Here is a 41,666-nt window from a genome sequence, read left to right on the forward strand (position 1 = left end):
CGAGGAATCCCTCGGGCTCCGTGAGGAATGACGAGAAGGGCACTGACATGGGTCTGTACGACCGACTGACCGGACGCCCGGGGGATGACGGCGACGCGGAGGGAGAAGGAGCCGGCGCACCGTCGACGATGTTGCCCCCGCCGCCCGCCAGCAACGGGTCATCCAATGGGCAGCCCTCTGGCAACGGGCTGGTGGCACCGCAGGCGCCGATCCCGTCGCCGACCACGAACAGTGACGACGACTACCTGAGCGACCTCCGGCGTCGGACGCACCTGGCGTTGGTCAAGGCGATGGGTCCGGCCCTGTACGACCCGTCGACGTCGACCCTCGAACTCGAGCGACAGGTCCGCAGCAAGCTCGGCGAGGTCATCGCGGCGGACTCGACGCCGCTGTCGCAGACCGATCGGCAGAAGCTGATCGAGACCACGATCGACGACATCCTCGGCTACGGGCCGATCGAGCCGCTGCTCAACGACCGGACCGTCACCGAGGTCATGTGCAACGGACCAGACGCGGTCTACATCGAGCGCGAGGGCAAGCTCGTCCTCACCGACACGAAGTTCCTCGACGACGGGCACCTCCGCCGCACCATCGAGAAGATCGTCGGCGAGGTGGGCCGACGGATCGACGAGTCAAGCCCCTACGTCGACGCCCGCCTCCCCGACGGATCCCGTGTGAACGCGGTCATCCCGCCGGTGTCCCTCGATGGCCCGATGCTCACCATTCGCAAGTTCTCCCCCGAGGCCTACGGTGGCCAGGATCTCGTGAACTTCGGGACGTGGTCACCCAAGGCGGCGAACTTCTTGGCGGCCTGTGTGTCCGGCAAGACCAATCTGTTGGTGTCTGGCGGGACCGGTGCCGGCAAGACCACGACCCTGAACGTCCTGTCGTCGTACATCCCGCTCGAGGAACGGATCGTGACGATCGAAGATGCGGCCGAGCTCCAACTTGGCCAGCCCCACGTGGTGCGGATGGAGTATCGACCTCCCAATATCGAGGGGCGCGGGGAGGTCACGATTCGCGACCTTGTTCGCAACTCGTTGCGCATGCGTCCGGATCGCATCGTGGTCGGTGAGGTTCGCGGCGGTGAGGCGCTGGACATGCTGCAGGCCATGAACACCGGCCATGATGGATCGATCTCCACCATTCACGCCAACTCCCCGAGGGATGCGTTGTCACGCCTCGAGACGATGGTGCTGATGGCCGGGGTCGATTTGCCCGTGCGCGCGATCCGTGAACAGATCGCGGCGGGCGTGCAGTTCATCGCCCACCAGTCCCGGTTCCGTGATGGCTCCCGCAAGATCACGCGGGTGTCGGAGATCACCGGCATGGAGGGTGACGTGATCACGATGCAGGACATCTTCGAGTTCGATTGGAAGGCCGGCACGGACGAGGCGACCGGCAAGGCGCGGGGCAAACTCGAGCCGACAGGTATCCGACCGTCCATCACCGATCACCTACGGGACCTCGGCGTTCAGGTTTCGGTGTCCTGGTTCGCACCCGACGACGAGATGGCGGTGCGGTGACCGTCGCAACCCTCCGTACCCAGCGAGGCCCCCTGTACTTCGCGGCAGCCTTCGTCCTGATGCTCGTGGGTCTGCTTCTCGTGCCGACGGCCCAGGCACAGGACGCCTTGGGAGTCACGATCCGCGAGCCCGAGGTCCGCGAGGACGGTCAGACCCGGCTGGTGGTGGACGTCGACGGTGTTGCCCCGGGCGAGCTCGGTGAGGACGCCTTCTCGGTCAACGAGGAGGGCGAAGCAGTCGGAGGGGTGACCGCGGGGCTTGCCGGCGTCGTGGCTCCGGACGAAGCGCGTTACGTGATGCTGGCAATGGACGTGTCCGAGTCCACGGCTGGTGCACCGCTGGAGACTGCAGTCGTCGCCGCAAATGGTTTCACCGAAACGGTCACGGCGGAGGGCGTGTCCGTCGGGCTCGTGATGTTCGGGGAGGAGGCCGCCCTGGTCCGTGAGCCCACTCTAGACCCTGCCGAGATCGCGAGCGGACTGGACGAGTTGACGGTGCAGGACGCGACACGGCTCTACGACGGGGTGGTCGTGGCAGCCCGAACTCTCACCAATTTCGACGGCCGACGTGACATCCTGGTTTTCACGGACGGGACCGACAATGGGTCAGAGGCGACACTTGACGGCGCCGCCGATGCAGCCAGTCTGGCGGGCGCGTCCGTGTCGTCGGTGGCCCTCCAGACCGACGGCCTCGACGTCGATCCACTGGAGGCCCTCGCGGAGGACACGGGCGGCAGGGTGGTGCAGGCAGCGGGGGTCGACGATCTCGGCGCGGCATTCGCCGATGTCGCTCAGGACGTCAACAACCAGTACATCTTGACCTACCCCTCGACCGGGCGAACGGGGAACTTCGAGGTCCAGGTCGTCGTGACGGCCGGGGAGAGCACCGCTGCGGACTCCGTGCAGGTGCTGAGCACGGTCGCCCCCCCGGTGTCGGTCGCGCCGAACGTCGTCGCCGTGGCCTCGCCGGGCATCTTCTCGAGCACGACGGTCGGCATCTGGGCAGTGGCGATCGCGGCCCTCGCCGTGGCCTTGATTCTGTGGTCACTTCTTGTCCCGGTGAGCGATCGTCAAGTCGTACGCAACCTCGAGGCGGCCGTGGGAAGCACTGCGGCCTCTGGACGCCGCGAAGACATCTCGCCGACGACGGCGGCCATGTCGAGGCGTGCAATCGAGTTGATCGAGCGCGTCCCGAAGCCCGAGGGGTATGACGAGGCGATGCAACAGCGCATCGACCGAGCATCCTGGCCTTTGCGCAGCTCGGAGTTCACCACCCTCCGAGTAGTCGCCGCCCTCGTGGCCTTCGGGTTGGTTTGGGCACTGCTCGACTCGATCCTGTTCGCCCTTCTCTTCGCGGCTATTGCGTGGGTCATCCCGAACATCGTTCTGGGCTTCCGGGTGCGTGCGCGCCAAAGCAAATTCATGGAGCAGTTGCCGGACACGCTGCAACTGCTGGCAGGATCCTTGAAGGCGGGTTACGGCGTGCTGCAGGCAATTGACACGGTCGTGAAGGAGTCGCGCGAGCCGACCAAGTCCGAGTTCCAGCGGGTCCTTTCGGAAGCCCGTCTCGGTCTCCCACTGGAACAGTCGCTGGAGGACATGGCGGATCGGATCGGGACCGACGACTTCCGATGGGTTGCGGTGTCCATCAGCATCCAGCGTCGCGTTGGTGGCAATCTGGCGCAGCTTCTCGAGACGGTCGCCGCGACGCTGCGCGAGCGTGCTGCCACCCGTCGCCAGATCAGTGCTCTGTCTGCCGAGGGCCGCCTCTCGGCCGTTATCCTCACTGCTCTTCCGTTCGCGCTGGGCGCGTACATGTTCTTGGTGAACCGGGAGTACCTAAGCCCGCTGGTCACGACTGGCTTTGGCCAAGCGATGTTGGTCGGAGCCATCATCCTCATGGTGATCGGCGTGTTCTGGATGAAGAATCTGATCGAGATCGACGTTTAGATGGATCCGATGCTGCTCCTCGCCCTCGCTGCCGCCGCCATCGGCGTGGCGATCATCTTCGGTGTCGCCATCGACACCGTGATGTCTCGCCGCGCGGTGAATCGCTCGTTGCGTGCAGCCACGTGGGACGATGCCGAGATCGCCCAGGTACGCCAACGCGAGTTGGCGGTCCCGGCGACCCAGCGAATCTTCGTCCCGGCACTCCAACGGGTGGGGCGAGGGGTCGGCAGGTTTGCCCCTGCTTCGGTCGTGGAGCGGCTGGACCTGGAACTGACGTACGCCGGGGGCAGCACCACATGGGACGGAGAGCGTGTCCTTGCTGTCAAGTTCGTCTTGGCGGTCGGACTTCCGATCGTGACGGCCCTGGGGCTTCCGTGGCTTGGTTTCGGCGGTCTCGTTGTCCTGGTCGGGGTCGGGTTGATGGCCGCCGTCGGCTGGTACGCCCCCGAGTGGATCCTGCGCAGCCGCTCCGGCCGGCGCCAACACGCCATTCAGCGGGCGCTCCCGGACGCCTTGGACCTCCTCTCCATAACCGTTGAGGCCGGACTGGGTTTCGACGCCGCTCTGGACAGAGTCGCGCGCGAGGTACGGGGTCCGTTGGGCGGTGAGATGTACCGCGTCGTCCAAGAGATGCGCCTGGGCCGGGCGCGGGCAGATGCGCTCAGATCCTTGGCAGAACGAACAGACGTCGAGGAGTTGAACTCGTTCGTCCTGGCCATGATCCAGGCGGACATCTTCGGGATTTCGGTAGCGCAGGTGTTGCACGTGCAGGCCGACGAACTTCGCATCAAGCGTCGTCAGCGTGCTGAGGAGGAAGCACAGAAGTTGCCGGTGAAGATCATCTTTCCGCTGCTGTTCGGCATCTTCCCGGCGTTGTTCGTCATCCTGCTCGGCCCGGCCGCAATCTCGATCTACGAGAACGTCATCCAGCGCTGAGGCGCCCTGTCGGCGTCGAACTCCATCAGAGGCGCTCCGCGAGCCGGTCTCGGTTGAAGTCACGGGCTGCCAGCCGCATGGTGATGGCAGCCGCGACCCAGATGACCAAGCCGAGCACCGCGACGAAGCGGACCGAGAAGAGCAGTGCGCCGGCGACCTGACCGATGAGCAGCAGGATGATTGGCAGCACAACGAGCGAGCCGAACTGGTGCGCAGCCTGGACGGACTGCACGCGGCTGGACACCAGCACCATGACCCCGAGCGCGAGGGCTGCCAGGGCCGGCGTGACCACGATGGCGAGGAGCCACCACGAGGGTGTCGGGAAGAACCAGCCACCGACAGCGCGCCAGCCGAGCCCGTTGGCGACAAAGATGTAGACGACGAACCCCCCAAGAGAGACCACCATGGCAGGCAGCCATGCGGACAGGAACTTCCCGATGAAGAGTTCCCTGTCCGTGGTCGGCGTGTGTAGCAGGGGTTCAAGCGTTCCGCGGTCGCGTTCGCCCGCGAACGAGTCGGCCGCGATGACGGTGGACACCATCAAGGGAACCAGCAGGTAGAGCGGGGCGATGAACACCTGCAGGATGAAGGTTGGCCAGGCAGCAGCCCCACTGAACCCTGTGACGGCCTCGGCCGTGTCCGGGGTGAACGACTCGGCCAGCCCGCCGGCGCCCGGGGCTTGGCTTATCTGCCCGGTCGTGGACGAGGTCAGGACGTCGCCGCCTGCCACGAGCAGGACGGGCAGGACAATCAGGATCACCGTCGGTGCGACGAGCAGCGGGATCCGGACACCCTTGTTGCGGAGCACCGACGCGATGTCGCGCCTGCTGACCGCCCTGATTCGACTCCAGCGCAGCCGCTGATCGCCCTGTTGGCGGTGGCCCGTGACCGTGGTCATGTGAGGGCCTGGCTCGGTGCGGGAGATGCCGGGTGGTGCAATGACACGTACACGTCCTCGAGACTGGGTGTTTGGGGAACGACCGACTCGACGGCGACACCGGCGCGAACGAGCTCGGACACGAGCGTGGCTGTGGTGTGGTCGTGGGTCGGCACGCTGAACGTCCATGGGGTGCGGTGGGGCTCGACTGGACCGACCAGGTTCTCCACGACCTCCAGCGCCCGGAGGTGGGTGTCACTGTCCGTGGTGATGGCGACGAAGGGTCGGGCTCCGGTCCGGGTCAGTTCGCGGACGGTTGCGTTCGCGAGAACATGGCCGTGTTCGAGGACGACGACTCGGTCAGCGATGGCATTCGCCTCGGCCAAGTTGTGCGTCGAGACCACCACCGTCGTGCCGTGGTCTCGACTGCGAGCGGCGACCAGTTCACGGACCCGGCGCGCTGCCAGCGGGTCCAGGTTGGAGGTCGGTTCGTCGAGCAGGAGAAGCTCGGGCTCATGCAGCATGGCGCGCGCCAAGGCGGCCCGCTGCTTGAGTCCGGCCGAGAGGTCACGTGTCGGCGTGTCACCCCGGTCGCCGAGGCCGAGCGAAACGAGTAGCGCGCCGGATCTCATGTCCGCCACGTCCGGCGTGAGCCCGTACATGGCCCCGTAGGCAGCCATGTTCTCGCGGATCGTCAGGAAGTCGTCCAGCGCCGGGTACTCGGTCAAGACTCCGGTGCGTGAACGCACGGCTTGGCCGTCGACCACGGGGTCCATGCCCAGGGTGAGCACCTGCCCGGCCGTCGGGCGGAGCAGCCCATTCAGGACGCGAAGTAGCGTGGTCTTGCCCGCACCGTTGTGGCCAAGAAGGGCGACCACGCTTCCCCTTGGCACGGCGAAGGAAACGTCGTTGAGCGCGCGGAGGGAGCCGAAGTCGCGGTGAAGGTTGCGAACCACGATTGCCGTCGCGTCTGTCATGCCGTCGGTTCCCCCTCCGCGCCCCGTCGCTGCTCGTCGGACGGATGGTACTGCGGATGATTCGGTGCCATGCGGAGCGCCGATTGGTTCTGCACGGAGGACTTGTCGCGGTCCGGCAGATCCGCCACCCAGGCGGAGGCCAGCACCGCGACATACGCGACGCGGACCAGGGGATGGATCTCGAGCACCATCAGGGGCGCAAGCGCCCATGATCCCAGAGCCCACGGGAGCCCCCGGCTGATTGCCAGGGAGCCGATGACCGGGACGAGCAGGACGAGCTCATAGCGGAGCGCGTGGGGGGCGGTCGTCAATATTGCCAGGCAGAGGAGAGGGAGCAGGGACGTCGGTTGTGGATATCGGCGTGCAAGCACGATGAACCCGACCCCCAGTGCGACCGCGAGTGCCATTCCGGCAATCTCGTTCCAGGGTGCGTCCAGCGTGCCCCGTAGGTACTCGACGAGCGACACCGTGTTGCCGGTATTGAAGGCCTGGTTCCCGGCGTCCGTGATCGCCAGGATCTGGTTGGCCCAGATCGTCACCCAGTCCAGCCCAAAGACAACCGCGCTGAGTCCCCACAATCCGACGCCGACGGCGGCTGCGGTCGCGGTGGCACGTAGGTGGCCCGCCACCAACACGAGCCCGAGTACGGGAATCGCGAACTGGGGCTTGAACCACAGCCCCCCCAGCACGAATCCGGCGAGGACGGGCTGGTCGCGAGCGAGCAGCCACGTGCCTGCGGCGATGAGGAGGAGCGTGATGGAGGCGTTCTGGGCGCCGCCGTAGGACACGAACGAGCCGGCGTAGGTCACGCTTCCGAGGTATCCGACGGTGCGCCATGGGGGAACGACGGCCAGCAGGTCCATCGTCAACCGGGTGGCCAGCAACAAGCAGGCGACGAGCAGGATCACCCATGCCACGTAGCCAGATGCAAACGAGACCATCCCTGCTGGTACAAAAAGAAAGGCAAAGATCGGGGGATAGGGAAAGGGGGCGAAACGTCCGTCGAGGAACGCCGACATCTCACGTTGCTGAGCCGCTGCGTCCAGCAGCGTTGCTGGATTCGTCCGCGCCAGGACGCCAGCCGCGCGAAATGGTGCCCAGTCACCACCCAGGCGCCCCCCGGCGATGGTGGCCACGCCATCAGCGGACACCAATGTGACGACAAAGGCGATGACGAGGGCACCCGCGACGGCAGTACCAAAGCGTCTTAGGCGCGCGGGGGTGAGCATGTCCAGCCCGGGTAGTCGACGAGACGTCGGGTGAGTATGGCGGGAGCCTACAACCTTCATGGCTCACGACAGGATCCACGACCGTGGGACAGTGTTGGCGTCGGGACTGCGTTGACCTGGTCACGAGTCGCCCGGGTAGGTTCGGCCCGGACAATTTTCTTTCGTCGCGGGGCCCCACAAAGGAGTGATGTTGGCCACGGTTCGCACCTTCCGGCCGAGGGCCGAGGCCTGGCTGGGAGGAAGAGAGCCATCGCGACGACGTTCGCGAAGGGTGTTTTTGGTTGTCTTCTTGCTGCTGGGTTGCCTCTACGCCGCGACGGCCAGCTGGACCTCTGCGACAACAGATCCCATCACCAACGCCATAACCGGTTGGTACATGGGCAACGAAGGCACGCTCGTCCTTTCTCAGCATGCGATCATGACGGACTACGTCGGTACGGCCGGTTGGGTCATCGACTCCCCGAGAGGACCGGTTTCGCAATATCCGCCGGGCGCCGCCGCTGTTGCCGGTGCCCTGTACGCCCTGTCACCGGGTGCGTTGGACACGGTGTTCGTCGGCCTTCCCACGGAAGACACAGTCATACCGATCCTGTGGCCTCCACTTTGGCCCGCGGTCCTCTCGGCGGTGCTGGTCACGGCCGCAGCGGGCGCCACGGTGGCGACAACGGTGGCTCGCTGGAGCCGGTCGGGGCTCGAGGCCGTGCTATGCGGCGTCCTGTTCGGCACCGCCACAGGGGCCTGGTCCGTAGCTTCGAATCTTCCCTGGACTCATGGCCCGGGAATGTTGATGATCGCCGTTGGTACGTGGGCAACGTCCCGCCACCGATGGTGGATTGCCGGTCTGGCCTACGGAAGTGCCGTGCTCGTGCGTCCTCATCTTGCTGTCGTGGCGGCGGTCGTCGGCATCGGGCTTGCCGTGCATCTCAGAGAATGGCGCCCAGTGATCCTGATCGGGGCACTGAGCGCGTTGGGGCTCGCTGCCCTCCTTGGCTACAACTATTGGCTCTGGAGTGCCGTGACCATGTCGGGCGGGTACGGCGGCGACTTCGCCGATTTGCTGTTGGGGAGCGGACCGGTCTGGTACCTGCGCAACGTGACGCTCGGGTTGCTGTCTCCCGTCAACGGACTCATCATCTGGGCGCCATTCCTGCTCGTTCTTGTCCCGGCTGTCTGGCGGAGCCGCCGGCAGATTCCAGGCTGGGCACTGATGTCAGCGCTGGGGGGCGTTGCCTACCTGCTCGTCCAGTGGAAGGCGAACTACTATCCCGGCGGTGATGCGTTCTTCGCCTATCGCTATCCACTGGAGGCGCTCACGGCCGCCGCGCCCGCACTGTGGTTCGGATGGGATCAGTGGGTTCGTGGGCACCGAACCCGGGAGAAAGCGTTGTTCTTGACCCTCGCCTTGGCGATCACCGGTCAGGCTGTCGGTGCGCTTCTCTCATGATTCCGGCGTCCTCATGGTTGCGGTCGGTTTGCTGCTGGACTGCCCAGAGCCACAGACACACGACTAGAAGTACCCCTGCCACACGGAGCGGCGGCACGTAGACGAGGAGCCAGAACGGCGCAAGAGACCAGCCGAGGATTGCTGCTGGAAGCCCCTGACGGAGACGAAGGGCGAGGTATCCCCCGAGAACGGGGACCAGGGTTGCCGCCTCGTAGGCGAAGGCATGAGGCGCCGTCAGGAGCAGCGCCGCGCAGGACAACGGCAGCAGGATCTCGACGTCCGAGAAGCGACGGCCGACCCAGACCGCGCCAAGGCCAATACCGACGCCAACGGCCAGGGCGACAACGAGACCGGCTGTTCCGCCGATCCCGATGCGTGTCCAATGCACCGGAGAGATTGTGCGCTCGAGATGTGCGACCGCGTTCTGTGCGTCGGTGAACGTGACCACGTCTTGCCACCATGTCTGCAACCACTCCGCCCCAAAGAGTGGCACTGACACGATCCATAGGAACGCCCCGCCCAAGGCGGCTGCCGTGGCCGTGCGCCAGCGACCCACGGCCGCAAGCAGTGCGATCAGGGGCACGGCGAACTGCGGCTTGAACCATGTTCCGGCCAGGATCGCCCCTGCGATCCACGGCTGCCCACGTTGCAGCTGGCGGAATCCTAGCCCCATGAACCACAGCCTGAGCGTGGCATTCTGAGCTGCGATCACCGAGTCAAAGGTGGGTGCAAAGGTCAGTGCACCGAGAATCCCGACGACCTGCCAACGCTCAGGGACAGCCAGGACGTCCATGGCCGCTCTCGTCCCGTACGCGGCAGCCAGGACGAGCACTGCCATCCACAGGACATAGCTGGCGGTGAACGGCAGGAGGCTGAGGGGGACGAAGATCACGGCGAAGATCGGGGGGTTCGCGAAGGGGAAGAAGCCGCCATCCATGTAGGAGGCCATCGCGGCCGACTGCGCCCCGAGGTCAAGCAGGAGTCGAGGATCTTCGCGGATCAGGCGACCTGCTGACCAGAAGGTCGCCCAGTCGCCACCGAATCGCACTCCGCCGTAGCCACTCGTGCCGTCGGATGACAGGACGAAGAATGCGAGGGCGACCACCAGTGCCGCCGACACCGCCACGCCGAACCGGGTCAGCCGCGCACGTGTCGCCCACTCCACCACTCTGGTGTGCAAGGTGGTCATCGCGATCAGCCTGGGGGTGCGTTGCGGCCACAGACAAGAGTTGACCGGCGGCGGGAGTTTCCCCCGAAATCCCGCTGCCGGTCAACGTAGGCCAAGGTGGTGGGGTCGCACTCACCATGACGTCTGCGACGTTACGTGGAAGTCCGAGCGATCGTCCGGGACCGAGGTCCCGATCCGGCCCGACTTCCGTCACGAAAGCTGTTCAGGCGCATTTGTTCCGAGTTCCAATGGTTGTGGGCTTCACGCTCCGTCCTGTAATCTTGATCACGCGTCACCGCAGTTGGCGGCCGCCCGGGGAGCTGCGCGTGACAGATCGAACATGTCTGGGGGAGCAGGTGGAGGCAGAGCACGATGGGCTTCGGCGGGCGCTGGCGGATCAGGACGGTGCATCAGCTGTCGAGTTCGCCATCATCGCACCGGTCCTCTTCATGCTGATATTCGGGATCATCCAGTTCGGCATCTTCTTCGCCCAAGACCTGGCACTGAGCAACGGGGCTCGTCAGGCTGCCCGGGAAGCTGCTGTCCCTGCGCCCGGCGACTGTGCTGCAATCTGGGCCGAGGCGCGGCAGGGGTCCATCGGAATCGCACTCGATCGGACCAGTCCGTCCTTCGACGTGGACGTTGCAGTCGAGGGTGTGGCCGGCTCCGATTTGTGCCCGACGGACGCCACCGTGAAGGTGCCGTGCGAAGGTTCACCCGACGCGGCCGAGGTCAAGGTAACGATCCGGTACGTCGCCACGCTGGCAATACCGTTGGCAGGTGACTTCGGCGGCATCACGCTCGAGCGCGAGGGGAACTACCGATGCGAGTTCAACTGAGTCGCATGTGTCGTCACGTCCGTCCCGATCACGGTGCCGCCGCCGTCGAGATGGCCCTCATGTTGTTCATCCTTGTTCCGCTGGCCTTCGGGGTGATCCAGTTCGGCATCATCTTCGCCCAGGATCTGGGGATGGGGAACGGTGCGCGAGAAGGCGCTCGGTACGGGGCGACGGACTCGCTGTTGGCCTGCAACGACGGTTCGTCCGGCGACCTTGTCAGCCGGGTTCGGGAGGCCTCGGACACCGTCATGCTGGACACCAGCCGCAGTGACGCCGACGCGACCAACATTGACATCACGATCTCCGTCCATGTCGGAGACTTCGTCGATGCTGATACGGCAAGGGCATCTACCCCCGTCTGCACGAACACGTCCACGCCACCGGCCAGTTATGAAGAACCAGCCTGTGATGGAGCCAACATCGGTGAAGACCGCATCTACGTCTTCACGTCCTACCAACGCGGCCTGTCGATACCCCTTGGGCCGGTGCAACCAGATTTTGAAGTCAACGGCGTGGGAGTGTTCGTATGCGAGTACAGCTGATCGAATCAGATCCTGGTCGCGAAGATGGGGCAGTTGCGATCGTCGTTGCGGTCTCCCTCATCGTCCTGCTCGGTCTTGCCGCCTTCGCCGTGGACTTCGGCCTTGCTTACAGCAACAAGCGGCAGGTCCAGACCTCGGCGGACGCGGCCGCCCTGGCGGCGGCAGGCACGCTGGCGGACGAATCCGTGAGTTGCGTAGGTGTTGCGGAGGGTGACCCGCCGGCGGCACTGGATCCTTCGCGGCCGTTGGCCACCTTGATGACCGAGGCAGAGACAGCAGGGACGAACCTGACGGACGAGAACCACTACTTCGCGGACTATGTACCTGCCAGCATGGAGTTCACCTGCGAAGGCGGTGCCATCAACGTGTCCTGGACCAACGAATCGGTCTCCGATGTGAGCCTGGGAAGCGTTCTCGGCGGAGATGAGATCGAGGTCAACCGGTCCGCCGTGGCGGCACTGGACGTGCCACCAGGCGTCGCCTCAGGGTTGCGTCCGTTCCCGTTCTGCTCCAAGTACCTGCCCCAGAACTTCGATCCCTCGTTCTCGAGCTATCCGAGCAAGGTCTACCGAGTTGAGGGTCCGAACACGAAGGGCAACGATCCGAAGCCGGAGGACCCGGCAGATGACGTGGTCAAGGGCGACCCTGGTTGCCCCAAGCCCGGCGGAAACTGGTACCACGCGAACTGTCCCGAGACAGCCAACAACGGCGTTCCTCAGTTGCAGGAGGCCATCATGGAAGGCTGCAAGGGGGCCGTGAAGGAGGTCGACAGGACCGCGTATTCGGCCGGCCCGCCCGTCAACGGAGTTGAACTGATCGCTGCCGGATGCCCGCCCAATGATCCGCCAGATCTCGCCGTGCCGGATGATTGCCTGAAGGCCGACCCCGGGAACTTCAACCCGAGCTTGGCTGAGAAGTGGGAGGAGGTCATGCAAGCCAGGGAGCCGATCCCGATCCCGGTCTTCTGTGGCACGCCGCCCTGTGGCACACCTGGCGTTGTGATGGATGGCGGAGGAAACACGGTCGAGTACCCCGTCTATCGCATCATGAACGTCCAGATCTGTGGGTATTTCTTCGGCAAGGGCGACAAGAAGAGCGGCCAGATCACGGACGGCCTGTGCGCTGAGTCGAACATGCCGTCCGGGGCGACGGATCCGTTCGGCCGGACGTTGCCGTACACGGTGAAGGATCCCAAGGACACCAACCAGACGAACTACTTCTTGGTCGTGTACACGAGTGCTCAAACCGCGCCTGTTTTCGGGGACTCCACGTGCACCATCGGCGACGTGTCGTGCGACGGTGGGCTTCGACGGACGATCCTCGTCGAGTAGACGGGTCGTCGACGTTGTTGCCCTAGGGGCCCGGGCCAGGTTGGCCTGGGCCCGGTTTCTTGATGCAAGGATGTCCAGATCACACTTGCTCGTCGAGGCCGAAGCCCCCACGCATCGCCACGTATCACGTATGACTCAAGTCCCTCTCGACTGGGGACCAGGGCCTGCGGCACGTGGTGCCCGGCGGGCTAGAGTGTGGCTAGCACGGTGATCGACGACCGGGTAGACCGAAGGTCTACCCGGTGTTGAGCAAGAGGGACTCAGCATGAGGATCTGCCGCGACGCGACGAGACAGGAGGATGGCGCGGTCGCCATCATCGTCGCGGTGTGTCTGATTGTGCTTCTCGGGATATCTGCCTTCGTGGTGGACTTCGGGCTGGCCTACACCAACCGACGCCAACTCCAGACTGCAGCCGATGCCGCGGCGCTTGCTGGCGCCCTTGTCTACGAGGGGGAGCCCGGAAGTTGCATCGATCTCGTCACCGATCCCTCTCTTCGGGGCCAGGCATATGCCCGGGCGACCACACTCATGCGCGAGAACCACGCGGAGGCGACCGGCCCGGATCCAACCAGCTGGACGGCGACCTGTACGCCGGCCGGCCGCGTCTCCGTGCCCTGGTCGGTCGATGACCCCGTTGAGAGCGGCTTGAGCGGTGTGTTCGGGGTCACCCAGGTCGACACAAATGCGAGCGCGACCGCCTCGATCCCGAAGGGTCCCATCAATTCGACAGGTCTCCGACCGTATGCCGTCTGCTCCTCGGAGCTCCCAGCTGCATTGCCGAGCGCAGCCCTCCGGGTCAACTTCGAGGGGCATGCCAAGGGCAACGAGTGTGATGGACCGGCGGGCAACTGGCGACAGATGGACTGTCCGAACCAAGAACCCAAGAAGTTGGATGACGCCACGGCGTTTGGCTGTACCCGTGGTGTCACGATCGTGCCTGACCAAGAATCGCCTGGCGACCTGAACCTGCGCGACACCTTGCTGGCTGCATGCCCACCAGATGACACGGATGGCGACGACTGTCTGAGTGGAAACACCGGGAATGACTTCACCAGCAACCCGGTGATCACGGCGTGGGACGGTCTGTTGGGGCAGACCATCCAGGTACCCGTCGTGTGCGGCGCTACCGCGTGCCCGAGTGAGGCGGCCTTCATCAATGTTGGCACCAAGGCGCAACTTCCCGTGCACCGCATCGTCGAGGTGGTCGTTTGCGGCTATCACTGGCAGAAGAACAAGGCCCGGTCGGTGGGCACCGGCCAGTGTTCTGCCAGCACCTACCGGCCAGGGGGTGCGGATGACGTGGACAAGGACAAGACTCAGGACCAGTACCTCGTGTTCGTCTTCAAGGACGTCATCGGCGACGAGGACGGCGGCGCCGAAGGTGGAGATGGTGTCGCCCTGATTGAGTGAGGCCTTGACGAACTCCTCGAGGCCGATGTTGACCCTCGGGCGCTCGACACCAGGCGAGACTCCCAGGAGCCTGCTGTCCACATCTCGAGCCACGACACGAGCTTGGGGGCCACGGCGGCTCGGTGATAGCTCGCCGACCCCAACGCATCGCGCGTGATGGCTGGTACTACGCTCTCGCCGTTATTGATTGTCCAGTCAGGGGAGGGTGGTTCGTGCGCCAAGTCGAGCTCTCGCTCTCGCCGCTCGCGCTTGTCCTGGTCGTCACCGGCCTGCTGGGACTGATCTACGGCGCGACGGCGACGTGGGGGTTGCCGTACCACGCCGATCCGACGACCAATGCGGTTGCCGGGTGGTATCTCGGTCGAACCGGCGACCCGATCGCCAGTCAGCATGAGATGCTGGTCGACACGGACCGCCTCTACTACGTCATGTGGATCGAGGGCTCGCCTCGCGGTCCTGTGCCTCGGTACCCCCCTGGGTCAGCCCTGACCATCGCTCCGTTCTACACCGTCTTCGGAGGAGAATTGCGGCCTGTCACGGTCGTAGAGTCTGGCGGCGGGCCGACCGACCCTGTGACGGTGCCACTACCTCCCCTGTGGCCAGCGACGTTGGCCGCTGTCATCACCACAGCACTTGCATGCGGGCTGTTGTCGTTGTCGATCACAGCCCTAGGTGCTGACTCGCTCACCGCCCTGGGCGTTGGCCTTGCCACGGGACTCGCAACCGGCGCCTGGTCTGTCGCATCGAACATGCCTTGGATGCACGGGCCGGCGATGCTTGCGGTATCCACGGCCTTGGTCTTGTCTTCCCGACGTCGCTGGTTCGGTGCCGGCTTGAGTCTGGGGTTCGGAATCCTGATACGGCCTCTCGTGGCCCTCGTGGCCGCGGCCGTCGGCACTTGGATCGGTGTGAGAGAGCGTTCTTGGCCCGCATTCTTCGGGATAGCGGCGGGTTCCATGCTTGGTGTGGTGCTGCTGCTCGGATACGACAAGTACGTCTTTGACGTGTGGTCGATCTCCTCGGGCTACGACAGGCCGCTTGGCCTGACCAGCGGATGGTCCATGCAGCGGACTGTCACGAATGTGTTGCTCGGCTTGTTCCACTGGCGCTATGGACTCCTCATCTGGGCACCCTTCCTGGTGCTGTTGGTGCCGGCGGCAGTTCGAGCGCGAAGGTGGATGCCCTCATGGGTCTCCGGGGCGGCCCTGGGCGGGATCATCTACGTGCTTGCCACTTGGCGCCTGAACCGCGCCAGCGGCGGCGAAGGGTATTTCGGCTATCGGTACCCGATCGAGGCTCTGGTGGCGATGGCGCCGGCCCTATGGCTCGGACTTGACCGACTGGCTCGGGACGGACTCGTGCGGTGGCACTGGTGGGCGGTGGCCTCCATCGGGTTGGCCACGATGGGACAGGCGATCGGCGCCATCGCGACGTGACAGCCTGCGACCCGAGGCAGCGATTCAACAGGGACCAAGTACCGGGTTCGTGAAACCCTGGAAGGTGAACGACTTGCTGCGAAGAATTACGGCAGCCCCCATGGCTCGTGCGGCGTCGGGCGTCACGTTCTCATCGAGCAGGCGGGCGAGCTCCGCGCTATCACCGGCGGGGAAGGTCCAGCCGGTGTGGCCGGGCGTGACGTACTCGTTCAGGCCGGGAAGGTCTGAGGCCACGACCGGGGTGCCGAAGTGCCACCCCTGCGCCAACACGCCTGATCCCGTGACCTCGTGGTAGGGGAGGAGCACAACGTCGGCCCGCTCGAAGTGCTGCGCGACGACGTCGTTGGGGACGTAGGCGTCGACGATCTCGACGCGGTCCCGGACCCGTGGGTCCTCCAGCTGCGCACGCAATTCGGGCTGGGGTGACCACCACTCGCCGACTACACGCAGGTACCAGTCGTCACGCTCGAGCAGGTGGATCGCCTCGGCCACGGTGTCCAGGCCCTTGTACGGCCGCACCAGTCCAAAGAACAGCATCTCCAGGCCGCCACGTCGCTCCAACGGCTCCCCGTCGGACGTGGCGAAGTCGTAGACCGGGTGCGGGTGCACGGTCACGGGCTGGGTGAAACCCATGCCGACCAGTTCGTCGGCCATCGTCTGGCTGTGCACCACGAAGCGGTCGGCGTGCTGCAACTGCCGCTCGACCAAGAGCTGCTGCCACGCCGCGGTGTCGTGGTCGGCGGCGTTGTGCACGACCGCCACGACCTCGATGTCCGCCGCACGGATCGCTCGCGCCACGCTCGCCAGCGCAGGGGCGACGAAGAACGTCCAGGCCGGGATCACGACCAGGTCGGGGCGTGCCTGAATCACCAACGTCGCCGCGGTGTCCCAGCTGACCGGGTCCAACGTGTCGAGGACCTCGCGTGGGGTCACCGCGATCGCCGGGGCAGCCCCCGCGTCACGATCGCGCTCCCCGGGGAACAGCATCCGGGGGAACAGCCGTCGGAACGACACGACCCGGACCTCGACGTCGTCGCGCTCGTCCAGGGCGTTGACCAGCTCGGTCGTGTGGTTCGCGACACCACTGCGGATCGGGCTGACCGGCCCGACGACCACCACGCGGCGGACGTCGTCGTTGGTGGGGGACGGGCTCACCGGGCTCAGGGCCCTCCGGGTAGGTTGCACGCATGCTGAAACTTCTCCAGACCGGAACGTACTCGTCGTGGAACAAGGGCGACGCAGCCATGCAGCTGTCGCTGCGTCAGCTGGTGCGACATCGCTGGCCGGACAGCCGAGTCACGATCTCCGCCCCGTTCCCCGACCACGACGTCGCGCTGTACGGCGACGACGCCGTCGTGTCGTCCGGTCGCCGGAGTGCCACGCGGATCCTCGCCCAGTTCGCCCGCGTCGCTGCCTGGCGCGTGATGCGTGACCGCGATCCCGAACGCGCCGAGGCGATCCTCGCCGCCGACGAGGAGCTGGCCGCGATGGCCGAGGCGGACGTGGTCGTCGACCTCAGCGGGGACATGCTGACCGACGACTACGGCCCGCACGTCGCGCTGTCGCACTACCACCCGCTGATCCTCGCCCACGCGCTCGAACGCCCGGTCTACGTCTGTGCCCAGTCCATCGGCCCGTTCCGCCAGACCGGTCCGCTCGCCAGGTTCCTGCTGCAGCGCTGCGCGGCGATCACCGTCCGTGACGCGCTGTCGCTGGACAACCTGGCCGACATCGACCTGCAGACGCCCACGCCGCGGCAGAGCGCGGACCTCGCCTTCCTGCTCGAGCCGGTCGACGACGACCGGGTCCGGGAGCTGTGGCAGCGTGCCGGCCGTGACCCGGACGGTCCCGCGCCACTGGGCGTGTCGGTCAGCGGCATCGTCCAGCAGCGCCACGACGGTGCCCGCGACGCCGACCAGCCGGCGTTCGCCGAGACCATGGCCGCCGCGCTGGACGAGGTCGCCGCCCGGTGGGACGTCCCGGTGGTGTTCGTCTCGCACGTGACCGGCCCGACCGAGGACAAGGACGACCGCGTCATCAGCCGCGAGGTCGCGTCGCACATGTCCGCCGAGGTGACCGTCGTCACCGACGACCTGCGGCCCGACGAGGTCAAGGGGCTGATCGGCACGTGCCGCGCCTTCATCGGCGCCCGGATGCACGCCAACATCGCCGCCCTGTCCACCGGGGTCCCGATCGTCGCGCTGTCCTACAGCCACAAGACCCCGGGGATCATGGCGACGTGGGGGCTCGAGGACCGCGTGATCGACGCGGCCCACGTCGACGGACCCACCCTGACCAAGGCCCTGGACGCGCTGCTCGGATCCGAGGACGAGGTCCGCGCGACGATGGCCGCGCGTCGCGACGACGTGCTCGCCGGCAGTCGCAGCAACCTCGACGAGATCGACGCCATCCTCGCGTCCGCCCACGCCACGTCGGACACCTGAGCCGGCGACCCGGCCTCGACGACGCCGGACCCGTTGCCGTCCCAGCCGGCACGGATCCGCCCCCCCACCACCGCGAAGGTTCCTCCCGTGATCGACCCGATCCGTGACCTGACGGACGTGCTGGCCAACGACCTGTGCATCTCGTGCGGGGCGTGCGTCCATGCCGACGGGTCATTGGAGCTGCAACTCGACGACGCCAGCCAGATGTTCGTGCCCAACGGTCCGGGCAACGCCGACGCGGCGTCGATATGCCCGGCGATCCAGGTCGACTTCCCGATGCTCCACGATCAGCTGTTCCCCGACCAGGAACCCGGGCCGTTCGGGGTCGTGCATTCGGTGATGCTGGCCCAGAGCGTCGACGTCGAGCGCAACCGCTCGGCCAGCTCCGGCGGGATCATCAAGGAGGTGCTGACCGCACGCCTGCGCGACCCGGAGGTCGACGGGGCGATCGTGCTGGCCCGCGAGGAAGGCATCGAGTACCGCCCAACCCTGATCACCTCGCCGGACGAGGTCGATGACCTGCCCGGGTCGATCTACCACAACACCCCCAAGGACCGCGTGCTCGAGCTGCTCCGCGCGAACGAGGGCCGGTTCGTCGTCGTGGCGATCCCGTGCGAGCTCGAGGGCCTGTATCAGTACGTGCTGCGCCTGCAGCCCGAGCTGCTGGGACGGATCCACTCCACGATCGGGCTGCTGTGCGGGTGGCAGAACACGCGCCACGCCCTGCGGGCCATCTGTGACTTCAAGGACGTCGACTTCGACCGGCTCGAGTCCGTGTCCTACCGCGGCGGCGGACCACTGGGCGAGTTGCGACTGGGCACCGACGAGGGCGTCACGACGGTCAACCGGCGCCGCGACCTCGACCACCTGGTCGCGTTCGACCGGTCGTTCACGATGCCGCGCTGCCACCTGTGCATCAACCACAACAACTTCCTGGCCGACATCGTGGTCGGCGACGCGTGGGTGGACGAGACATCCTCGACCGAGACCGGCGTCAGCATCGTCATCAACCGGCGCGAATCCACCGACGCGCTGATGCGCCAACTGGCCGACGAGGGCCGCGTCGTGGTCGTCGACGTCGACACCGACGTGGTCGAGCGATCCCAGAAGCCACGGGTCGCGTTCGGCAACTTCTCCTACGCCTACGCCGACTTCCTGCGTGACCGGGGGGTCCCGGCGCCGTTGATGGACGGCCCGAACCGCCCGGTCGCAGAACTGGTCGACCGCGACGAGGTCGAGCGGTTCCACACCGAGTTCGAGGCGAAGCGACGCCTGCAGCGCCAGCGCCGCTACGGCTGGCTGCGGATCCGCAAGGTGACCAAGGAGCTGCGTCGGTTCATCGGCAACTCCCAGGAACTCAAGCGGATCCGTCGGCGCTGGGCGCGCCGACTGGGCCTGGCGCGCGACGCCGACCCGGTCATCGAGGAGCGCGAGTCGACGCTCCCGTTCCGCTAGGGCTTCGCGTCGCCGGGCGATCCCGTGGGCCCGGGCCGTCGGGGGTCCAACCCCACCGTCCTTCGTCGAGACACTCGCAACGTGAGGCTACGCTCGGCGACTGTCACCGCTTTCCGCCACACGGAGGAACACGTGCCCCGACGACCTCGCTCGGCGCGCACCGCGTCGGTCGTCGTCGACGACCGACGGGACGTCTTGTTCTTCGGCACCTACGACGTGGACCGCCATCCCCGGGTCGGGGTCATGATGGCGGGACTAGCCGAGCGTGGCTGGTCGGTGTCGGAACTGAACGCCCCGCTCGACCTGTCCACCTCGGGTCGGGTCGAGATCATGAAGCGACCCTGGAAGGCCGTTCCGGCCGTGTGGGAGATGCTGACCTGCTGGCGCGACCTCGTCCGCGGACGTCACGACATGCCGGATCCCGACGTCGTCGTGGTGGGCTACTTCGGCTACCTCGACGTCCACCTCGCCAAACTGCTGTTCCCCGACGCCCTGGTCGTCCTGGACGACACGGCCCCGCTGGTCGACACGGTCGTGGACCGCAGCCTCGACGCCGGGCCCGCCTCGTCGGTGGTCGGGCTGGTCGAGCGAGCGGCGATCGGACGGTCGGACCTCGTCGTTGCCGACACCCTCGAGCACCTCCGGACCGACACCGCGTCCGTGGTCGTCAGCGTCGGTGCCGACGACGCGTGGTTCGACGCCGCCACCGACAGCCGCGACGACGGCCCGATGCGGGTCGTCTTCTACGGCCTGTTCACCCCCTTGCACGGCACCCGGGTCATCGCCCAGGCCATCACCCGTGTCACCGAGGACATGTCATTCACGCTGGTCGGCCACGGGCAGGAGTTGGACGCCGTGCTCGACCTGGTCGGGGAGCGCCCCGAGGTCGAACACGTGGCGTGGGTCGACATGTCCGGGCTGCCCGACCTCGTGGGCCGCCACGACGTCTGCCTCGGCATCTTCGGCACGACGCCCAAGGCCCAGCGCGTCGTGCCCAACAAGGTCGTGCAGGGCATGGCCGCCGGGTGTGTCATGGTCACCAGCGACACGCCGCCCCAGCGTCGCATGGTCGCCGACGGCGCGATCCTGGTCGAGCCGGGCGACCCCGATGCCCTGGCCCGCGCCCTGGACGAACTTGCGCGCGACCCCGAGGCGCGAGCGACGCACCGGGCGCGTGCCGCCACGGTCGCCCGTGACCGGTTCCGCCCCACCCCCGTGACCGAGGAACTCGACGTGACACTGCACCACCTGCTGGGTCGGGCACCGTGAGCGCCCTGACGCCTGACCTCGATCCTCCGCTGACCTTCGGTGGCTGGCTGCGCCACGACACGATCGTGGAGGCGCTGGCCGGCCTGCCCGCCGACGGACGCGTGCTGGAGATCGGCCCGGGCCTCGGCGCGATGGGAACCCGCATCGCCGAGCGCCACCCCTACCTCGGCGTCGAGCGCGACGCGGAGTCGCGTGCGGTCGCGGCGCAACGAGTCGAACCCCACGGCGGCCGGGTCGTCGCATCGCTCGACGAGGTCGAGGGGAACTTCCAGGTCGTCTGTGCCTTCGAAGTGCTCGAGCACATCGAGGACGATCGGGAGGCACTGGCAACGTGGGTGGAGCGGCTCGCGCGGCCCGGACGCGCGATCTTCAGCACGCCGGCGGGCCCGGATCGCATGGGTCCCTGGGACGTCGTCGCCGGCCACCACCGACGCTATTCGCCGGAGACGATGTGGCAGCTGCTGGAGTCCGTTGGGCTGGAAGTCGAGACGATCCGACTCCTGGGGTGGCCCGTCGGGTACGTCAGCGAATGGGTCCGCAACCGTGTCGCCCAACCCGAGTCGGCCGCCGACATCACGACCCAGACCCACGAGTCCGGCCGCCTGCTGCAACCGAACTCCGCCAGCGGCTGGCTGACGTGGGGCCTGTCCGTGCCCCAGCGCGTGGTCACCGACGTTCTTCGCCCCCGCCGCCTGGGGACGGGGCTCGTGGCCGTGGCCCGCCGCCGATGACGCCTCATCCTCGCCCGGCCGCTGAACGGGATGCCCGACCCAGAGGTAGCGTCTCGACCGGCCGCGACGACCGTCCACCGATGGCCCTCCCATGACCCGCATCGACACGACGATCACGCCACCGCTGACGCTTGGTGGGTGGTTGCGCCACGACAGCATCATGGATGCCCTCGAAGGGCTGCCTCCGACCGGACGCGTCCTGGAGTTCGGCCCGGGCCTGGGGGCAATGGCAGAGCGCATCGCCAGCCGCCACCCGTACGTCGGGGTCGAGACCGACCCCGCGTCACGCGAGGTCGCCGCCGCACGGGTGGCGCCCCATGGCGGTGAGGTCCACGCGTCCCTCGACGACGTCGAGGGCACGTTCGAGGTGATCTGTGCGTTCGAGGTCCTCGAGCACGTCGAGGACGACCGGGGCGTCCTGGCGTCGTGGCTGGACCACCTGGCGCGACCGGGACGCGTCGTGTTCAGTACGCCTGCCGGTCCGGACCGCATGGGACCGTGGGACCACGCGGTGGGCCACTTCCGTCGCTACTCGCCCGAGAGCATGAGGAACCTGCTCGAATCGGTCGGCCTGGAGGTCGAGACGGTCCGGATGCTCGGCTTCCCGCTCGGCAACGCACGGGACGCGGTGCGCAACCGGATCGACCCGCCCGACCTGGGCGAGGACATGTCCGACCGGACTGGCCACTCCGGCCGCCTCCTCCAGCCGCCGGACACGCGTGGATGGCTGACCTGGGCCATCGTCGCCCCGCAGCGGGTCCTGACACGGGCACTGCCGGCGACCCGGCTCGGGACGGACCTCGTGGCGGTCGCGAAGCGCACATGACGCCACGCCGATCGGGGACCCGTGCCGCCGTCGACGCGGTCGGCGTTCGAGGGCACCTGACGACCGCATCGTGAGGGATCGCCTCCTGCGGTGGATACCCGGTGTCCTGACCGTCGCCGGCCTCGCCTGGATGGCCTGGGCACTGCGCGATGGCTGGCAGGACCTCTCCCTGTCCGCATTGCCGAGCCCGCCTGCCCTGGTGTTCCTGCTGGTGCTCGTCGGCGTGTCCATGCTGTGCGCCTACACGGCCTGGATGACGTTGCTCCGCGAGCGCCACACGCGACGATCCCTGCGCAACTTCATGGTGGCGCAGGTGGCGAAGTACGTGCCCGGGGGGATCTGGCAGGGGGTCGGCCAGGTGACGGGCCATGCGCGCGATTCCGGCAGGTCCGTCACGGCGACTTCGGTCGCCTACCTGCTGCAGGCCCTGACGCAACTGGCGTCGACCTCGGTCTTCGCCATGGCGCTGATCGTGTCGGGGACCCCGGCGACCGTGCTGGAGTGGGCGGCGACGATCGGCATCTCGGCCACCGCGTTGCTGCTGTACCGACCCGGCATGGCGTGGGCCTGGAGCATGATCCGTCGGTGGCGCTCGTCGATCCCCGACGACGCCGGGATCCCGCCCCAGCGAGTCATCCTGCGGGCCGCAGGCCTGGGAGTCGCCGCCATCGGGCTCCAAGGGTGGGCGTTCGCCGGGTTCCTCGGGGGCAGCGGCGTGCCGGAGGACCTCTCGGTGGTGGCCGTCTACGCGGTCGCCTGGGCCGTGGGCTTCGCGGCGCTGCCGCTCCCGGCGGGCCTCGGTGTCCGCGAGTTGCTGCTCGTCGCCATGCTCCCCGGGGTCGGCACTGCCCAGGTTGTGGCTGCGTCCGTGGCGCTGCGGGTGGCGCAGATCGTGGTGGAGGTGGTCGTGGTGGGTGTCGCCGTCGCCTGGGACCGCAGGCGCCCGTGATGCACCCCGTCACGACCTCCGTCGATCGGGCCGGCAGACCCTGCGTCCGGTGCGCCCGGACGGGTCGACGTGCCGGTGACGTCGGTAGCCTGCGCTCGGGCCAACCCCCGGAGGTCGTCACGTGCCACGCGTCGAGCAGCTGGACGGCGTGGCCGTGCTCGAACCCGACGTGTTCGCCGACGACCGTGGGTACTTCCTGGAGAGCTGGAACGCGCGCAGCTTCGTCGAACTGGTCGGCGAGGACGTGACGTTCGTGCAGGACAACCACTCGCACTCGGCGACCGGGGTCCTGCGCGGGCTGCACCACCAGGTGCCACCGTCGGCCCAGGGCAAGCTCGTCCGTTGTGTCCGCGGTCGGGTGTGGGACGTCGCCGTCGACGTCCGTCGGGACTCGCCCACGCTCGGTGACTGGGTCGCCGAGGAGCTGTCCGAGCACAACCAGCGCCAGCTGTGGATCTCGACCGGGTTCGCCCACGGGTTCCTCGTGCTGGAGGGCCCCGCCGACGTCCTCTACAAGGCGACCGACTTCTACGACCCCGTCAGCGAGCGCTCGATCGCGTGGGACGACCCACGGCTGGCCATCGACTGGCCCCTGGACACCGAACCGGTGCTGTCGGCCAAGGACGCGGCGGCACCGCGGTTCGACCCGGCGGACCTGCCATGAGCGGCGCGCCGTGGGTGCACCTGCCCGGGCTCGACCGGACGGAGGAGTGTCGATGAAGGGCGTCATGCTGGCCGGGGGCTCCGGCACGCGGCTGCGGCCGATCACGCACTCGATGGCCAAGCAGCTGGTGCCGGTCGCCAACCGCCCGATCCTGCACTACGGGCTGGCCCACATGGCCGAGGCCGGGATCGACGAGGTCTGCATCATCATCTCGCCGGAGACCGGGGACGACATCCGCCGGTCGGTCGGCGACGGTGCGGCGTTCGGGCTGGAGGTGACCTACGTCGTCCAGGACGCTCCGCGTGGCCTGGCCCACGCGCTGGCGTGTGCGATGCCGTGGGCCGACGGCGACGACGTGCTGATGTACCTGGGGGACAACCTGGTGCGCGACGGCCTGGTCGACATCGTCGCGGACTTCTCGACGTCACGACCGAACTGCCAGATCCTGCTGACCCGCGTGGACGACCCGTCCTCCTTCGGCGTGGCCGAGCTGTCGGACACCGGCGCCGTCGAGCGCCTGGTCGAGAAGCCCAGCTCGCCACGCTCGGACCTCGCCCTGGTCGGTGTCTACCTGTTCGACCAGACGATCACGGGCGCACTGGAGGAGATCCGGCCGTCGGCGCGTGCCGAGCTCGAGATCACCGACGCGATCCAGTGGTTGGTGGACGCCGGCCACCGGGTCGATGCCTCGATCGTGCGTGGGTGGTGGAAGGACACCGGGCGCAAGGAGGACCTCCTCCACGCCAACCAGCTGGTGTTGCGCGACCTGGCCGAGGACGTGCGTGGCGACGTGATCGGCGGGCAGGTCCGTGGTTCCGTCCAGGTCGACGAGGGCGCCCGTGTCGTCGACTGCGACATCACGGGGCCGGTCGTCATCGGGCGGCAGGCTGACCTTCGCCGGTGCACCATCGGACCGAACACCTCCATCGCCGCGAAGTGTCAGTTGCGTGACGCCCACGTCGAGGACTCGATCCTGATGGAGGACACGCGGGTCGACGGCTGGCGGCTGCGCTCGTCACTGCTGGGTCGCTCGACCCGGCTGGGAGGCTCCGCACCGGAGCGCTTCGTCGAGCTGACCCTGGGCGAGCACTCGCGGATCATCGGCCAGTGATCCTGCTGACCGGCGGCTCCGGGCAGCTCGGGACCGCCCTGCGTGCCGCGCTGGTCGGACGCGACGACGTCCTTGCGCCGGGCCGGACCGACCTCGACCTCTCCGACCCCGCCGGGGTCGTGGCCGTGCTGGACGACGTCCGGCCCGGCGTGGTCGTGAACGCCGGCGCATGGACCGCGGTGGACGACGCCGAGTCGCACGAACGGGCAGCGACCGTGGTCAACGGCGCGTCGGTCGCGGCCATGGCGGGATGGGCCGCCGACAACGACGCATGGCTCGTCACCTTCTCGACCGACTACGTCTTCGACGGCACCGGCGACGAGCCGTACCTGGAGGGTCACCCGACGGCATCGATCAACGCCTACGGCCGGTCGAAGGTCGTCGGCGAGGAGGCCGCGCTGGACAGTGGTTCGGCGCTGGTGGTGCGGACCTCCTGGGTGGTGTCGGAGACACACGACAACTTCGCGTCCACGATGCTGTCGCTGCTCGACCGGGGCGTCGACCCCCGCGTCGTGGACGACCAGCACGGCTGTCCGACCATCGCCACCGACCTCGCCGCGGCCGTGGTTGGACTGGTCGACGATCGTCCGGCGGGGCTGCTCCACCTCACCAACGACGGGGCGACGACGTGGTACGAGCTCGCCCGCGAGGTCGCGCGGCTCGGCGGCCACGACCCCGAACGGGTGTCGCCGTGCGGGACCGACGAGTTCCCCACGGCTGCGGCGCGACCGGCGTGGTCGGTGCTGGGGTCGCGTCGCCGTGACGAACTGGGGGTCGAGACGTTGCCGCGGTGGACGGAGTCGTTGCCGGCAGTCGTGCATGCCCAGCAGGCGCGGTCGGCTGGCTGAGTGCTGGGCGGGTCAGTCCAGCGCGTCCAGGATGCGGCGCTGGTCGCGGGCGACCTTGCGGACGTAGCGCATCGTGGTGTCCTGGCTGGCGTGGCCCAGGAACTCCTGCACCGCAGGGGTCGGGACGCCGTTCTCGACCAGCTGGACCGCGACGGTGTGGCGGAGGGCGTGGACCAGTGCGCCTGGAGTGCGCTGTTCTTCCAGTCCCGTTCGCCGGTACAGCTTCGCGATCCGGTACTGGACCTGGTTGGCGGTCAGCCGCTTGCCGTCGTTGGCGACGACCAGTGGTGCGGGTCCCTCGGTCGACGCCACGTCGGCGTAGCAATCGCTGCGCCGGTAGTCGTCCAGCGCCGCCTCGAGTGCGGTGTGGACGGCGACCTGGCGACGCTTGGAACCCTTGCCGATGATGGTCAGCGTCCGGTCGCCCGGAGGGCCGGTCAGCGAGCCGTTGTTGAGGTCCACCACCTCCGACAGGCGTGCCGCGGTGTAGAGGAAGGTCGCCACCAGCGCGACGTCGCGCTCGGGCCACGGATCGCGGTCGGGTGCCACCCGGGTGCGTGGGTCGTGCTGGCGGTCCCACAGGTCGGTGCCGGGTTCGAGGTCGTCGTCCTGTGGCAGGGGAGTGGCGGCGGCATCCAGGAGAGCCCGGCGGACGTCGTCGGCGCTGCCGGGAAGTGAACGGACATCGTCGGCCCGCCCGGTGACCGCGTCGGCGGTGGCACGGGCAGTCGCCTTGGGCACGCCGGCCATCCGGTTGCCGTCGACCACGCCGGCCTCGGTCAGGTGGTCGAACAGTCGCGACCAGGCGGAATGGGCACGTCGGGCCGACGACACCGCGTGCGTGGCCGTCCACGCCCCGAACGAGCGCCGCAGGACCGAGGCCGACAGGTCGTCGACCGTGAGCTCGTCGAGGTCCGCGTCCGTGGCCATCTCCGCGGACAGCTTCGCGAGCTCGCGACCGGTGAGACCACGCGCCTCGGACGTGGTGGCCGTGGCCGCGATGCGACCGATGCCGACGATGTCGGACTGGTAGGCCCGGACAGTGTTCTCGGACACGCCCTGCGGTTCGAGGTACTCGACCATGAAGTCGTGCAGCGCCTCCATGAGCGGCTGGTTTCCGGGTGCCACGCGATCCTCCTGCACTGGACGACGATACCCGCCGGTTTCATCCTCCCGTGGCAGGAATGGGACCCAGGTCCCGACAGGCTCTGTCCCGTCGACCCGTAGCATGCCGAGACCGGGTTCCGGCTTGGGGGTTTTTCACACGTGGTTTTCGTCTATGTGACGGCATCGTTCCTCTCTGCCGTCCTGGTGTTCTCGGTGCAGCCCCTCGCCAGCCGCATGTTGCTCCCTGACTTCGGCGGGTCCGCCGCCGTGTGGACGACGAGCGTCCTGTTCTTCCAAGTGACCCTGTTGCTCGGCTACCTCTACACGCACCTTGCAACCAACGTGCTCCGGAGGCGACCTCAGGTCATCACCCACGTCGTCCTGATCGTCCTGCCAGTGGTCGCCTTGCCGCTTGCTGTCGAGGCCACGCCGGGGGACGGCGGCACAGCCTCGATCGTGACCCGGCTCCTCGTCGGTCTGGCGTTGGGCGTCGGGCTCCCGTTTCTGCTGGTGAGCACCTCCGGACCCCTGCTGCAACGATGGTTCTCGTGGACGGACCACCCCCGCGCCGGCGACCCCTATTTCCTGTACGCCGCGAGCAATGTCGGCTCGATCCTTGGCCTCCTGACGTACCCGTTCGTGATCGAGCCGCGGCTCGATCTTCTCCAGCAGTCCCGTGCCTGGAGCGCCGGCTACCTCGCGTTGATCCTGCTGGTGTTCGCATGTGCTTGGTTGGTCATTCGGCGTCGCACCACCGTCGCGACGCCAAGTGCCTCGCCGGCGCCGCACGAGAAGGACGGACCGGATGGCGAGGGGCATGGAAGACCCCAAGGGGATGCTTGGCGTGTGGCTCGATGGGTCGGCCTCGCCTTCGTGCCATCGAGCCTGATGTTGGGGGCGACGACGTTCCTCAGCACGGACGTCGCGGCGATCCCCCTCCTTTGGGTCGTTCCTCTCGCCATCTACCTGGCGACGTTCGTCGTTGCCTTCGCGACACGCCGGCCCATCGCGCATGACGCCGCGATGCGGCTCTTCGCACCGATCACCTTGTTGGCGGCTGCTGCCTGGCTCGCCAGATGGAGCCTCCCCGTCACGATCACCCTCGTCATGGGCTCGTTCGCGGCCATCGCGATGATCTTCCACCATCGGCTGGCCGACAGTCGGCCCGATGTGGGTGGACTCACGGCGTTCTACGTGTGGATGAGTGTCGGCGGGGCACTCGGCGGCATCCTGAATGGAATCATCGCGCCTTTGCTTCTCCCGGGACCGTACGAGTTCCTCGTCGTGGGGATCGTTGCGGCCATGATCGCAGGCAAGTCCGTCAACGAGTTGTACGAGAGCCGTCCACGATGGGTGGCGCTTGCCGCGCTCGTGGGAGCTGCGGCGGCAGTGTTCGGTCTTGGATTCCTGGTCCGCGCAGGACTTGAGACCTTGGATCTCGTGCTGGTGGGTGGCGTCCTCGCCTGGTTCTCCCTTGCGCTCATTGGCCGCAGCAAGGTTGCCATGGTCGGCGCCATCCTCCTGCTGGTCGTCCCCACGACGAGTGCGTACATCCTGGGCGCGCAGCGAGCGGACAGGTCCTTCTTCGGCAGTTACCGGGTCGACACGGACATGTCGGCCCGCAGCCTTTACAGCGGAACCACAGCGCACGGAGCGCAGTTGCTCGAGCCTGAGCTGTCCACGCGGCCTGTGGGCTACTACGACCCCGAGGGCCCCGTCGGCGACTGGTTGCCCCTGGTGGGCCGGGACCGCTCGATCGGCGTCATCGGCCTTGGCGCCGGCACGGTGGCCACGTACGTCCGAGAGGGGCAGGATCTGCGCTATCACGAGATCGACGCCCTCGTCGAGGAGATCGCCCGGGAAGACTTCACCTTCCTCGAGCAGGCTCGGGGCGATGTCGAGGTGGTGATCGGCGACGGACGCCTGACGCTGCAGGACGTTCCCGACGGCGGCTATGACCTCCTCATGATCGATGCCTTCACGTCCGACTCCATTCCTGTCCACCTCCTGACCACGGAGGCGTTCGAGGTCTACGACCGAGTCATCGACGAGGACGGCGTTCTGTTGGTCCACATCTCGAATCGCTACCTCGACCTCGAGCCCGTGGTCGCAGCGGGAGCTGATGCAATCGGGATGACCGCCTGGACAAGACGCGCACCGGGCGTGGGCCCAGTCAAGAAGGCCACCATCTGGATGGCGATGACGCGGCGAGGCGAGCTTCCGGATGGGCTCCCGAACGCCGACCAGTGGGTGGAGCCCGGATCGGCCCGGGTGTCCTGGACCGATGACTTCTCGAACCTGGTGGAGGTTTGGAACTGATCGTTCCCGACACCCGTCGGGTCGGTTGGTTGCCCGTCACGCGACCGGGATGAACTCGAGTCCGTCGGGGCGGGAGACGACCAGGACGTGGTCGTCGCCGTGGCCGTCGAGGGCGGCGACCAGGCGTTCGACGGACCACGGGGGAGTCGGGCCGTCGGTGCGGACGAGCAGTGACACCTTGGCGTCGGTCGCGTCGTGCAGGGCGTCGACGATCGCGTCGTCGGCGACGCCGACCAGCGTGACCCGGGCCGGGAACCGGCGTGGCGCATCGGCGACGACCTCGCGGTCCTCGCGGTACACCCGCCAGTGCAGCGCGGCCACGGCCACCGACGTGACCAGGATCGCCACCGGGATGCGGATCGCGGACAGCGTCTCGGCGCCCGAGCCCCCGGAGAACAGGTCCTCGAACCCGATCACGACGGCCGACAGCAGGGCGACCAGGGCGGTCAGCCCGCCGATCCCGAACAGGGCGAACAGGTAGACCCGCCGGGTGGGGGAGCGGCGCTCGGCCGCGGCCCGGTCGTCCAGCTCCGGCGGCGGACCGGCACCACCCAGCGGGGGCGCCAGCGCCAGCCGCTGGACCCGGCTCCAGGCCCGCCACCACAGCGGGGTCCCGACGGCGAGGAAGGTCAGGGCGGCCAGCAGCGTGTTGACGGGATCGGTGCCGGATTCGACGACGCCCGGGCCCGCCACCACCTCCAGGATCGCCACCAGCACGGTCGCGAACCCACCGGCCGCGGCGACCAGCCCGACCCCGGCCAGGAGCAGGTCGTACACGCGGTCGACCTCGGTCCGGGCTCGCTCGGCACGGGGCGCCAGGATCGACCGGTGCCAAGCCCACACGGCACCACCCACCAGCATGGCCGCGACCGCGCCCGGCACCTCGTCGAAGTGATCGGCCGCCGTCGCGCTCGCGCCACCGCCCGGGTCGCCGACCAGCCACACCGCGACCAGCCACAGCAGGTAGCCGGCCGACGACACCGCCGTGACCAGCCCACCGAAGACCCCGCCCAGCAGGACCCAACCGTGCCACCAGCCGTCCCGGCGGCGCCGCATCCCGCGCAGCAGCCAGTAGGCGGTCCAGACGCCGGCGCCGACCACCGTGGCGGTGATCGCGGTCCACGGGTCGTCGGTCGACACGATCACGTCCCGGCCGAACAGCAGCGCCTCGACCCCCGCACTGACCAGCTGGCCGACCCCGACGACCAGCGTGCCCAGCCCGATCGCGGAACCGACGATGACCTGCAGGACGGCCCAGCGTTGCGATCCGACCAGGTGGTCCTCGAGCCAGCGGTACCAGGCCCACAGTCCACCCCACACCACGATGTTCGCCAGCGGCCCCCACGGCGTGGCCTCGCCACCCGTCAGCAGGTCGACCAGTTCGAACACGCCGACCATCGCCACGACCAGCGCGACGATCGCGACGACGCCCAGGTGCAGGCTCCAGGCGAGCGTCCGCGCCTCGGCACGGTCCCGGCGGGCCTGGCCCAGCAGCCACCACATCATCGCCGCGTACAGCGGCGCCCCGACCACGGCGAACGCCAACGGTGCGGCCAGCCGGTCGTCGTTGGGCAGCAGCGACGGCCCCTCCAGCGCGAGCGTCGCGAGCTGGGCGACCCCGGTGGTGGCGACGAACGCCAGTGACACCGCGATGAGGTGGACGAAGAACCGGCGGACGAGCTCGCCCCAGTCGACGTCGTGGCCACGCACCGATCGCACGACGGCCGCGACGATGCCGGCGAGCACCAGCAGCGGGAGCAGGGACCCGAACAGCCCGAGGAGCATCATCGTCGTGGCCCCCCGGTCGGGCGTGGCTGGGCGATCGCGGTGGTCATGCTCAGCCTCCGTTCGGGGAGGAGGGGTCGTTCCAGCACTCGTCCCACGGCCAGTCGTAGGAGGTGATGCGCCAGCCGTCGGGCGTGCGGGCCAGCCGCCAGCTCTCCTCGCGGCCGTAGCCCCCGTCGAAGACCGCGCTGCCGTACTGCTCGGTGACCTCGAGCACCACCACCGCGGTGTCGCCCTCACCCTTCGTGTCGAGCACCGACGCCCGGATGCGAGCGGATCCCAGCGTGTCGGCCCGGGGAGGGGGACAGCCCGTGTCGGCCAGCAGCGTCGTATCGGGGTCGCCGTCGACCATCGACTGGAGGAACGCCTGGACCGTGGCCTCGGGGCTGTCGGGCGGCAGGGTGACGGTGTCACGCTGGGTCACGACCAGCACCATCGCCAGCAGGACCAGCGCCCCCACGACGATCGCCACCAGGCCGGCGCGCGAGGTGGTCCGGGTCGTGGTCGCCGGCTCGGTGGGGGTGGCGTCCGTCGATGCGGGATCGGCCGGTTCGACCGGTGGCCGGCCCGCCGACGTCGCGTCCGGTGGCGGCTGGTGGTCGGGGACGTGCGGCGGCTCGGGTGGCCCGTCGGGTGGTGGCGGTGCGGTGGCCATGGGTCCAGCTCCGGTCGGCGGGCCGGCCGGCTCCTGCGCCAGCGAGGTGGGGGGGGCGTGGTGCCCCTGCGGCCCGGGGCCAAGCATGGCACACCGTGGCGCCGGCGGGCGTCAGGGATGACCCCGAGGGCCGAGGCTGGTCAATCGTCGCGCTCGGCCAGGTCGGCGAGGCGGTCGAGGCGTGCGTCCCACGTGGCCTCGACGTCGGCGATCCACGACCGGGCGGCCGCGATCGCGTCGCGGTCGAGCCGGTAGCGCGACTCGCGACCCACCTCCTCGCGGTGCACGACGCGAGCGTCCCGCAGCGTGGCGAGGTGCTTGGCCACCCCCTGGCGGGTGATGGGGAGGTCGCGCGCGAGCTCGGTCGCGGTGCGGGCCTGGCCCGACGCCAGCCGAGTCACGATCTGCTGGCGGGTCGGGTCGCCGAGTGCCGCCAGCACCTCGCCCGGGTCGGCGCGGCTCATGCCGCCAGTGCCAACAGTTCGTTCGCGGTCGCGCCGGTCGGGGTCGGGATCGTGCGCAGCGCGGCGGCTGCGACCAGGCGAGCCGGGACCGGGCGTTCGTGGATGGTGACGTCGGTGCCGTCACCCTCCGGGACCAGGTCGAGGTCGACCCGCGAGACGTCGTCGCCGTCGCCCCAGTCCCAGCCGAGGTGCCGACCCGGGCGGACCTCGCGGACCCGGGCGGGCACCGGTCCGCCGGGGCCGTCGAAGTGGCCGTCGTGGCCCGGGACCAGCTCGACGTCCAGGTCCCCGCCGAGGAACCGCCGGCGCAGGTCCGGGTCGGTGATCACCTCCCAGACGCGCTCCGGGGGCGCGGCCACGTGACGGCGCACGATCGCGTCGTGGCCGTGGCCGGGCGCGCCGTCGTCGGGGGCGGAGTCGGCGTCGGCATCCGGGGGGACGTCATCCGGGCGGGTGTCCGGGGACGGGTCGTGTGGCTCAGGCGACATGCGTTCCTCCCACGCAGATGTGCAACTCCATGGTTGCGTGTTGTCGGTCGTCCGTCCTAGGTTAACCCGCAACCGAAGAGTTGCGAGAGGAACTGGCGCGATGCTGCTGACGAGTCCCCGAGGAAACGACGTCCCGGACCGACCGGACGGTCCCGACCCGGACGGCGACGAGACCGCCACGCCGGGCCCGCTCCCGCACGAGCTGTGGGCGCGGATGGCACCGTACGAACGGCTCTACCAACGCCGGATCCTGTTCCTGCGTGGCCCGATCAAGGAGACCGTTGCCGACGACCTGATCGCGGCGATGCTGGCCCTGGACGCCGAGTCCGACGAGGACGTGACGCTGCACGTGGACTGCCCGGGCGGTGACACCTACGGGATGTTCGCGCTGCACGACACGATGCAGACCATGCAGTCGACCGTCCACACCCGCTGCGTGGGCCTGGCGGCGTCGGCCGGCGGGTTCCTGCTGGCCACCGGGACCGGCACCCGGTCGGCCACGCCCAACGCACGGATCATGCTGCACCAGCCGTGGGGCGGGGTGCCGCGCGTCGCGGCCATCGACCTCAAGACCCATGCCGAGCAGTTCCGCCACACCCGCACGCGGATGGAGGAGATCCTGGCCGAGCGCACCGGCCACACGGCCGAGCAGGTCCACGCCGACCTCGACCGCGACCACTGGCTGTCGGCCGACGAGGCCGTGGACTACGGCATCATCGACGAGGTCGTCCGCGGCCGGCGGGACACCTCGGCCGCCTGAGCACGGGGTCGCGGCACGGCCGTCGTCGGTGACACCGACGGTGGCGGGTCGGCCGGGGCGGGTCGACCGCGATGGGCGGACGTGTCGCTACCGTCACGTGGCTTGTCGTCGAGCATGCGAGGGTGGTGGTGACCGGGTACGTCGCGCTGCTGCGTCGGGACGGTGCCGGCATCCCGTGGGGTGCGGCGATCCTGTCGCGGGTCGTGCTGGGCATGTCGGTCGTGTCGGTGATCCTGCTGGTGCGCCGGTCCGGCTACGGCTACGGGACCGCCGGGCTGGCCGCCGCGGTGTCGTCGTTCGGGACGGCAGCCGCGACGCCCGTGTGGGGCCGGCTGATCGACCGTCGCGGGCCCGCGAGGCTGCTGTGGTGGCTCGGGGTCGGCTACCTCGTCGGGATGGTGAACCTGGCCGTGGTGGTGACCGTCGGGGCCCCGATCGGGCTCGTGCTGGTGTCGGCCGCCGTCGCCGGGATGCTGTTCCCGCCCGTGTCGGCCGTGGCGCGGGTCGGGTGGCGGCGCCTGTACGGGATCGAGCTCCGGGACCGGGCGTTCTCGCTGGACGGCGTCACCACCGAGCTGGGGTTCGTCACCGGCCCGATCATGGCCGCCGCGCTGGTCGACCTGGTCGCGCCGTGGGTGGCGGTCGTGGTGGCCGGGCTTGCCATGGCCACCTCCACCGTGCTGTTCACCCGGACCGACCTGGTCCGTGGGATCGCTGGCACCGTCGCGACGATCCGGGGTGGCGCCGTGCGGGTCCCCGCCGTGCGCGTGCTGATGCTGGTCTTCGGGCTGGTGGGCGTGGGGTTCGGGTCACTGGACGTGCTGGCGCCGGCGGTGGCCGAGGCCAACGGTCGGCCTGCCCTGGCCGGCGTGCTGCTGGCGGCGTTCGCGCTGGGCTCGGCGATCGGCGGGCTGGTGTACGGGTCGCGGTCGTGGCCCGGGACCCGCCACCGGCGGCTGCACGTGCTGACCACCGCCATGGTCGGGTCGCTGCTGGCGGTGACGTTCGTGCTGGACGACCTGCTGTGGTTCGGACTGGTCGCCCTGGTCGCCGGACTCGTGATCGCCCCGTCGGTCGTGATCATCTTCGCGCTGGCCGACGACCTCGCGCCGTCGTCGGTCGTGACCGAGGCGCTGTCGTGGCTCAACACGGCGGTGACCGCCGGGGCCGCCACCGGTGCCGCGGTCGCCGGCCAGTTCGTCGAGCACGTCGGCATCGCCCAAGCCGTCTACGCCGGCGCCGCCGTCATGGCCATCGCCTCACTCGTGGTCGCCAGATCCCGCACGACGCTGGACGCCGAGCCCGTCCGGGCCTGATCTGTCTTCGCGCGTGCCGGTTCGCCGACGTCACTCCCAGTCGGGGAGGTCCGCTGGCTCGACCCGGTCGTCGCCCTCCTGCACCATCCATGCCTCGTACGGCAGCAGCTGGGGCTCCGTCCCCCGGACGCAGGCAAGGACGATCCTCATGACGTTGGTCATGCCCAGGCGATCGGGGACCGTCTCCTCGCACTCTGGGCCGAGCCGAAGTGCCGAGAAAACCTCGAATCGCTCCGCCGGGACACCCCACAGCGCGTCGGGGTCCGTCCCGATCCCGGAACCGTGATCGCCCTGGATCACGACGATGGCTGTTGAATCTTCGCTCACGATGGCGTCGATGGCGTCGTTCAACTGACGGTTGAGACACTCGACGTCGGCCGCGTAGTCGGGTCCTGTCTGGACGACGTCCAGTTGGAGTTGCGTATCCGTCCTCAGAGCGCATTCGTCGTTCCAGAGGAAGGGGGGATGCGGGGACAGCACGTGGACGAACGCGAAGAAGGGGTCTTCCGGGGCTTGGTCCAATATCTCATTGACGACCCAGGCCGGGTCAGCCTGTTGCGCCACCTGGCGCCGACTGGCCCCGAAGGCCGATGGGTCCACCGGCGTCATCCGGACCATGGCACGGGCTGTCTCGCTCAGTGGTGACGGTCCGGAGACGCAGAGGTCCTCGAAACCCACGCACCGATTGGAGTCCCAGAGTCCGGGGGTCGCATGCACGAATCGGTATCCGTTCGCGCGCAGGACACGCACTGACTCGTTGTCGCCACTGATGAGTCGGTTGATGGCGGGACGGTCCACCCCCAGTTGCTGGGAGTCCTCGTCGATGAGGTAGTCCATCTCGAGCAGCGACGCCAGCGATGCGAAGGTCGCCGGGTAGTTGGAGCGGGCACGTTCCGGGACCACGAATCCTCGTCGCGCCAGCCCGTCGACGAAGGGCGCGATGTCGAGTCCGGCTTCCTCCCGGACCACCGCAGGACTCGTGTAGCCGTCCGTCAGGATCAGCCAGATGTTGCGTGCATCCGTGACCGGCATCGCGTCCTGTTCCGGTCCCTGGCCGGCAGCAACGTCGGGGGCCGCCGGCTGGATCGATGCGGCGAGGATCTGCGCCGCGGGAATCAGCGCCAGGCCGCAGGCGAGGAACGCCGCGTAGACCTGCACGACCCGAAACCTGCTGGCGACGAGGAGGGCGGCGGCTGTCAGCCCGACGGCCATCGCCCAGACGCTGGTCGCGCCGTTGCCAGTACCCCCATCCGGCTGCCAGGCTGACCACCGTCGGGAAGTTGAAGAACAGCCAGGTGAGCGGGCCGAGGAGTACCGCCACCCGACGAGCTGTCGCCCGGGATCGCCGGGATGTCACCATCACGACGAACACGAGGAGCAGGCTGGACAGTGCCCAGACGGTGGCAACTTCGCCCAGTTGCAGCTCGGCACCCTCATTGTGGGCGACGAAGCCCAAGAATGGTGCGGTGCAGAAGGCGAGCACGGTGACGAGGGCGGGGGCCAGGGCTGGCTCGGCCGCCCGCTCTGTTGCCCCCGCTTCACGGTCCCCGGTGTCAGATCCCGACATGGCCCCCAGACTACGGAGCACCCCGAACCGGACCGTAGGACGGCGGTCCCGGACACCGCGGCCGGGCCGGATCAGTCCGGTCGTGCACCCTGACGGGTTGAGCGGTGCCCGCGGCGCATGATCCGCGGAGGCCGTTCGGGGAGGCGAGCGGACGTGGTGGGGTCCGTCTACCTCACCAGGCCCAGGGCGGGGACTCGTCGACGTCCAGTGCGCGGACGAGGAGGATCGGGGACGTCATTCGGGCCAGCGGTAGCGGCCGGCCAGGGCGTGGGTGACCCGGTCGAAGCGGTCGCGGTCCAGGGTGGCGGCCTCGCGGCGCATGCCGTCCGGGTGGACCAGGAAGACCCGGTCGAGGGCGACCCACGACGGGCGGTGCTCGCCGTCCCACGCACCGGCACCCAGCGGCAGCCAGTCGCGCTGGCCCTCGCGGTCCCGGCTGGACAGCTGCAGTGCGAGGACCGTGTCGTCGTCCATCCGGGCGACCACCAGCACGGGTCGGTCCTTGCCGCGGCCGTCGCGCTCCTCGTAGGGGACCCACGTCCACACGACCTCGCCGGGGTCCGGGTCACCGTCGGTGTCGGGCGAGTAGGCGGTGTGGACCAGGTCGAGGTCGCGCGGATCGACCTCGGTGGTCGCGGACGGGCCGAGCTGGCCGGGGGAGTGGACCCCGTCGTCGTCGCTGCGTCGGCGTCGCTCGTCGCGGGCGCGGATGGTCGACGGGCCGGCGTCGTCGCCGGGCCTGGCGGTGCGGTCGCGTCGTGTGCCGCGCACGTCGTCGACCGTGGCGAGGTCGGGGAGGTCGATCCCGGCGCCGTCCTTGCGATTCGTCGGGCGGCTGTCCCGCCCCATGGCACGCTCGGCCGCCTTGGCCGCCGTGGTGGCGAGGTCTCGGAGGATCGTCCGCAGGGTCGTCATGCCGCCAGCCTAGGAGTGGCCGCATCGCGCCGGCACCGGCGCCGTCCCGACCGTCCGGCCATCGCGGCGACCGTGCGGGCTGGCAGACTGGCAACAACGTCACCGACCGAGCCGGAGCCGAGATGTACTGGTACTGCCTGCACCATTCCCGCGTGGAGCACGAGGACGAGGGGTGCGCCGACCGTCGTCGCCTCGGTCCGTTCGAGACCCGCGAGGAGGCCGCCGCCGCCCTCGACACCGTGGCGGACCGCAACGAGGAGTGGGAGAACGACCCGGCCTGGAACGACGACGAGGACGGCCAGCCGGCCTGAGGCGGGATCACGTCCCGACTGGGCTGCACCGGCCACCACGGGGGAAAGGACGGTGGCCATCGACATCATCCAGCGGCTCCTGCCGGGTGCTCGCCGGTGGACGGTCGTCGTGGCGGCGCTGATGGCGTCGGGCGGCTGTGGCTCGATGGGCGACGACCCCCAGGCCGTCCCCAGCCCGCCTCCCTGCCTGGACGATCCGTCCACGGAGGTGGACCTCGGCGCCCCGTGGTGGGGGTCGCACGAGCCCGCTCGCCTCGCCGTCGACGGGAACCGCCTGTACGTGCAAGCGGTCGAGTGGCCGGATCCGTCCCTGCTCGAGGACGGGCTCGAGGAGTTCGGACTCGGCAACTCACCGGCGCTGAAGCTCGGCGACGCCACCGTGGGGCTGCCCGACGTCGATCGTTCGTTCTCGCAACTGACGGACGTCGAGCACGAGGCGAGCGTGGAGGAGGACCGCGTGACCTCGCTGGACCTGCCACCGGGCGACTACTGGCTGCTGACGTCCAACTGGGTGCGGCTCCGGGCCTTCGCCTGCCGACCGGGCGTCGTGTCGGCCGTGACACCCGCCCACCGGCCGAGCGGGCCGTAGCAGGGCGTCCGTCAGTCGCTGGCGACCCGCGCGACGGCCACGGGTCCCGACCAGTCCGGCAGGTCGTCCGGGTCGGCCGCCATCCCCGGTCCGACCTCCCCGATGCTGGGGGCGACGGTGAGGCCGGCTCGTATGCCGATGTCGTCCGCACGACGGGTGCCGTAGAAGGTCCCGGGGGTGTTGAGCTCGAGGCCGTAGACCTCGCCGAACTCGTCGAGGTACCAGTCGGTGGTGTCATCGACGTCGTCGACGCCCCAGACCACCTCGACCCGGGCCGGGGTGCCGAAGCCGAAGGTCGACCCCGCGATCTCGGTGCGGTCGAGCTCGGTGGCCCCGGGAGGTTGGGTGAGGATGGGCTCGGCGGCGAGCGTGGGGAGCCGGCCGCTGCGAGAGCATCCCGCGAGGGTCAGGGTGACGGCGAGGACGGTGGCGGCCAGGACCAGGCGGCGGGGGAGGCTTAGGTTCGTCCGGCGTCGTGCGGTGGCGGGTGGGGAGGCGGGTGCGGAGGCGGTCCGGGGTCGGTCGGCAGGTGGCGTGGTGGGTGGCGTGGCGGGTGGCGTCGTGGGGATCCCGGTCGGTCGGCGGCCGTCACGACGGTGGTGGTGCTCGGTGGGCACGGCGTCCTCCGGTCCGGGGTCCCGAGTGTGGCGTGGATGCGTGGTGGCCGTTGTGCGGACGTGTGCGGCTCGGGTCACGAGTTCGGGTAGCGGGCGTGCACGGTGAGGTGGCCGGGGGAGGGCATCGTGACGCTCACGACGACCCCGTCCTGCATCACGGACACGCGGCACGTCTCGACGGGTTCGGGCCGCGGCGGTTCGTCGAGCTCGGCGAGGACGTGCGTGCGGACCTGCTCGCAGGAGTCACCCGTGGTGAAGTCGATCATGAGGTGGGCGCAGTCGTGGTAGTGGCAGCCTGGCCCGACGAACCTCGTGCCGGTCCTGGTCCTCCGGTCGGCTGTGAGATCGGCGACCACCTCCTCGAGCTGGGCGCGCTCCTCGTCACGGTCGCCGAGGAGTCCGGTGGCGACGTAGCGGGCGACCGGCAGCAGCTGGACGATGGCGAACACGACGACGGCGGCAACCAGCGCGATCATCGCCCACGTGCCCGTCTGGCGCATGCGGCGCATGGCGTCCGTGCTGTCGGGGGCGGTCCCTGCCGTGTCGGTCGTGGCCATTGTCTCGGTCCTCGGTGGCGTGGTCGTGGCGGGGTTCGTGGCGGGGTCGTGGTGGTGGCCGGGAGTGCCATGGTCCGGTGTCACGGTTCGCCCTGCGTCAGGGACGTCCCCGACGCGAGGCACCACGGCCGGCTCGGTGGGGGAGCCGAGCGATTCCTCGGTTTCCGCGTCCCCCCGGTGGCAGGGCCCCCCGCCGCTCGAGGTTCCGATCGTCCACAGGGTTGGTAACACGTTGCTTGACGTACTACGGGACGTCATCTAGTATACGAACACACGTACTGATGATCGGATGTGAATCACATGGCCACGGCCCTCCTCGCAGTCTCTCGACCGGCCGCCCGGCGCCCGGTGGAGGACGGGGTCGAGGGGCCGTTCGAGGGTCGGGTCGGGAGTCGGGCGTGGCTGGGCCGAGGGCGAGGGGCCAGTTCTGGAACGACTCACTCGCGGGCGGTGCTCGCGGCGGACGAGCCGGCGTCGTACTCGAGCAACGGTGGGGTCGAAGGATCGTCCGATGGCAATGAGCGCTTGGCGGAGGTCGTCGCGATGGCGGTCGAGCAGGTGGCCGGCGCCGACGTGGCGCGGCTCGGGAGCCGGGAGCTGCGTGAACGCCTGGGACTGTTGGACCGGCTCGACGGCGTGGTGGCCGTCGCCCGTGCCGACACGGTGCGCGCGCTCGCGATGTCCGGCGCCGTGGCCGAGGATGGTGCGGCGTCGACGACCGACTGGCTGAAGTCGACCACGGGGCGGTCCGGGCGCGAGGCTGCCCGCGTGGCTCGCCTGGCGACGGACCTCGCCGACCTGCCGGCGACCCGCGACGCACTCGCGAACGGCTCGCTGAACGCCGAGTCGGCCGACGCGGTCGTGCGTGCCACCCGGGACGGACGGATCGGCTCACCGGAAGAGGTCGAGGAGCAGCTGCTGCCCGTGGCGATGGAGGCGTCGCCCGAGGAGTTGCGCAGCGCCATCCGCGATCGCCAGCAGGCTGTCGAGGCCGACGCGATGCTGCGCGACGAGCGTCGTCAGCACGCCCGGCGGTCCCTGCGGATGTGGCGCGACGAGACGCGCACGTGGCAGGTCCACGGCCAGTTGGCCGACGAGGCGGGCCAGCTGGTGCGGACGGCCCTGGACGCGCTCGACCAGCCCGACGACCGGGACACGCCAGACGACCGGCGCCGCCGTCCTGACCAGCGGCTCGCGGATGCGTTCCATCGGATGGCGTCGAGGGTGCTGGACGCGGGCCTGTCACCGTCGACGGGTGGGGTCACGCGGCCGCACGTGTCGGTGATCGTCGACGCGTCGACCGTCGCCACCGAGCTCGACGACCTTGCCGACCTCGGCGACCCGTCTTCCCCCGATCGGTCGACCCTCGGCGGGTCGGCGCCTGACTCGTCGGCGTCGGTGGCGCCCCGGCCGGACGATCCACGATGGGCCGACCTGTCGCCTGGCGAACTGCCCTGGGGCGGCACCCTGTCGCCGCAGGCCGTGCGTCGGGTGTGCTGCGACGCCGCGGTGTCGCGCGTCGTGATGGACGGGCCATCGCAGGTGCTCGACGTCGGCCGGGCGACCCGGCAGTGGTCCGGCCCCCAGCGTCGCGCCGTGAACGCCCGCGACCGGCAGTGCCGGGGCCCGCACTGCTCCCGACCGATCGCCTGGACGTCGATCCACCACCTGCAGTGGTGGTCCGCCGGCGGCCGCACGTCGGTCGACAACGGCCTGGCGCTGTGCCACGACTGCCACCGACGCGTCCACGACCACGGCTGGACCGTCGACCTCGACCTCGCCACTGCTCGCGCGACCTGGACCTCACCGACGGGCGTGACCGTGGTCACCGCACCCGGGTCGGCTCGCAGTGTTCGTCCGGGTCGCCCAGACCGTTTGACCGACCAGTCCCGGGATCCGTCCGACCAGTCCCGGGATCCCACCGACCAGCCTTCGGGTCCGACCCGTGAGCCCCGGGGTCCGAGCGACAAGCCCCGGGGTCCGACCGAGACGTCCCGTCCCTCGGTGGAGGCCGCGGTCGAGCTCCGTGTCGGCGCGGCGATGACGGCGACGGGCAGCTCGCCCCCGAATGTCCTCACGCAGGGTCGATTTCCCGGGCTTGGTGGTGCGGGTGGAAAGGCGGCCGAACCCTGATGCCCCGGCCCCCAGCCTGCCGAGGGTGGGGAGCGGAAGCCTGCGGGGACGGCAGTCTCGTGCGGGCAGGTGTCGAGGGACCAGGTGTCGGGGGACCAGGTGCTGGGGGTCAGGAGGTGGG

Annotated in this window: 39 protein-coding genes (1 of these 39 only partly in view); 25 read left to right on the forward strand and 14 right to left on the reverse strand. The window is 69.1% G+C overall.

The genetic code is table 11. From position 1 onward, the window contains the following. The 4 genes in view from KR546_RS10465 to KR546_RS10480 are tightly spaced (at most 16 nt apart) and all read left to right on the forward strand, a layout consistent with a single transcriptional unit that may run on beyond the window. Window positions 1–31, forward strand: partial view of a CpaE/TadZ family protein gene (locus KR546_RS10465; RefSeq protein WP_238444653.1) — the 3' end only. 1,112 nt of this gene lie to the left of the window's left edge; the window shows 31 of its 1,143 coding nt (coding positions 1,113–1,143); its start codon lies beyond the left edge, outside the window; it ends in the stop codon at window positions 29–31. 16 nt (window positions 32–47) lie between these two features. Beyond that, window positions 48–1,526, forward strand: coding sequence for a TadA family conjugal transfer-associated ATPase (locus KR546_RS10470; RefSeq protein ID WP_238444654.1), 1,479 nt, complete (start codon window positions 48–50; stop codon window positions 1,524–1,526). Further along, a complete protein-coding gene (locus KR546_RS10475; protein WP_238444655.1) occupies window positions 1,523–3,475 on the forward strand; it encodes a type II secretion system F family protein in 1,953 nt (650 codons plus the stop codon). Before KR546_RS10470 ends, KR546_RS10475 begins: the two co-directional genes overlap by 4 nt. Then, window positions 3,476–4,411, forward strand: a complete 936-nt coding sequence (locus KR546_RS10480; protein ID WP_238444656.1) for a type II secretion system F family protein — start codon at window positions 3,476–3,478, stop codon at window positions 4,409–4,411. A 25-nt stretch (window positions 4,412–4,436) separates the two neighbouring features. On the opposite strand, the gene KR546_RS10485 is transcribed toward KR546_RS10480, so the two are convergent. From KR546_RS10485 to KR546_RS10495, 3 genes are read right to left on the reverse strand one after another with little or no spacing between them, the layout of a single operon-like run. Beyond that, window positions 4,437–5,309, reverse strand: a complete 873-nt coding sequence (locus KR546_RS10485) for an ABC transporter permease (protein ID WP_238444657.1) — start codon at window positions 5,307–5,309, stop codon at window positions 4,437–4,439. After that, a complete protein-coding gene (locus tag KR546_RS10490; protein ID WP_238444658.1) occupies window positions 5,306–6,265 on the reverse strand; it encodes an ABC transporter ATP-binding protein in 960 nt (319 codons plus the stop codon). Before KR546_RS10490 ends, KR546_RS10485 begins: the two co-directional genes overlap by 4 nt. Further along, on the reverse strand, window positions 6,262–7,494 hold the full coding sequence (locus KR546_RS10495) for a glycosyltransferase family 87 protein (RefSeq protein ID WP_238444659.1): 1,233 nt from the start codon (window positions 7,492–7,494) through the stop codon (window positions 6,262–6,264). Before KR546_RS10495 ends, KR546_RS10490 begins: the two co-directional genes overlap by 4 nt. Window positions 7,495–7,765: 271 nt before the next feature. On the opposite strand from KR546_RS10495, the gene KR546_RS10500 reads away from it, so the two are divergent. Next, entirely contained in the window at window positions 7,766–8,938 is a 1,173-nt protein-coding gene (locus tag KR546_RS10500; RefSeq protein ID WP_238444660.1) for a hypothetical protein, read from the forward strand. Here the strand turns inward: KR546_RS10500 and KR546_RS10505 are convergent. Beyond that, the gene (locus KR546_RS10505; protein WP_238444661.1) at window positions 8,904–10,127 is read right to left on the reverse strand and encodes a glycosyltransferase family 87 protein; all 1,224 of its coding nucleotides are present in this window, start codon (window positions 10,125–10,127) and stop codon (window positions 8,904–8,906) included. The genes KR546_RS10500 and KR546_RS10505 overlap by 35 nt on opposite strands. A gap of 305 nt (window positions 10,128–10,432) precedes the next feature. On the opposite strand from KR546_RS10505, the gene KR546_RS10510 reads away from it, so the two are divergent. The 5 genes from KR546_RS10510 to KR546_RS10530 all read left to right on the forward strand — a co-directional run bounded on the left by KR546_RS10510 (window position 10,433) and on the right by KR546_RS10530 (window position 15,665). Next, window positions 10,433–10,945 (forward strand): TadE/TadG family type IV pilus assembly protein, encoded by a 513-nt coding sequence (locus KR546_RS10510; protein ID WP_238444662.1) that lies wholly within the window; start codon window positions 10,433–10,435, stop codon window positions 10,943–10,945. Window positions 10,946–10,950: 5 nt separating this feature from the next. After that, window positions 10,951–11,487 (forward strand): TadE/TadG family type IV pilus assembly protein, encoded by a 537-nt coding sequence (locus KR546_RS10515; RefSeq protein WP_274387936.1) that lies wholly within the window; start codon window positions 10,951–10,953, stop codon window positions 11,485–11,487. Continuing rightward, window positions 11,472–12,818, forward strand: coding sequence for a pilus assembly protein TadG-related protein (locus tag KR546_RS10520; RefSeq protein WP_238444664.1), 1,347 nt, complete (start codon window positions 11,472–11,474; stop codon window positions 12,816–12,818). The genes KR546_RS10515 and KR546_RS10520 overlap by 16 nt, the downstream gene beginning before the upstream one ends. Window positions 12,819–13,083: 265 nt before the next feature. Next, complete coding sequence (locus KR546_RS10525) at window positions 13,084–14,229, forward strand: pilus assembly protein TadG-related protein (RefSeq protein ID WP_238444665.1); 1,146 nt, start codon at window positions 13,084–13,086, stop codon at window positions 14,227–14,229. Window positions 14,230–14,441: 212 nt separating this feature from the next. Beyond that, window positions 14,442–15,665: a hypothetical protein gene (locus KR546_RS10530; protein ID WP_238444666.1), complete on the forward strand. Its 1,224-nt coding sequence runs from the start codon at window positions 14,442–14,444 to the stop codon at window positions 15,663–15,665. Window positions 15,666–15,689: 24 nt separating this feature from the next. Here KR546_RS10530 and KR546_RS10535 read toward each other — a convergent pair whose 3' ends face one another. Then, window positions 15,690–16,820: a glycosyltransferase family 4 protein gene (locus tag KR546_RS10535; RefSeq protein WP_238444667.1), complete on the reverse strand. Its 1,131-nt coding sequence runs from the start codon at window positions 16,818–16,820 to the stop codon at window positions 15,690–15,692. Between the two features lie 32 nt (window positions 16,821–16,852). Between KR546_RS10535 and KR546_RS10540 the strand changes: the two genes are divergently transcribed. From KR546_RS10540 to rfbD, 9 genes are all read left to right on the forward strand, one after another. Continuing rightward, complete coding sequence (locus KR546_RS10540) at window positions 16,853–18,109, forward strand: polysaccharide pyruvyl transferase family protein (protein WP_238444668.1); 1,257 nt, start codon at window positions 16,853–16,855, stop codon at window positions 18,107–18,109. Between the two features lie 87 nt (window positions 18,110–18,196). Continuing rightward, window positions 18,197–19,564 carry a Coenzyme F420 hydrogenase/dehydrogenase, beta subunit C-terminal domain gene (locus KR546_RS10545; RefSeq protein ID WP_238444669.1) on the forward strand — a complete coding sequence of 456 codons (1,368 nt, stop codon included), beginning with the start codon at window positions 18,197–18,199 and terminating at the stop codon, window positions 19,562–19,564. 132 nt (window positions 19,565–19,696) lie between these two features. Beyond that, the gene (locus KR546_RS19710) at window positions 19,697–20,833 is read left to right on the forward strand and encodes a glycosyltransferase (protein ID WP_238444670.1); all 1,137 of its coding nucleotides are present in this window, start codon (window positions 19,697–19,699) and stop codon (window positions 20,831–20,833) included. After that, the gene (locus KR546_RS10555) at window positions 20,830–21,564 is read left to right on the forward strand and encodes a class I SAM-dependent methyltransferase (protein ID WP_238444671.1); all 735 of its coding nucleotides are present in this window, start codon (window positions 20,830–20,832) and stop codon (window positions 21,562–21,564) included. The genes KR546_RS19710 and KR546_RS10555 overlap by 4 nt, the downstream gene beginning before the upstream one ends. A 91-nt stretch (window positions 21,565–21,655) precedes the next feature. Next, the gene (locus tag KR546_RS10560) at window positions 21,656–22,390 is read left to right on the forward strand and encodes a class I SAM-dependent methyltransferase (RefSeq protein WP_238444672.1); all 735 of its coding nucleotides are present in this window, start codon (window positions 21,656–21,658) and stop codon (window positions 22,388–22,390) included. Window positions 22,391–22,460: 70 nt separating this feature from the next. Next, complete coding sequence (locus tag KR546_RS10565; protein WP_238444673.1) at window positions 22,461–23,339, forward strand: lysylphosphatidylglycerol synthase domain-containing protein; 879 nt, start codon at window positions 22,461–22,463, stop codon at window positions 23,337–23,339. Window positions 23,340–23,460: 121 nt separating this feature from the next. Further along, window positions 23,461–24,003 (forward strand): dTDP-4-dehydrorhamnose 3,5-epimerase, encoded by a 543-nt coding sequence (rfbC, locus tag KR546_RS10570; RefSeq protein WP_238444674.1) that lies wholly within the window; start codon window positions 23,461–23,463, stop codon window positions 24,001–24,003. A 52-nt stretch (window positions 24,004–24,055) separates the two neighbouring features. Then, entirely contained in the window at window positions 24,056–25,114 is a 1,059-nt protein-coding gene (locus tag KR546_RS10575) for a glucose-1-phosphate thymidylyltransferase (RefSeq protein ID WP_238444675.1), read from the forward strand. Beyond that, window positions 25,111–25,962, forward strand: coding sequence for a dTDP-4-dehydrorhamnose reductase (gene rfbD / locus KR546_RS10580; RefSeq protein ID WP_238444676.1), 852 nt, complete (start codon window positions 25,111–25,113; stop codon window positions 25,960–25,962). Before KR546_RS10575 ends, rfbD begins: the two co-directional genes overlap by 4 nt. A gap of 12 nt (window positions 25,963–25,974) precedes the next feature. Here rfbD and KR546_RS10585 read toward each other — a convergent pair whose 3' ends face one another. Then, window positions 25,975–27,090 carry a tyrosine-type recombinase/integrase gene (locus KR546_RS10585; RefSeq protein ID WP_238444677.1) on the reverse strand — a complete coding sequence of 372 codons (1,116 nt, stop codon included), beginning with the start codon at window positions 27,088–27,090 and terminating at the stop codon, window positions 25,975–25,977. Window positions 27,091–27,228: 138 nt separating this feature from the next. On the opposite strand from KR546_RS10585, the gene KR546_RS19715 reads away from it, so the two are divergent. Next, on the forward strand, window positions 27,229–29,388 hold the full coding sequence (locus KR546_RS19715; RefSeq protein ID WP_238444678.1) for a fused MFS/spermidine synthase: 2,160 nt from the start codon (window positions 27,229–27,231) through the stop codon (window positions 29,386–29,388). 36 nt (window positions 29,389–29,424) lie between these two features. Here the strand turns inward: KR546_RS19715 and KR546_RS10595 are convergent, their stop codons facing one another. The 4 genes from KR546_RS10595 to KR546_RS10610 all read right to left on the reverse strand — a co-directional run bounded on the left by KR546_RS10595 (window position 29,425) and on the right by KR546_RS10610 (window position 32,780). Further along, window positions 29,425–31,176 (reverse strand): DUF5671 domain-containing protein, encoded by a 1,752-nt coding sequence (locus tag KR546_RS10595; protein WP_238444679.1) that lies wholly within the window; start codon window positions 31,174–31,176, stop codon window positions 29,425–29,427. A gap of 49 nt (window positions 31,177–31,225) precedes the next feature. Beyond that, the gene (locus tag KR546_RS10600; RefSeq protein WP_238444680.1) at window positions 31,226–31,828 is read right to left on the reverse strand and encodes a hypothetical protein; all 603 of its coding nucleotides are present in this window, start codon (window positions 31,826–31,828) and stop codon (window positions 31,226–31,228) included. Window positions 31,829–31,968: 140 nt separating this feature from the next. Continuing rightward, window positions 31,969–32,292 carry an ArsR/SmtB family transcription factor gene (locus KR546_RS10605; RefSeq protein WP_238444681.1) on the reverse strand — a complete coding sequence of 108 codons (324 nt, stop codon included), beginning with the start codon at window positions 32,290–32,292 and terminating at the stop codon, window positions 31,969–31,971. Then, a complete protein-coding gene (locus KR546_RS10610) occupies window positions 32,289–32,780 on the reverse strand; it encodes an SRPBCC family protein (RefSeq protein ID WP_238444682.1) in 492 nt (163 codons plus the stop codon). The genes KR546_RS10605 and KR546_RS10610 overlap by 4 nt, the downstream gene beginning before the upstream one ends. 100 nt (window positions 32,781–32,880) lie before the next feature. Between KR546_RS10610 and KR546_RS10615 the strand changes: the two genes are divergently transcribed. Continuing rightward, window positions 32,881–33,540 (forward strand): ClpP family protease, encoded by a 660-nt coding sequence (locus tag KR546_RS10615; RefSeq protein WP_238444683.1) that lies wholly within the window; start codon window positions 32,881–32,883, stop codon window positions 33,538–33,540. Window positions 33,541–33,668: 128 nt separating this feature from the next. Further along, complete coding sequence (locus KR546_RS10620) at window positions 33,669–34,856, forward strand: MFS transporter (protein WP_238444684.1); 1,188 nt, start codon at window positions 33,669–33,671, stop codon at window positions 34,854–34,856. 30 nt (window positions 34,857–34,886) lie between these two features. Here KR546_RS10620 and KR546_RS10625 read toward each other — a convergent pair whose 3' ends face one another. Both KR546_RS10625 and KR546_RS10630 read right to left on the reverse strand, forming a co-directional pair. Next, complete coding sequence (locus tag KR546_RS10625; protein WP_238444685.1) at window positions 34,887–36,068, reverse strand: sulfatase-like hydrolase/transferase; 1,182 nt, start codon at window positions 36,066–36,068, stop codon at window positions 34,887–34,889. A 589-nt stretch (window positions 36,069–36,657) separates the two neighbouring features. Continuing rightward, window positions 36,658–37,134 carry a type II toxin-antitoxin system PemK/MazF family toxin gene (locus KR546_RS10630; protein WP_238444694.1) on the reverse strand — a complete coding sequence of 159 codons (477 nt, stop codon included), beginning with the start codon at window positions 37,132–37,134 and terminating at the stop codon, window positions 36,658–36,660. Window positions 37,135–37,460: 326 nt separating this feature from the next. Here KR546_RS10630 and KR546_RS10635 point away from each other — a divergent pair, with 326 nt between their 5' ends. Next, a complete protein-coding gene (locus KR546_RS10635; RefSeq protein ID WP_238444686.1) occupies window positions 37,461–37,649 on the forward strand; it encodes a hypothetical protein in 189 nt (62 codons plus the stop codon). 52 nt (window positions 37,650–37,701) lie between these two features. Further along, the gene (locus KR546_RS10640; protein WP_238444687.1) at window positions 37,702–38,238 is read left to right on the forward strand and encodes a hypothetical protein; all 537 of its coding nucleotides are present in this window, start codon (window positions 37,702–37,704) and stop codon (window positions 38,236–38,238) included. Window positions 38,239–38,249: 11 nt separating this feature from the next. Here KR546_RS10640 and KR546_RS10645 read toward each other — a convergent pair whose 3' ends face one another. Both KR546_RS10645 and KR546_RS10650 read right to left on the reverse strand, forming a co-directional pair. Further along, on the reverse strand, window positions 38,250–38,855 hold the full coding sequence (locus KR546_RS10645) for a hypothetical protein (RefSeq protein WP_238444688.1): 606 nt from the start codon (window positions 38,853–38,855) through the stop codon (window positions 38,250–38,252). 74 nt (window positions 38,856–38,929) lie between these two features. Then, the gene (locus KR546_RS10650) at window positions 38,930–39,412 is read right to left on the reverse strand and encodes a hypothetical protein (RefSeq protein ID WP_238444689.1); all 483 of its coding nucleotides are present in this window, start codon (window positions 39,410–39,412) and stop codon (window positions 38,930–38,932) included. Between the two features lie 543 nt (window positions 39,413–39,955). Between KR546_RS10650 and KR546_RS10655 the strand changes: the two genes are divergently transcribed. Next, window positions 39,956–41,545, forward strand: a complete 1,590-nt coding sequence (locus KR546_RS10655; RefSeq protein ID WP_238444690.1) for an HNH endonuclease signature motif containing protein — start codon at window positions 39,956–39,958, stop codon at window positions 41,543–41,545. Window positions 41,546–41,666 lie beyond the last annotated feature (121 nt).

It is taken from the genome of Salsipaludibacter albus (assembly GCF_019798055.1).
Taxonomy (GTDB): domain Bacteria; phylum Actinomycetota; class Nitriliruptoria; order Nitriliruptorales; family Nitriliruptoraceae; genus Salsipaludibacter; species Salsipaludibacter albus.

What these genes read in the sequence shown, in the direction of transcription:
- KR546_RS10470 (WP_238444654.1), top strand. Translation starts at nt 48, where the DNA reads ATGGGTCTGTACGACCGACTGACCGGACGCCCGGGGGATGACGGCGAC.
- KR546_RS10480 (WP_238444656.1), top strand. Translation starts at nt 3,476, where the DNA reads ATGGATCCGATGCTGCTCCTCGCCCTCGCTGCCGCCGCCATCGGCGTG.
- KR546_RS10485 (WP_238444657.1), bottom strand. Translation starts at nt 5,309, where the DNA reads ATGACCACGGTCACGGGCCACCGCCAACAGGGCGATCAGCGGCTGCGC.
- KR546_RS10490 (WP_238444658.1), bottom strand. Translation starts at nt 6,265, where the DNA reads ATGACAGACGCGACGGCAATCGTGGTTCGCAACCTTCACCGCGACTTC.
- KR546_RS10495 (WP_238444659.1), bottom strand. Translation starts at nt 7,494, where the DNA reads ATGCTCACCCCCGCGCGCCTAAGACGCTTTGGTACTGCCGTCGCGGGT.
- KR546_RS10505 (WP_238444661.1), bottom strand. Translation starts at nt 10,127, where the DNA reads ATGACCACCTTGCACACCAGAGTGGTGGAGTGGGCGACACGTGCGCGG.
- KR546_RS10515 (WP_274387936.1), top strand. Translation starts at nt 10,951, where the DNA reads ATGTGTCGTCACGTCCGTCCCGATCACGGTGCCGCCGCCGTCGAGATG.
- KR546_RS10520 (WP_238444664.1), top strand. Translation starts at nt 11,472, where the DNA reads ATGCGAGTACAGCTGATCGAATCAGATCCTGGTCGCGAAGATGGGGCA.
- KR546_RS10525 (WP_238444665.1), top strand. Translation starts at nt 13,084, where the DNA reads ATGAGGATCTGCCGCGACGCGACGAGACAGGAGGATGGCGCGGTCGCC.
- KR546_RS10540 (WP_238444668.1), top strand. Translation starts at nt 16,853, where the DNA reads ATGCTGAAACTTCTCCAGACCGGAACGTACTCGTCGTGGAACAAGGGC.
- KR546_RS10560 (WP_238444672.1), top strand. Translation starts at nt 21,656, where the DNA reads ATGACCCGCATCGACACGACGATCACGCCACCGCTGACGCTTGGTGGG.
- KR546_RS10575 (WP_238444675.1), top strand. Translation starts at nt 24,056, where the DNA reads ATGAAGGGCGTCATGCTGGCCGGGGGCTCCGGCACGCGGCTGCGGCCG.
- KR546_RS10595 (WP_238444679.1), bottom strand. Translation starts at nt 31,176, where the DNA reads ATGATGCTCCTCGGGCTGTTCGGGTCCCTGCTCCCGCTGCTGGTGCTC.
- KR546_RS10600 (WP_238444680.1), bottom strand. Translation starts at nt 31,828, where the DNA reads ATGGCCACCGCACCGCCACCACCCGACGGGCCACCCGAGCCGCCGCAC.
- KR546_RS10605 (WP_238444681.1), bottom strand. Translation starts at nt 32,292, where the DNA reads ATGAGCCGCGCCGACCCGGGCGAGGTGCTGGCGGCACTCGGCGACCCG.
- KR546_RS10610 (WP_238444682.1), bottom strand. Translation starts at nt 32,780, where the DNA reads ATGTCGCCTGAGCCACACGACCCGTCCCCGGACACCCGCCCGGATGAC.
- KR546_RS10615 (WP_238444683.1), top strand. Translation starts at nt 32,881, where the DNA reads ATGCTGCTGACGAGTCCCCGAGGAAACGACGTCCCGGACCGACCGGAC.
- KR546_RS10625 (WP_238444685.1), bottom strand. Translation starts at nt 36,068, where the DNA reads ATGGCCGTCGGGCTGACAGCCGCCGCCCTCCTCGTCGCCAGCAGGTTT.
- KR546_RS10635 (WP_238444686.1), top strand. Translation starts at nt 37,461, where the DNA reads ATGTACTGGTACTGCCTGCACCATTCCCGCGTGGAGCACGAGGACGAG.
- KR546_RS10650 (WP_238444689.1), bottom strand. Translation starts at nt 39,412, where the DNA reads ATGGCCACGACCGACACGGCAGGGACCGCCCCCGACAGCACGGACGCC.
- KR546_RS10655 (WP_238444690.1), top strand. Translation starts at nt 39,956, where the DNA reads ATGGCGGTCGAGCAGGTGGCCGGCGCCGACGTGGCGCGGCTCGGGAGC.